The following is a 57,671-nucleotide window of genomic DNA, read 5'->3' as shown; positions in this document are numbered from 1 at the left end:
CCGAATAATTTTGTTTTAGATTTAAATCAAGGATGCTGTATTTTTAATAAAGGCGCTATAAAGCGCCTTCATCTACAAAGGAATAATAGGTTTCGGGAGTAATGATAAGATGATCCAGCAATGTGATATCCATAATCCTGCCTGCTTCCTTAACTTTATTGGTTATCTGTTTATCCGCTTCAGAAGGCTTTACCTGTCCTGAGGGATGGTTATGGATCATAATCAGCGATACCGCATTTGCTTTTATGGCTGCAGCAAAAATCAGCCTAAGGTCTACTGAGGTACCAGCTATTCCACCTGATGATACTTCATACATACCCAATACCTTATTGGACTGGTTCAGCAGCAGTATCTTGAACTCCTCGAAAAACTCAATTGTATCGGGGTTCCAGAACTGGAGCGCCAGCTGGTAAACCGTTTTGGAAGAGCTGATATAAGGTCTTTCTGAAGCTTTCACTTTTGTTTTGTAGACAAGCTGGATTTCTGCTGCCTGATTCCAGTTCTGAAGTGTTTTTGAAGTTTCCATGATTTCTTAAGTTTAAAGATTAATAATGGAACCTCAACCGGGAATGAGAAAGCGAGCGAAAAAAGCAACGCAATAAAGCAGGTTTTTCCGCCTGCATTTATGGGGGAATTTTTTTCTGCGAACCGCCTTTCCTTCCCGAACTTTGTTTCAGAATTAAGCCTGAACCCTGAAACAATATACCCTTCAAGTGTCTGCGCCGCGGAATTCCACAAAAAAGCCGAAAACTAATTTTCGGCTCTCTCCTCTTTTTTGTTTTTCATGCGCTTTTTAATCTGATAGAGGTTCTGATTGAGAAGCTTCAAAATCTGCTTATGATGCGGGGAAACCTTGTTTTTGTCTCCCCTGCACTGCAGGACTTCAAGCGAGGGAAGCGCCACCTCAATGGTCTCCACAGGCTTGTTCTCAAATTTGGCCGAAAGGATAAGGGAGTTTCTCTTTTTGTAGTATTCATTGGTAAATACGCAGTGGCGGAGCATATCGCCCTGTTCGAGAAAATCATTCACGCTTTCCATCACGCAGATGGAAAGATTTTCACGAGTGAACTCCAATCCGAAAAACTGTTTTTTCTGCTCTTCATAGCCAATCTGCGCCTGCTGTATTTGGGCTCTTAGTTCCTTTATATGCAGACGTCTTTGGATTATGCGTTTTTTCTCCACTAGCCTGTCGTGCACTTCTTCCAAATTCTCAGGGCATACCAAATCGGCATTATTCAAATCCTTTTTGAACCATCTGAGCAGGCTAATGTAATCTTCCCAAAGTGAAAAGTCTTTTACCTTGTAATTGTTCTTGGAGCAGGTTTTGACTGCCTGCCAGTTCTCCCTTATGTGCTGTGAGTGCGAGGTCAGATAATGAGAAAGAAAATCGGTCTGCCCTGTCTTGAGGAGTGTCTCTGCATGGGAATCTTTTAAAAGAGCCGTAAAAAGCACCTGAGGGGCGATGCCATAGAAACTGCCTTTGAATCCGTTTCTTTTCAGCACGGAAATCGCCTTTGAAGACGGATAGACCTTATAGGGATTGATGCGGTATTTGGGAGAACCCTCAAAACTTTTCGGGCGGATTTCAAGGGAAGTATAATATTTCCAAGAATCATAGGCGTGTGAAAAAACATTGGTGCCGAGAGAAAGGGTTCGTACCTCCCCTTTCACGTTTATCCAATGCTGCATCACTTCCTTATGAAAATAAGTCGGCATGCAGTTCTTTTTCATGTCCTTGTGCGAACAGATGATGCGTACGACCTGAAATCCTCCGCACACATCCAAAACAGCGAAATACTCAATTTCCTTGAAATGCACCTGATTGTATTGGTGCATTTTAAGCTTTCCATTGCACGCAGTGCAGTTTATGTACTTTTGGCAGGATGCTTTCTGCGCATCAGGCTTCCAAACGTGGGCGCAGTCAAGACAGTGGAATTTTCCCCTTGAAAGCACGCCCCATTTGATGAAAATGTTTTTTTCTGCCCAAACCTGCATCTTCTGCGATACAGGCGAAAGCGTCTCACTAAAGGACACAATCTGTTTTTCGATGATGGTCTTGGGTATCATAGGTCAAAGAGTGTCAAGGTTTTTGATTCGGCTTTGGGAGCAATCAATGCCGTTTTTGCAGTGGCGGTATTCTGCGGAACTTCTACAACTGAAGTAAACAAATCAGCCACTACAGGCTCTTTCACAACAACTTTGCAGTTAACGGGCTGTGGCTGTCCGATGCTGTCATCGCTGTAGTACTTGACCGCCATATCAAATATTTCCTGATTGTCAAAGGCGCACAGTCCTGTTTTTTTCACCTCTCCGAATATGTAATTGCAGCAGCCCTCCAAGTTTTTGGACTGCTTGGCGAAGTCCTTTGCAAAGACAGCATCGGCAAGGGCGGTCTGATTGAGATAGTTTTCAATAACGGTCTTAAAGTTTTCTGAAGCTTTCATAAGGGAAGATTTAAGATTTCACAATTATTCAAAAGAGTTTCTGTAGATGTCGTAACAGTACTCTTCAAAACAGAGCCAGCACATAAAGGTGTAGTGAGGCAGACTGTATCTGTCTTTTATAGCTTCTCCAAGGGAATCTTCCATTTCTTTTCTGATGCCTTCCAAATCGTCCAAATATTCGATATAGAACTTTTTACAGTCGGCATGATAGATAAACTGGGATATCATACCGCTGATACATCCGCTTCTCTGCATATCTTCAAGGAATGCTTTGAGCTGCTGTTTCTTTGTTCCTTCATAAGACTGCATTTCCGAAAGAATAATCTTTTGGAATGCTTCGTGCACGCCATACTCGGCATATATTGATTTTTTCAAGGCTTTCATAACTCATTTTTTTAGGCTTATACATTTGATTCGGATTAGAAAGGCAGGTCGTCAGGCTGTTCCTTTTTGTTCTTTTCTGCAGGAGCTGTCTGCGCCTGCAAGGCTTGCGCATCTGACACAAACACCAGTATTTTGATATTGCTTGTGTGAAAAGTGAGGCTTGCTACAGCCTTGCCCTCAGAATTGAGATAGGCGTTCACTCCTACACGTCCGAAAAGCTCAACCATTGCGCCTTTTTTGAGCCATTGCGCAACACCCGAGCTGAGCCAATACGAGCAGTCTATGTAGGTGACTATTTTTGTTGTTTCCGTACTTCCTTTGGCTTTGTAAGTATCGTTAACTGCTATGGAGAAGTTTACCACCTCCCTGTCTTTTGCCGTTTTGGCAACTACTGCATCCCTTGTCAAACGTCCTGTGATTTCCATGATTTCTAAATTTTAAGTGATTACTCTTTTAAAAATTCTTTTCCCCTGCCCTTCCCAAAAATTGTTTTCAAAAGAAAAAACGGAAAAAAAGAAAGCGGCAATAAAGCGGGCATCAAGGATACGGAGGGCTATAAGTCCCGAAGGGCGGCTGTGCCGTTATGCGCCTGCAGGATCCGGCGCACGCTAACTTGGCTGCCTTTTTATCCGTTTCGAATGAAAACCACTAAGACTATCCTATTTCCTTCAGCCAGGATTCAAAATGCACAGCGCAATTGGCTGGATATAATCTATATTTGTGATACATTTAAAATTTGTTTTCCATGTCAAAAAAAGGAGGAGATTTAGAAATCCTTGCACTGGAGTTCCTTGACAAGATTTTCAAGGAACTAAAATTTACGGTTGTCCGCAAAAGGATCCAAGTATCAGGCACGCAGAACGGCTACGACAATTTAGTTGAGATCGTGAATGAGAAATATATAAGCAGATTGATATACAGCGAATGCAAGGATTATACAACGGAGCTGAATTACACCGATGCAATGATCAAACTGCCGCAACTTGCATCGGCTCATGAAAAAATCGATCTGGCACTTTTCATCTCGCCGAGAAAAGACTTTACCAATATTTTTGAGGAAACCAAAAACAAACCTTTTTTGGAAAACCTTGCCGACAGGCATTTCCCTGTCGCATTTTTAACTCCGGAAACAGGTGTGGAGAAATATTTTTCCCTTTATCCGGAAATCTACAGAAAGGCATATGACGAAGAGCCGCCAGTTCTCTCGGAAGCCGAAAGAGAAGAAATCCTAAATGAATTTGACAAATACATCTTCTCAAGCAGAAATCTGCAGAAGATCGTATTAGATGAATCTGACAAGCATCAGTATATTCAGGGTATTGAGACAGCCCCTTTTCATATCGAAAGGACCTTAAGGAAAAACCAGCAGAGAGAGTACGACTATTATCGCGCTTCTTCCAACAGCAAAACGCTGCTTTCCGAGATCCAGGAAAATAATAAAGGAATTATTTTACTGGGCAATCCCGGTTACGGAAAAACGTCGGAACTCCGCCAGCTGGCCGCCCGTCTTTGGAGTACGCGGGAGAACACAGAGATAATTCCGGTATTTAAATCATTAAAGAATTTTACTCCGCTGTGCAGGATTGAAGATTTTCTGCCGCCAGATTTCAGGCGCATCCCAAAGCTGGCAGTCATTTTCGATGGCGTCGATGAAATCGAAAATATCATCGACTTCAGCAGCAAGCTTAGGGAATTTATTGTCCAGAACGATGAATCATCTGAAAATGGAAGCATCCAATTCATCATAAGCTGCAGGACCAATATCTACAGAAAATACATTAAGGACATCAAAGGCCTTGACATCTACTTTTTAAACGAAGTAGACGTTTCCAGCGCCCTTGTTTTCCTTAAAGCAAAATATGGGCTGGATCTTCGTGAGCACAATACATTCGACATCTACAAAAACAGGGAAATTCTCGAAAATCCTTTTTATCTGGATCTGATCGGCATTTATTACAAAACCCATAAAAAGATCCTTACCAGCAAAGCGATGCTGATAAGGGAATTTGTCAATTCACGACTGGATCAAGACAAGGCTGATAAATTCCAAAACGACATCAGCTTTGACCGTGAACGCATCATAAGCTGCACCCAGAAAATCGCTTTTGCGCTGGAAGCGATGCAGAAGCCATTCCTGACTGCTACAGAAATTAAACGGGTAGCACAGATTGATGAAACAGGGCTTGCCAAAAACTCCTTTTTAGAAGAAAACATGACAGGAAGCTGGAGTTTTGTACTTAAAAATATCCAGGAATATTTTGTTGCCAGCATTCTCTCGGAACTGGACTTTGAAGAAATCATACAAATAATAAAAATTGACACGGATACTGACAAGGTTCATCCTACCTGGCATAACGTGGTAACCTTCCTATTGAACCTTATAACGGATGAAAGCCTCTACAATGCGCTGATCGGATGGCTGCTTGATAATGATTTCGAACTTCTTTTCAATGCCGATTCGGACCGTATTACCGATAAAACAAAAAGCAGGGCGCTCCAAAACTATTTTATCAAGAACTGCGTTGAGGACAATCTCTGGATTTCGGATCTTCAAAGCACAGCATTATTCAGCCAATGCGATGGCAATATAGAATACTTGATGCGCCAGGCGGCAGACACAGCCATCCACAGAAGAGCCAGAATGTCTGCCTTAAAGCTTTTGTCATACATGAGCATTTCCTCTTCCTATCTTGAACCGATAAAAGCACTGGTCACAGCAATCATAAAAGAGAACGATTCCACAGAAGATGATTATGTCTATCTGGTGCAGGATGCGATAATGCTTACCAAAAGCCTAAATATAAATGAAGATCCCGTTTTTTTCAACCAGATCATAACAATGCTTAAAAACAGGGATGAAAAGGAAATCGTCTATTCGATAATCTCCAGCACTCCTTCAGCATCTGCTGTTGAGAACATCGACTATTTTCTGGAAATCCTTGACAAGGCCATCGGCACCAAGCCATGGAATTCAACAGCAAAATTTCGATCCCATGTTTCAACCAAGGACACTATCCTGAGCCTTTTCGCCAGAATGGACAACGGTCCGGTACTGGTTAAAATCTATGCCTTCTCAATTGAGAAACTCAACAGCCACCAGTTCAAGGACAGTCTGAAAAAAGAGTTTTGGGCATATGCCAATTCCTTTTTCAAATCCAATAAGCAGTACCATGCAGATCTGATCAAGATCATTTCAAACGCGGTAATACATAACCAGGCAAATCATTATGATGATGATCTTCTTCTTGAAACAACTAAATCGTGCGGCATCCAGCCCCCATTGTTTGATATAGTGCTCAACTCGGTTGATGGAAACTCCGGCGACAGGCATTTTCTGGCTGAAGTGATAAGCGAGGATGATTTTGAAAAAGTCCTTCAAAAATACCTTCGCGGATCCGTGAACGAGGAATTCCTGCATCAGTTCAGAAATGTGCTCAGCCATAGGGATTTTGATATGAGCAAGAAACTTGAAGATTATATAGAATCGCGTACCCAATACATCTTCAAAGACAAATGTACTCACGAACAGCTTAATGAAAATAGTGAATACTGGCGCACAAAGGACCAAAGAGATTTTAATATTCTTTTTGATAATGCAGAAATTAAAAGGCAGATTTTCATTCTCTATGACTATATGGCCAAATCAGCACTAAATTATAAGGACATTGACAAATTCTATCACCGGTACTATGAAGATTTTGAACTGCAGAAAAAAGTCAACGGCAATGCCAAACAGCTTTTGTATGAAATCCTGAGAGACAATTACTCAGGAACGGCAAAACTCAGCAAGGCAGGCGTATGCAGAGAAATACAGATGGCTAAACCAAACCTGATACAGGATATACTAAACAGCCTTCCAGAGGAGAAAAAAAAGAACAAAATCGAGATTTCGGAGGATCAGAAACTATATATACAAAATTGGTGTACAGAAAATACCCCTTCAACCAAAGAATATTACTCGCAGCATCTTATCAAGGGAACTGCAGATAGCAATTACAGGTACAGCCACGATTACGCTGTCTTTGAGGCCATTCATAAATTTCAAAAGTTTTTCCGTTTTCACCTGGATGAGGAACTGCTGCTGGATATGCTCTGGATCTATTCCCATGAAAAAGGCATCCAGACCGACTTTCTGGATGGAATTGTGCCGATCGAAAAAGTCCATGACCGCATTCTGCACAACCTTTCAAACGCAGTGCTTTCTGCAGCAAATTTCTGCCAGCACTTGAAATACTGCCAGCTTAACGATATTGAAATTGATGTATCCGGCCTGGATTTAAAATCAAAGATCTATAGTTTTCTTGACAACGACCACTACTATTATGCAAGGGAAATCCTTGAGGATTATTTCAGTGGCAATTTGGATACCCTGAAAGAATTTTTGGAATATAATGCAGAGTACAAAAGAGATACCAATCGTTCTCTGTACGACTGCATCATAGCAATCCTAAAAAAGATGGGGCATGATGATACTGCCCGCGATTTTCTTATCGATAACTATTCACGCCTTCTGGAACAGGATATCTATACGGAAAAAGAACTGGTAAGAAAGCTGATCGGACTGAATTACAAGCATGGCTTTACCAGATATTATGAACTGTTAAAAGACCAGACCGACCGGAATGCAAAAGGGGAATTTGCTTTTAATAAAGATGAATGGCAGAATTTCAGCAATCCCGAGGCGCTGGAAATGCTGGCTGCAGTTTTTGAACTCTGCCTTTCATCGCCCGCTACCGATGATCTTTTTGGCGACCATTATTCCCCTTTGAGAATATCTCTGGAGACTATTGTCAATATCTGCAAGGCCAATGATGAGAAAACCTGCATAAAGGCACTGGAACTCCTGGACGGCATAAATGTGCAGTCGCTGAAGGAACAAAACATTGATTTGTTTCATCTGAACAGGCTTAGGAATGAAATCAAGGATGTGCAGTACAGCCATAAGTCAAAACCCTACCAGATTGCACAGGTCTTAAAAATAATTGACCAGAACAGTATTTTATTCATCAATTAATGCCTAAAATCACGGAAAAGATTCCATAAAAAAGGTGAACTAAATAGTTCACCTTTACTTTATACCTGATGCACTGGATAGAAAGACCTGCATTAACAAATGGCTGTCTACAAAACTCAGCTCTAGATCAGACATATCCGTTGAAAAAACAATAAAATCTTATCTGAGCTTTATTATTTTTCTCTTACAGACAAGACTAGCTGTCAGGATTAAATCTGCTGATAAAATCAGAAACCGTTATACAGGTAACTTTATTATCAGAATGCTTATAAAGCAGCCTGCCATCACCAAGGTCAAAATAAATCTGCGCAGAAGCTGTGAGCCAGCTTTTTCTTTCACGTTTCCAAATGAAATTCAGCTTGTCCTTATCCTTGATATTATTATTTTTTTCTTCAATATAAGCATCTTCTAGTATCTGCAGGTTTGTATTGATGTAATAGTCGATTTCAGCTTTAAGATTCTGCAGCTCTTTATCGGATGCATCTTTCTCAATATTCAAAAAAGACAATACATTTTTAAGGTGAGTAATTTCTCCTTCCAGATTTAAGTATTTAGAGGCAACAGATTTCAATTCTTCGAATAATAGTGCCTTTAGACTTTCCCGCTGCGCCAACAAGTTTTTACGCTCAAGATAAAGCTACTCAATTTCGGAACTGGTTTTTCCAGGTAAATCCAAATGATATTTATTCCTTTTCAAATCACCTCTCAACCGTAAAAACGCATTCTTGCTGACAAGTGCGTCATCATTTGTAATCTTCATCAAGTTCGGGTCTATACATAGATGATCACTCTGCCAGATATTTATAATCTGTTCTGCAAACGTATGTGCATTTTTATTATAGATAGTAAAAGGATCAGTGACAGACTCTAACATATTTAAATTATCTATCAAAATCTGAATTTCTGCGGTCCTGAGATTAGGCTTTTTCTTTATACTCTCCAGCGAAATGGAATCGTATTTTTTCAGATGAATTCTTTTGACAGCGTATTTCTTCTCGATTTCTGCCAGATGTTTTTCCGATACATTTTCGGTAACGAGATTATTTTTAAAACTCTCCGCATTTACAACCCAGATCATTTTGCCATAAAACTTTTCCCGTTCGGCAATTGTTGAAGGAGAGATTGCGGAATTTTGAAATTCAATTACAAGACCTTCATCGGTGAAAATATCGGCAATGTGTTTTTCTCCGTTTTTTATTATAATTGTTTCCTGCCAATCAAATGGAAATCGGCTCTTCCAAGCCCGATGCCATTCAGTTTCCCCCTCCTTCCACGAATCACAATCTACTTTATTGATATGCTGCCAATGCCAGATGTTAATTTCACCGCATCTTCCACGCACTTTCTCTCCGCAGAAACCGCAGAAGGCTATTTGTCCCGAAGAAGCAGGACGAATTTTTTTTCCGTCTATGTCTATTGCATGCTGCATACTTAAATTACAAAACAAATTTACATACATCACTTATCCACAATGAATTACACTCAAAAATACCACTTTTTTCTTGATGAAAAACAGCAGTTCAAAAACAACAAAATTCCTTGCACTTAATTAAAAACCCGTCGTAAACTATAGAGCAACTTTACCAATACAATCATATTATATTTAGTGCTTTAATGAGCCATGGACCATAATTTGATTACAGCAGCCACATTGTTTTAGATTTAAGTTTTGTCCTTTAACTTTGCTACTTGTGCTGCTTTTTTAATATTAAATAGACAAGTGCGGGATCGTTCAGCAGCCTTTCCATTTCTGAGTCAGTTATATCCTGAATATCCTGCTTAATCTGAAGGTAATTACGATGGATCATCGCATTGTCTAGTTTTCTAACAGGAGGTATTTCCTTGTAATTTTCTATCTCTTTTCGGAGCGCTTCATGGTCGTTAACAATTTCATTGTGAAAAGTTTTGAGCTGAATCTTACAGTCAGGATCATCGGCAACCATACCTACAAATTCACCTGAACTCAGCGATGAGATTTTCGATGGCGGCACTGCGGATTCCAATTGTTTTGAGCGGCTTATCGACGTGTCTGAACTATTGATCGAAAGACTTTCCCTGTCCTGAAGAATTTTGCCGAAGCGCTCGGACAATTGCTTGGAAGTGTCTCCTGTAACCTGTCCACTGATAATATTTCCGACAATATTCATAATAACATCCGCCTGTTCCCGGCCATAGTCCTTACGGAGCTGGCTGAAGTCCTGAATCCCAAGACACGTTGCCACCTTATTGCTTCTTGCTGTAGCAATCAGGCCGTCCATATTATTAAGATATATGGTTGGGAATTCATCAAAAATTAGACTGGATTTCATTTTCCCTTTTTTGTTTACCAGCTTCACCAGCCTGTTTACATACAAAGATAAAACTGCTCCATAAATCTGTATTTTTTGAGGGTTGTTGCCCATGCAGATTATCTTGGGATTCTCAGGATCGTTGATGTCTAATGTAAAATCATTTCCTGACAAAACATAGTATAACTGCGGAGAAGAAAGTCTTGCCATGGCTATCTTCGCAGTAGCAATTTGTCCCTCAAGCTGGTCAGTCGCCTCGTTAAGGTATGCATTAATAAAAGGGTTTATCAAGACTTCGATTTCTTTCTCTGTCCGAAGCAGCGTAAAAAGATCATCGTAGTCCATCTGCATGAGCTCAATTACGTGAGGCAGTGTGCAGAATTCACCATCCTTGTACTTTCTTAGATACCAGATTACAGCCGATAAAAAATTGATCGGCGACTCTACAAAAAAGTCTCCCTGCCTTTTGATCCATTCCTTGTTGAGCCCCATCAGAATAGTCCGTGCCGATTCAGAAGCGTCCGTTATATCTTCCATGCTCTGAGGGTCCAATGGATTGCATCGGTGCATGATATTATCGAAATTTATGAAGTAGCATTTAGGCAATACTTTATAAGCTTTTTTGTTGTTTTCAAATGTATTGTATACAATTTTTGAAAGGTCATCATATTTGAAATCATACACAAACATGCTGAAGCCTTTTTTTATATGCTGGGTTATGACATGGCGGATAACGAAATACGATTTTCCAGATCCCGGCGTACCGAGAACCATCAGTGCCCTGAAGGGATTTATAATATTTATCCAGCTGCTGCGCTGCTTGTTTTTCAAGTAATATTTTGCCGGAAGATTGATGGAAAATTCATTTTCCAAAAATCGTTCTTCTTGAGGAAAAGTTTCATTTTCCCTGTTAAAAATATCTTTTTGATTCAGCCTCTTTGCGATGATTCGCGAGAACAGAGTTCCCCCTGACAATATCAGAAGCCACCCGGCTGATGTGAGGGTGAAGTACAGTAATGTCTTTTCATTATCATCAAAAAATAGATAAAGCGAGCCGATACTTAAAAAATACAACAGCAGGCCTGTGGCCATATAAATAAAGGCTGTCCTGTAATTGAGTTTTTCATCTTTTCTTCCTTTAGCGCCAATAAGCGAAATAGCCAAAAAAAACAATGAAAAAAGCTTTGATTTATGAAAGCTGCTCAGCAGTCTGGTCCGGAAAATACCATCCAATAATTTGTCGGTAAATCCGCTTACAAGCTTCCATTCTCGAAAAGCTTCATAAAAAAAATAATAAAAATGCAATCCTAAAATAATGATACTGATCAACCTTGTCATATCCAGTATTTTTCTCAGCGCCTGTTCATTCTCTCCTGTCTGCATAGCCATTGCCTTTAAATTTATAAATTATTAGAACGTTTTCTTGCTCTTTTCTTTTTTGATGCTTTTTTAAGCTGGTTTGGAACATAAAAAGTATCATTCTCAATTCTGGTCAGCACTTCTACTGTTTTTTCAACAGCAGATTTGAAATCAAGAGCATTCATTTGTTGCCACAGGTCATTAAAAAAAGCTTCTTTATCGGTTTCGGTTTGAAAACCTTCGTTAGATTTGGATGTTTCTGGCAAAGAAGTAATGATCTTTTCTTTTCCATTTTCAAAAGACAAGCTGCATCGTTTTTCTATCTGTTTGGCACTGTAGTGCTTTCCCAAATCACTTCCGTTTAAAACACATTTTGAAAGGTGGTCCACATAAGTAATCCCATAAAGCTGTCCTTGCTCGCTTTTTCTAAAAACCATTTCTATTCCTTCCTTTCCTAGCTGCATAGCTAAATCAGAAAGCGAAACGCTTCTGCCTAAAAGTATCAGGTCAACAGCATTAGCAATTCTTTTCTTTTGGTAAACAGTTTTATTGTTTTCCTGAAACTTATCCTGCAGAAATTTTAACGTCGGTTTATTATAAAACTCACTTGCTTTGAGCGGAACTCCTATCGGTCTTCCATCTTCGTCCAGTGTCTTGTACAAAAGACCATTTGTTTTAAATATCCTTGAACTTTCTTCTCCCCTGTCTGCCCTAACATTATAAAGTCCCAGAACTGCATTCAGTTCGTAAAGGCTCTTATATTTATAAACCGAAAGCACATGATCAAGAACCGACTGAACTGCTCTTTTTGATTCTGTCTTCCCATATTTAATCTTTGAAAGCACTATAGGTTTAATAAACTTATCGATGCTGTTTTTCTTTAACTGTGCCTGCACCAGACCAAAAGTTTTTTCTATCTCTCTGCGTGCAGCTTCTGACTGATTTCTTCCTATGTTCTGCATATCAATCCTGCTTCCGTCTTCTCTTACTTTTATGGACACCAGGTGCAGGTGCGGATGTCCCGCATCATAATGTCTGTATACCAGATAAGGCTGACTGCCAAAACCTATTTTCTGCATGTAATGCTCTGCTATTTTAAGCATCTTTTCATTTGATAATGTAGATTCGGAAGGATCAAAATTCAGTGAAATATGCACGCTGTTCCGCTTTACATTTTCATTAAGTTCATTCTGTTTCAAAAGTCTGTTAAGCTTCATCGTACCAGTTAATTTTGCAGCTTCCAGAGGATAATTCCCCTCTCCTATACACTCTGCAATTCCTTCTTTAACTTTATTTTCATTGTAGTTAAAGATATTAAGCACAGAAGATCCTGTTTTGATTACAGCAACCATTTTTCAGTGATTTTTTGGAAGTGAATTTTAATTTCCTCCACCTTCTCCAAAAGCATTTTTCGTTCGTATTCTGAATTTAAAATCCATACTTTAAACTCAGGAAGCTGCCTCAGAGTATGGAGTTTTTTTACAGACTGATTGAAGTTGTTTCCAAGAGAATGAAGCTCGCTTTTGAGCCTTATAACTTCAGCCATAAATTCATCAAGCGATTCGTTTCTATACTTTACAGTTACAGGCTTATCAAATAAATGCATCCGTATATAATCGCTCAGTTTTCTGCAGGTGCTTGCTTTCCATTTTCTTTCTATTTTCTGATATTCTTCAGGCGTAAAACGCAGTCCCACAATCCGTGTTCTGTTTGAAGTTTCCTTTTCCATCATCAATCATTTTCATTAGTTTTTCAATCTCTTTTAACCTTTCAGTTTCACTGCCTGCGAGTTCCGAGTATAAGGCAGCAAGATTCGGTTGTTTAACAAACGGACATCTTGCAGATTGCAGGAACGAGGCAATCTTTGAGATATTTGGAGAATCGAACCAAATCAGATTATCACTATCTCATTTAATCTGCTAAATTAATTAAGCACTTTGGATTAAGCCTATCATGGTCATATTATGTCCATGAGTATCAGCAATATGCTTATTACCTTTACTCAGTTGAATATTAATTTAAAACGCTGGAATTATGATTACAAAAAGTGATGTTGCCAAGCTACTGGATACCGTTTTGAGTATCCCAGGCATGAGTGAGACGGTGAAGATTGATTTAAAAATTTCACGCAAAAATGTACTCCTGTTGAGCTATTTTATAGAACAGGGACTACTATTGGAAAAAGATGATTCGACTTTAATGGGAATTGTTTCCGAAGAAAGTTTAACGGATTTGAAAAACATCTCTGACGAGTGTCTTCAGAAAGCCAGCTTGGTGGAACTGAATCAAAAACTTCGGACTTTAAGCCAGGCTTTAAAGTAATAAATCTGTTATTTAAAAATGCATTACAAGTGTCCATAAAGTATTAATATTTCTATGGACACTTTTTTCATTTCATCCGGAATTAAAATTGGCTTGATTTTCAGAACTTTTGCCTCGATTTTCATCATATCCAATAGAATTGTCCCACTTAAATTTGTATCAGATTACTATTTAAATAGTTTTCAGCTTTTTATCAAAATGTATTCGAAATAATTCAAAATATGTATTCAAATTCAACTATAAAAGGATTTTTAATTCAGAGTGCGAGCCTCTTATATGTACTACTGTTTGTTTATGCGGCGGTAAGTAAACTAATAGATTTTGAAAGATTCCAAGTACAGCTTGCTCAGTCTCCAATATTAAGTGCTTATGCTGATCTGATTTCCTATGTCGTGATTATTGTTGAATTTGCAATTTCAGGTCTGCTTATATTTAAGAGAACAAGCACCATTGGAATGTTATTGGCTCTGTGGCTGATGACAATGTTTACATCTTATATTTTTATAGTTTTGAACTACAGTTCTTTTGTGCCCTGTTCATGCGGCGGGATACTTGAAAAAATGACATGGAAAGTACATTTAATATTCAATTTAATTTTTACTCTACTGGCCCTGCTCGCTCTTTTTTTACAAATTAAAACAGATTATAAAAAAAGACAGATTAAAAACAAGGTAATGTATGTAGCCAGTATTATATTATCTATGTTCGGATGTGTATTATTTGTTGCAGGATTATTTTGGTCCTCAGAACAGATTATTCATCATAAAAATCCTTTTATAAGACGTTATCCCAAAGATGCTGTAAGCTTTTTAAATTCAAGTGATTTAATTTATAATTCATATTACTTTGCTGGTTCTGAAAATCAAAAAGTTTACTTATCCAATTACAGTGACCCCCTCCATCTTTTGGCTATAGACTTATTGGGTAAAAAAGAAAAAATAAAACTTTATCTAAAGAATAAGGACCTGCCATTCCGTTCCCCAAAAATTGTGGTCAGAGATAAACAATTATACTTGATGGATGGAACGGTTCCCTGTATTTTAATAGGCAGCACAGACGATTGGGAATTAAATAATTCTTTAACTGGAGTTCCACTATTTACAACCGCACAGCCGATAGACAGTTCAAAAATTGTTCTGCGAAATATCGATGCTAAAAATATGAGAAACAACCTGTGTCTTTATGATAGAGAAAAAAAGGACAGTTTGCGTAATTTTCCAGATCTTCTTCAAAAACAGATTGATGGAATATTTGATACAGACGGCATGTTACTTTTTAATGAAGAATTAAACCTAGCCATTTATACCTATTTCTACAGAAACCAGTTTTTTGCTTTTGATCAAGATGGAAATAAACGAATTTCTGGGACAACTATAGATACAACAGCAACTGCTAAAATAAAAGTGGCGCAGCTTAGGAATGGAAATGAGTGGCAGATGGCCGCGCCTCCTTTGAAAGTCAATTCAAAAACAGCTACCACAAATGATCTACTTTTTATCAAGTCTAAAATTCCAGGACGATTTGAGAATGAAAATATGTGGAAAAAATCATCAATTATAGATGTCTATAATCTGCAGACCAAAGCTTATGTTCTTAGCTTTTATATTCAGGAGAGACCAGACCAAAAAATGCATAATTTTTTTGTAACCAGCACTCATTTATATGTGCTTGCAGGTACTAAATTACAGATATACAGTCTAGGAAAACTTCTCAAAGATGAAATGAAAATTGCAACTGTACAACATTAATTCAGCTGCATAAAAATATACTGGCCGGTATCAGGAAAAAGATCGAAAACCTGTAGAAAAAAGTAGATCAAGTTTAATTTCTAAAACTATTAGTTATGAAAACGATTTTTTTTAAAACGATTGTCCCTTACGCTATTGTATTGACCGTTGGGACTGCTGGGGCTTTTATGACCACTTCGATGCAAAAAAGCACTGAAAAAGCTCCACCTAGATTAGGATGGGTGACGGATGAGAATAATATCCCGTGTAATAAACCTGTACAATGCCAAACGGAGGTTACTGAGTTCTGTCGTGTCAGTTATCCTCTAGGTGAACAGGCAATGGGAAAAGATGGCAACTGTCAAGAAATTCTTTATCGTCCGGATGATAATTAAGCATTTGGATAATAAAGGACAATGCAGTTCAAATCAATGAACTGCATTGTTTTTATTTATAATATGCCTTTTTCAATCCATTCAGCTGGATTTTCATCCTTAAGATAGTAGCCAAACCACTGGCAGACCCTCTTTGTGAAATCAATCTGATTTTCTGGAATATTCAACGCGTGTCCTTCATCTGGATAGAGAAGGAGGATATTTTTCTTGCCAAGTCTTCTCATTGCCATATATAGTTCCAAACTTTGGTTCCAGTTCACATGATAGTCCTTTTTTCCCGCAAAAGATAATAGCGGAGTTGTGATATTGCCCACATTTGTAATAGGTGAATTGCGACTGAAAACCTCAGGTATTTGTGAAGGGGGCAAATCCGCTCTAAACTGACCGCTTGTGAAATAATTCATTGTTGCCACACCGTTCTGCCAGTTAACAGTATGATAGTATGCGGCCGTATTGGTTACTGCCGCTCCAGAGACTGCCGCAGCAAATATATCTGTATTGGCTATTACAAAATCCGTTTCATATCCTCCAAAAGAATGGCCTATAATTCCAATTTTATTTGGGGTTATAAGCCCTTTTGCTTTAACTTCATTTACTGCAGCAACTGTTGTAATTAGGGCAGTGGGACCTTCATTTCCATTAATTCTAAATATATCCGGACAAAGTACAAAATACCCCAAACTTGTAAGTACGGCAAGGTTGAAACCCGCTGGATTTTGTAACGTAGGGTTCTGGTAGTTATAAATGTTTTTTGCTTTTTTCTCATAAACATTCACAATCATCGGATACTTTTTGGAAGGGTCATATTGGGCTGGATAGTATAGTACAGCACGCTGTTTCAGTCCATTAGGCATTGAAAAATCAATTAAAGAATTACTTCCCCATTGAAAGTTTACATACTGCGGATTGCTTTGATTGACAACATTTAGAGTTTTACTTCTTTTAAACATTAGCCGTGGAGGCAGATCGAATTTCTGTTCTACGAAAAAATAGCTATTTTCTCCTGCAGAGTAAAGTTTATCAATGTAGGAATCTTTATATTCAATAACATTTTCCCGCATATCCTTTTTCCATTTATAAAAACCTGTTTTGTAGTCAAGTCCTCGTGCCTGAAGCAGCAATCCTTTTTCTGGTTCTAGAATTCGGTCTATCCAACCATCATAAGTTCTCAGCAATCCAGACCTAAACGAAGATTCTGCGATGCGAAACTGAATCTCTTTTTCGCGTCCTTTTGTGAGCCTTTTAACTTTTTTTCCATCGACTGAGACCAGCCATAAATCAAACTCATCATATAAAATAACTTCTTTATCATTTGGTGTCCAGCCAGCAGGCGGGTAATATTTGTCATTAAGCATAGCTGCTCCTTTTTTGTCTGGATGCAGATAAATTTTTTCAGTGATATTCGTATGTGTTTTACTGCGGATGTCATAAATCCAGCAGCTACTATCCTTAGTATAGCTTATATATGATCCGCCTGGTGACATTACAGGGAAAGTTTGTTCTGAGTTGATTTTCAGTTTTTGTAAAAATATACAGGTATCACCAGTGATTACGTTCTTGACAATGAAATCGCGCGGACCGAAATAGTCAAACTGAGGTTCATATTGCTTTGGATCAGACAGGACCACAAACTGCTGATCAGCTGTTAACATTACAGAGGGTAGTTCTGGCGATGAAAGCTGTTTTACTATGCCTGTCAATGGGAACCAGACTGCAAGATTTGGACGTTTTTCAAACCTCCCCCTAAACTGCTCAAAAGGATAGATCCATTTATCATTTCCATTCCATATTTCTACGTTTGAATCAGATTGGGAATTTTGTTTTTCTACTTTATTTTCTCTTGGCTGGATGCCAAAAAAAACTCGGTTTTGATCGCTGTTGATTAATAGACTATAAGCTCCTGAAAAATCAATTTTTTTATCTTTCGGAAAGAATACTGTATTATCCTGATCCAGATAATACAGTTTTTTTTCAGAAATCATATAATAGCAGAGATGGTCTGTTTGTAAATTAGTATAAAAAAAGCAGACCGACCTGTCGTTTTTTTCCCAAGTAAGAGATTTAAAACTGCTTGGATTTTTTCTAATTATCCAATCAGTTTTTTTGTTTACGTCCAGTGCCATAATACCTAGTGAACTTAATTCATTTTGTATTTCAATAAAAAGAATTTGATTGCTTCCCGGGCTAAAAATATATTCTGTTACATTTGGTAGAGTTTGGATGATTTTTCCTGTCTTATCTATTATCAGCAGGTTTGATTGGCTGGGATCGCTGCCTTTCACTACTGCAGCAATTTTATTGGAATCATCGGACATTGAATATTTTTTCACGCCTTGAAATACATCATGATGGCCACTAATCAAATTAATCACGTGAAGTCCATTCGCATCTAAAAAAGAAAAACAGCTGCCTTTTGTAAATTTTCCCATTGAAGCTGAAGGAAAGGCATATCTAGTTTTGTTTTTTATATTTTGAACAAATAATGTATCACTTCCATTATTATAAGTCATCGAATAAGAACACCATTTTGCATCTGTGGTGGCATTATGAAAATTCATATTTCCCATCAGTTCGTAATCCTCTTCCTTTAGCTGTCTTTTTTGCACTGCCTGCCCAAAAACCGGACAGGCTACTAATTGCAAAATAAAAAACAAAACTAAAATTAGGGTAGTGTGAAAGATTTTTTTAATTACTGTATAGTTTATAATAATCATGTCTAAGAGTTTTAAAATAATTAATATCCCCTGTTCTGCGGCAATAGATTAGGATTTAAATCCAGTTCTGTCTGCGGAATAGGAAAATCTGCATCTTCACTATTCCAGCCCGGCTTTACAGCAGCTAAGACAGCATTGATTTTACCGGAACGTTTTAGGTCAAAAAAACGGTGCCCATATTCCGTAAACAGCTCCCAACTTCTTTCTTGGAGTATTTCTTCTAGCAATTGTTCTTTAGTAACAGCAATTGTATTGGACAGTCCAGCGCGGGAGCGGATTTTATTGAGATCCTTCTGTGCACCTGAAAAATCATCCAGGTGAGCAAGTGCCTCTGCACGAATCAGATATTGTTCAGCAAGACGAAAAACAACCGAATATTCTATGGAACCTGCCGTCAATGTATTTTTTTTGTATTTAAAAGGATAATACCATCTGGCTGTTCCGTTTGAAACCGTGCCGATCCAATTTGCTTTTCGAAGATCTGTATTTGAAAAGGAATTAATAAGTCCTTCTTGCAAAGAATAAGTCTGAGGAGGACCTGCCGTGAAAATAAATGACATTCCCTCATCGGTATTTTTACCTGGTGCTGCAGGGATCAAGTGCCAGATTGTTTCCTTAGAGTCTTTCAAAAAAACACCTTCTATGCCTTCCAGACTGTAAAAAGAGTCCTGGGCGATTATTTTAGAAGCATACTTAGATGCTTCATTCCATTGTCCCGCAAAAAGATGAACTCTGGACAGCAGCGCATAAACAGCATATTTACCCGGTCTTGTCCTGTTTGCATTCTGATTCATTGAATTCAGCATTTCATCGGCGTCAAGAAGGTCTTTTTGAATCTGTTTATAAACCTCAGAGACTACTTTTCTGGAAGTCGATTTATTGATTCTGTAATCTGTGGAATTGATATAAGGAATATCACCAAAAAGACCGGCAAGATAAAAATGCACCAATGCCCGAATAAAAAGAGCTTCCCCTATGAGCTTTTTTTTATCCGTTATGGAGAGCGAAGACGATGCCTCACATCCTTCAATAATGGCATTGGCAGCATATATCTGGTTATAAGATGCCCTCCAGAATTCACTTACTGAAGAATTCGAAGGCAGTAATGCGTTGCTGTAATAATAATCCGACGGACTAAGAGCGCCTCCATACCATATTAATTCGTCTGCATAACATCCAAGCTGATGGGTGATTCCCAGACCCGTTCCGTTAAGCAGTCCGTTATCCCTTATTTTAGAATAGATATCGCTCAGCGCGGCATCTGCTGTTTTGTAATCCTCAAAGACTGCTTTTTTAGTGAGCTGTAACTCTGGCAGGTCGACTTCCACAAAAGAATCACAGGATGCATTGAAAAAAAATACCGCGACAATACAGGTAAAGGGAGCACTTTTAAAAAAACTGCTTTTAATGCTAATAAACTTTTTCATTTTTCTATATTTTAAAATGTTAGCTGCACTCCGGCAGTGAGTACTTTTAAAGGAGGGAGAAAACCGGCATTTATGAACTCGGGATCACCGTCTTTATATCTCGTTATCGTCAGCAGATTCTGCCCTTGTATTATAATCCTGCACTGGCTTTTTAAGTTCAGCGGCAGATCATATGATAGGGAGATGTTTTTCAGCCTGATATAGGAAGCGTCTGCAATTCCACCTGTGCTTTCACCAAATCTGGAACCTGCAGTCACGGCAGCAGTATTATATCCCGCAGTAAAAATCTGGTATTGGGCAGAATCTTCCGCGTTCTGCCAGCTGTCAAGCACTTGATACAGCTGATTGTACATCTGTCCTGCTGCTCCGGGAGAATATCTTAAATTCTGCTGTTTTACAAACTGAAACAAGAAGTCCAGTTTTAATCCTTTATAGCTGAGCTGGTTTTGAATGCCTCCAAAATAATCAGGGTTGAAATCTGCTACAATCTGTCTGTCTCCTGCTGCTGTTATTCTTCCATCATTATTTAAATCAGTGTACAAATAAACTCCCGACGCTGGATCAATGCCTTTGTAATCATAAAGAAGCCTCATATTTAATGGTTCACCTATCCTGTATCTCTGACTATAGGTGGAACCTGTAAGACCAGGAAAACTTAGAAGTTTATTTCGGGAGAATGTTAGGTTTAAGCTTGTAATCCACTGGAAATTTTTACTGCTGAAGTTTACGGAACGAAATGTAAATTCCCATCCCGAGTTTTCCACTTCAGCATTAAGATTTGCCTGAAGTGACGAAAAACCAGTGGTCGAAGGCATTGGAATGCCTACAAGCTGATTAGAGGAACGGTTGCGGTACCATGCAGCAGTTAAAAAAAGTCTGTCCTGAAGAAATCCCATCTCAATTGCTGTTTCCAGTTTTTTATTTACTTCCCATGCAAATTCGGGATTAAACAGGCTGGTGGGCTGAAGACCAATTGTGCCATTGTACTGAACACCGGAAGAGCTGTAAGTGTCAAGAAATTTATAATCCCCTATCTGGTCACTACCTGTTGTTCCGTAACTGGCTCTTAATTTACCAAAAGACATCCAACTGCTGTCTTTTACAAAATTTTCCTTTGAAAAAAGCCAAGCTGTTCCAACTGCTCCGAAGAATGCAAACTGGCTGCCGGGACCAAAGCGGCTTGACCCGTCACGCCTGCCCGTAACATTTAAGATATAGCGGTCTTTCAAGCTATAATTAGCCCTGCCAAAGAATGCCTGATACTTGTAGCGTGTTTCAATATCGGTTAAGGCACGTACAGTAGCAGCAGATGAGAGATTGTAAATCAGACTGTTTGAACTGAATCCATAACCCGACTGCACAAGCTGGCTTGAGGATTGATTCTGAAATGTAGCACCTACAAGAAAGTTAAAAAGCCCATATTTAATATTCTTTTCCCAGTTTACCTGCGGTTCAAAAACCCATGAATTTCTGCTTGTATTGTTTACAAATAAAATCGAGTAAGAGCTATCATAATTCAACTTTGGATCAAAAATCGTAGAGGGCGCAGTACGTGTTTCAAAATGATTCAGTCCACTATAGCCAACACTGCTTTTAGCAAAGAGTCCAGGAAGCAGTTCATAAGATAAAACGGCATTAGCAATAAAATCTTTAGTGTTTGACTTGAATTCTGCTGCAAGATTTCGAAGCGGGTTCTGCCATGTGCTGCCAGCCCAGTTCAGGCTTCCATCCAGATTATACAATGCCGGCGCATTAGGAGCAAGGGTTCTTGAAATGCTGGTTAAATCCAATGAAGGCTGATCATTGTCCTGTATTGTGTAACTACTGCTGAACTGGATTTTAAATTTCTGATCTTCTGATATATGATTAAGACTAAATTGAGAACCTCCTTTTTTATATTTGAAATCACCGGGATATACTGTAGTTTCATTATGATAATTGCCGCTTAGCAGAAAGTTTGTATTTTGGGAACCTCCCGTAATCGTACCCTGAATATCCGTAAATAAGGCTGTCCGGCCCATAAGTTCCTTCTGCCAGTTAGTATAACGGGTATGGTCCCAAGTTCCGTTTATATCGTAAGCTGAAGCTGGATAAACAGAAATTTTATCATTGGCAAAAGCCTGTCTGCGCATTGACAGATACTCTTGAGTATTCATAAGTTTTGGAAACCTTGAGACTGTTCCTCCGCCTGTAGATGCGTTTAAACTAAATGATGTTTTACCGCTTTTCCCTCTTTTAGTTGTGATCAGCACAACACCGTTGGCACCCCGGGATCCGTAAATAGATGTTGCATCCGCATCCTTTAGGACTTCGATACTTTCTACCTGGTCAGGATTAATTCCATTAAGAGGACTTGTCGGAGAGGTAAATACAGTTGAAACCTGTGCGTTTCCTATTGGTTCTGATGAATAAGGCACTCCATCAATAACATAAAGCGGTGCATTGCCCTCGGGCCGCAGGCTATTCTGTCCGCGGATTTTAATATCAAAACCTCCACCTGAAACTCCCGTGCTTTGCGTAATGCTCACACCCGCCATTCTGCCCTGCATCGCAGCCAGCAGGTTGGTAACAGGCTGCGTTTCAATATCTTTAGAAGTAATCCTTGCAATGCTGCCTGTACGCTCGCTTTCCTTTACCGAATAATACCCTGCGTTCACTTTCACTTCCTGAAGCGTTGTACTGTCATACTTCAGAGTTATATTAACATTGTTTCTAGCCGCAATGGGAACCTCAAGAGTCCTAAATCCGATAAAGGATACAACAAGGGTATCTGAAGCAGAGACAGAAAGAGAATACTGGCCGTTATAATCTGAGATGACGCCGGTATTTTTCTTCCCCTTAATGATAATGGTTACGCCTGGAAGAGGAAGTGAACCGTCTGTGACTGTCCCCCGAACCATGTGTTGCTGAAAAAATAATTTGTAATTCCGGCTGGAATTTCGGGCAGATAAAGATGAAAATAGCAGCAGAATGCATAAAAAAATTATGCAATAAAGTGCCTTCCCATCCTTGTAAAATGAAGAATAATTCATAATATTGGGATTGGTTAGTTAAATATGGATTTGATTAGCTAAGGTCCTCTGCTCTAGTTTGGTCGCTGCAGCTGAGGGCCTTTTTTTGTGCATAAAATCTAGAAGAATTATAAAAATAAATTCACCGGCAATATTGTTTAAAAGTTAAACATTGTTAAAATGCGAACTTTTAATAAAAAGAAGTACTGCTATGAATTATAAGAGAGTTGAAAATAAAAAATGGCATGGAACTCATCTTACTGCCTTTGAGGTACTGGTATACCGGGGGAACAATAAGTGAGCCCACGCCAAAAGGACGTGAGCATCTTACTTATCATCTCGTCCCCGTTAAAAATTACCAGTTTTCAAAAGCGAGATTCAAAGCGAATGCTTCAAATATTTTCATATGAAGAGTCGCAAATTTACATCTTTAGATGTATTATTTGTGACAAATATAACAAAACTATTTATTCAATACAAATTTGTATCGAATAAATTAATCTTTTTTCCCAATTTTTACTATATGGGAAAATCTACTACAATAGAAATGAATTTAATTAATTTACAAATCGGCTGCATACTCCGGTTGGCTAGATTAAAACAAAATTTATCCCAATACAAACTCGGACTTAAAATAGATTATACATCAACAATGATAGGTCGTGTTGAACGAGCGGAAGGAGTAAGCGGTTGGGATAAGATTTATACCATTAGTCAATATCTAAATGTGAACTTCGATTCATTATTTACCTTAAAAAATAGGGATTCACTAATATTAATTGTTGATGAATCATTTAAACTGGAAGATAAATTAACACAAGAAAAAATTGACTACTACAACTACCTTAAAAAAACAATAAAAAATAAGTTTGAATTATTGGAAAAGGAAAAAAATCAATTAAAGATAAAATAGTCTATCAGATTTCTAAAACACTTATTTGATAAAAATTAAGAAACTTTTTTAAATTCTTAATTTGAAAGTTTTATTTATTAAGCTTTTAGACTTAGCGAAAGGATTGGAAAAATATCCAAAAGATTTTCTTGATTTCGATTAAATATGATAAAATGAAAAAAAAGATGCTTGCGCATCTTTTTTTACTTTTAGTCTTAACCTAAGACAGGAATTCTAAAGTATTGAATCATCAAAAAAATCAAATTTTCAATTAATTATGGAATTCAGTAAAGAATAAATAGAATGGTTTTGTAAGTTTGTCACTTGACATGGACTCAATAAAGAATTTAGCCTATTAGATCTAACTACAATTTATAAAAAACGTGAAGGTTTACATAATAATTTGAAAGCTCCTTAAAATCTAAAAGAGATCTAGTCATTAAGCCCCTAAATTATGAGAACATAAACAATTAATTGTACAAAATTGAAAAGCTGTTTTAGAAGTCAATACATCTATTGAAGAACGATATAGCGGGGAAACAAAAAATACTGCCAAGAGGGAAGCTGATGCATCTATATAGATATTAACCAACTTACTGTAAGTATTTCATAAAAAATTATGAAGACATACAAGAACCGAGGCACTAAAATAACCATTTAAAATTCAGAAAAACGATTAAAAAAAATATAACGATATGGATGGCAAGTCATTGGATATAACAGAAGAACTTATTAGAAAGTTAAAAGAGGTTGTTCCCGCAGCCTTTACCGAAGATAAGCTAGATGTAAACCAACTAAAACAATTATTGGGTGAAAATATAAATACTGATAGTGAACGTTACCAATTAAATTGGGCCGGTAAAAATGATGCCTACAAAGTCTTACAGCAGTCGACCAAATCTACATTACTGCCCTATCCAAAACAGTCTTGCAATTGGGATAATGCAGAGAACACATTAATCGAAGGTGAGAATCTAGAAGTGTTGAAGCTGCTTCAAAAACCTTATTACGGCAAGATCAAGGTTATCTGTATAGACCCTCCCTATAATACAGGTTCAGATAGTTTCATTTATCCAGACAAGTTTTCAGAAACAAAGGAAGAATATTTAAAACGCCTTGGAGATAAGGATGATGAAGGGCATTTAATGAAGGAAGGATATTTCCGTGCAAATAGAAAAGAAAATGGGCAATTTCATTCTAATTGGCTTTCTATGATGTTACCCCGTTTGTTTCTCGCTCGTAATCTTTTGAAAGATGATGGATTAATTTTTGTGAATATAGACCAAAACGAAATCTCGAATCTTAAGCTGTTAATGGATGAAGTATTTGGAGAAGAAAACTACGTGCAAGAGATAATCTGGCAGCGCCATGCAGGAGGAGGAAACGATTCTAAATACTTTGCTGTAGATCACGAATACATTCTCTGCTACGCAAAAAAACTGCCATCAATTTCTAAACTGAGGCTACCATTAACCGCATCCGATATTACTCAATATAGATTTAAAGATAAACATTTCGATAAATTAGGCCCATATAAAACGAAATCCTTTTACAGGATGCGTCCCGATGATCCTAGACCAGGTTTACAATATACAATAAAAATGCCTGATGATTCTGAATTATTTGGCGAGTGGAAATGGGAGGAGAACTCATTTTTAAGTGCACTAAAAGAGGACAAAGTAATTCTGCGTCAAGATGATAGAGGAAAATGGATCGTTGAATATAAATTGTATCTAAACGCGGAAGATGGCGAGGAAAAGAAAAAAGTTCCCCGTTCAATGTTCTTAAATGAAGCAAGAAACAGTCAAGGAAAACAAACACTTACAAAAATTTTGGGTGTAGCTAACATTTTCAACAATCCTAAACCTATAGAGTTATTAAAAACATTGATCAATATTGGAATTGGAGATTCTGATAACGAGTATATATTAGATTTTTTTGCTGGTTCCGGTTCCCTGGGGCAAGCTGTTTTGGAGTTAAATGACGAACAAAAGAAAAATCTCAAGTTTCTAATGGTTCAGCTTCCTGAAGCTGTTGATGAGAAGAGCATTGCAGCTAAAAATGGTTTCAAAACCATTTCAGAAATAACCAACACAAGAATTAATAAGGTTATAGATCAAATAACCCAAAATAGAAATAAACAATTACAATTTGAGAAAGCTGCAGCGATCGGTTATAGATTTTTTAGGCTTGGTGCTTCCAACTTCAAGATATGGCGTGGTGATGTAATAGATAATGAGGAGGAGTTGATAAAACAAGTTCAGTTATTTAAATCGGCAGAACATTCTGAAAGCAATGACTTTTGTATGCTATGGGAGCTTCTTCTTAAAAACGGAATTAAACTTAATGGTACGATTGAAACAATTACCATTAATAAAATAAATTTATTTTTTGCAAATAGCGGCAAACTTGCCTTCTGCTTTTCTAAACTAAATAACGAAATCTTGGAAATTATTTCGCAAAGAAAGCCAAGCCAGTTTATTTGCTTGGATAGCGTATTTAACGATGAGGACTGCATTAAGACAAATATTCAATTAAAGCTTGAAGAACGAGGCGTAAACTTTAAATCGGTATAAATGAACATAAATAAGGTATTAATAGAATGTCAGAATCCTCCAGATAAAAAAAATGTAAATAAAACTTTCTATGTAATTCGTTGCGAATTAGTAAAAGGTTCCAACGAATACAATGAGATCCTTGAAAGAGCCACTGAATTAGCAAATAAAGTTAATGCAGGCGCAGCTAATCATAGCGATATAGAACGAAATTTTCCGAGAAGATTAATCGACTCCTTTGGAGGGCTGTGCGCCGAATCCGGCTGGGAGAAGGCCATTAACATGGTTTTCGGGGACATTGCTTCTCCAACACCCTTCACAGATGCATCGGTTCAAATTGACATCCAGCTTACAAATGGTGAAAAATTAGAAGTGCGCTCCTCTTTTCCTTACAAAGGGGTGAAATTTGCCATATGCAATAACTATGCAAATTTCAAAAATATCGGGCCATATTCTAATAGCATAAAAGCTGGTGAAATTCAAAAGAATTTATATTTATGTGTTTTGTTTGATACCAAAAAAGAAGATTTATTAACCGCTGAAACAGTTGTATTTACCTTAGTTGGAGGTTCAACCTGGAATATGATGGTAGATCAAGGTGTAAATACTGCATTAACGCCATACGATGATGATTCATTTGCGGTGAGGAGTACTTACAAAGTGATAAAACTATCTGACGCATTTGACGCACGTGGTGTCATGGGTGAAATTGAAAATCTGGGGTATCAAAAAAAACAGCAATGAAACTAAAATTTGACTCAAAACAAACTTACCAGCTTGAAGCAATCCAATCGGTGATTGATCTGTTCGAAGGGCAACATCTGAACAATTCAGATTTCGAATTTTCTTTTACTTCTGAAAACAGCGGCAGCATACAGTTTACCGAAACAGGTGTTGGCAATAATTTTACCCTTACGGAAGAAGAAATTTTTGCCAATCTTAATAGAATTCAGACAGCCAATAATCTGAGAGAAGATGAAATCTCCACTGCATTAGAAAAACTTTGGTATAATGAAGTTGCAGACACAAAAGGCAATATCACCGATACTGCGATAGCTGCCTCATTCCCTAATTTTTCTGTCGAAATGGAAACAGGTACCGGTAAAACATATGTATATCTGCGTTCCATCTATGAATTAAATAAAGTCTATGGTTTTAAAAAATTTGTAATTGTAGTTCCGTCGATAGCTATTCGTGAAGGAGTTCTCAAAAGCCTTTCCATAACATTTGACCATTTTCAAGGTTTGTACGAAAATCAGCCTGCCGAATTCAAAGTATATGATTCCAGCCGACTGGCTGATTTAGGGAATTTTGCAAAGAGTAACGCTATTCAGATCTTGGTCATCAACATTGACAGTTTTGCCAAAGATGCCAACGTGATCAATCAAGTAAGAGAAACAGGTATCAAGCCGATCGAATACCTACAAAAGTCCAGCCCAATTGTGATTATTGATGAGCCGCAGAATATGGAGACGGATATTCGTAAAAGAGCCATTGCCAATCTTAATCCACTTTTTACCCTTAGATATTCCGCTACTCACAAAAACACCTACAACCTTATATATAAGCTGGATCCTGTTAAAGCGTACGATTTAGGCTTGGTAAAACAGATTGAAGTAGATTCTGTCGTAACCAAAAATGACAGCTCTGGAGCATTTATAAGTGTAGATAAGTTTATATCAAAAAAACAATCCATAACCGCTAAAATTACAATATTCGTAAGCGATAAAACCGGTGTGGCCAAAAAACAGGTCACAGCTAAAATTGGAGATGATCTATATAAACTATCCAAAGGTTGGGATATTTATAAAGAAGGCTATGTAATCAATGAATTGGATGCTGAGAATGGCTACATAGAATTTTCGAGCGGACAGCTCGTATATCAAGGTGAACCTGTCGGCGGATTAACTGATCAGATACTCAAAGAAATGGTTGATGCCACGGTCGAAAACCATTTCAAAAAAGAAAAGGAATTAAAAGTAAAAGGCATAAAAGTATTATCACTTTTCTTTATTGACCGCGTAGCCAATTATAGAAGCTATGATGATCAAGGCAGCCCTGTTGAAGGAAAATTTTCCTTATGGTTTGAGGAAAGCTTCAATAAATGGAAGAATATGCCGTCGTATAGAGGACTGTACCCTTTCGAAGCTGAAGAGGTACACAATGGCTATTTTAGTCAGGACAAGGGGAAATTCAAGGATTCCAAAGAAGGGAAATCCACCAAAGCAGATGATGAAACCTTTAAGCTTATCATGCAGGATAAGGAGCGATTACTGGATATAGATACGCCATTACGTTTTATATTCAGCCACTCTGCTTTAAGAGAAGGATGGGATAATCCAAATGTATTTCAAATATGCACCTTGAATGAGAGCAAATCTGAAATGAAAAAACGTCAGGAAATTGGTCGTGGTCTTCGCTTGTGTGTAGATCAAAAAGGTGAGCGTAATTTGGAGCGGTCCATCAATCGCCTTACGGTAATTGCCAATGAATCTTATGAGGCATTCTCTAAAGCATTGCAATCGGAAATTGAAGAAGATACAGGGGTTAAATTTGAAGGAAGAATAAAAAATGCAAGAGACCGTAAAAAAGTACAGTTAAAAGACAAGTGGCTTGAAGATTCGCTGTTTATGGAATTGTGGGAAAAAATAAGATATTGCACAGAATACAAAGTAAATTACAGCACAACAGCACTTATTAAAAATTGTGTAACTTCCTTGAAGAAAATGCCTTCTATAGAAAAGCCTGTTATATATCGTGAAAAAAATATTGCAAAGTTCATCAGGGATAAAGAGGGTAAATTAATCGAATTAGGAGGAGAACAAAAAGGTTCCAAAGAAAAAATAATAAAGGATACGAATTATGCCATTCCTGATTTTGTGGCTTACATTCAATCCAAAACGGAACTAACAAGGGATACCATTACCAAGATTATCCTACAATCCAAACGTTTAGGCGAAATCTTCAATAATCCTCAGCTATTCATGGATACAGTGGTAAAGATTATTAAAGATGAATTCGACAAAATCAAAATAAATGGTATCGAATATGAGAAGATAGCAGGGAAAACGTATGAAATGAAATTGTTTGAAGCTGCTGAAGTAGAACAATATATGGACAATCTTGTCTTGGTTAAAAAACAGGTAAAAACACTTTACAACTATATCGTAATTGATTCCTTAAGCGGTCCGGAAAAACAATTTGCCGAAGATTGCGAGACCAGGGATGATATTTTGTTTTACGTAAAACTTCCTTCCAAGTTTCAAATCAAAACACCTATTGGCCCATATAATCCAGACTGGGCGTTAATAAAAAAAGAGGAAGAAGAGGAAACCAAAATTTATTTCGTAGCTGAAACAAAGGATACAAAAGCGGCCAAAGACAGAACTTTATTAAGAGATAAAGAACGTATGAAAATTGAATGCGCAGAAAAGCACTTTGAGGTGATTGATAATGTAGAATATCGTGTTGTAGGTGCAGTAAGTGACTTAAAATTATAAAAATACTATCCTAATGAATCAGAAATACTTTGCAGCTCTTAAAGAAATAAAAGAAACCGACGTAAAGGTTCTGCTAAAAAAATCTTATCGCGGAATTTGGGAAACGGCAATCAAAAAGTATTCTGATTCTGCCCATTTTATTTATGAGTTGCTCCAAAATGCTGATGACACCAAAGCTTCCTGGGTTAAATTTGACCTAAAGGAAGAAGGCCTGTATTTCAAACACAACGGTTCGGTAAGATTCACTATTTCCAATCCTGAAAATGAAGAATCTGATTCTGAAAATGGAACATTAGGACATATCAACTCGATTACATCTATTGGAAATTCTACGAAGATAGACGATCAGAAGATCGGTAAATTCGGTATCGGATTCAAAGCTGTTTTTGCATACTGCGACACGCCCCATATATTTGATGATAATTTTACATTTAAGCTGGAAAATTATATAGTCCCGGTTGAAGTCAATTTTGATGGAGAGAACAGAGGCAATGGTGAAACTCTGTTTTTCTTTCCTTTTAACCACAAATCAAAAACTCCCGAAGATGCCTACAAGGAAATTGAAAGCAAATTGGACAATCTCTTCCAACCTATCCTATTTTTAAGCAACCTCCAAAAAATAGAATGGAAATCAGAAAGCGGCAAAGGCCTTTACTCCAAAAAAGAAAAGGAAGCCGATGAATTTGGAAACATCACTGCTCAACTTTTCGAGGTTGCAAGCAATGAAAATGGAAACGTCAAAAAGGAAGAAATCTGGATTTTCAGCAAACGAATTACACAAACTGGCACAAATGCCAAGTTCAAAATCAGCACCGGTTTCTTTGTTCTAGAAAAAAATTCCAAATTAGAAACCGGATTTAACTATGAAGCATTCTGCTTTTTTCCAACAAAGGAAGACACCAAACTTGGTTTCATTGTTCAAGCACCGTTTTTATTGACGGACAGTCGAGAAGGAATTAAGACAAATGATGAGTGGAACTCATCCCTTATACAATTGTTGGCAGAATTGTCGGGAGAATCCATCAGTATCCTAAAAGATATTGGGGTTAAAAATGGCAGCAATCTAATTGACGACTCTCTTCTGGATATTATACCTTACAATTCCTATGTTTATAATCAGACCGGCGTAAACAGCAGGATTTCGTTCCTTCCATTTTACACCGAAATAAGGAAAGCTTTGCTAAATCATCCTGTTTTACCTGGAAGATCAGGAAAATACTTTCCTAGGGCGAAAGCGTATTGGGCAGCTGATCCTGAATTATCGGAATTGTTCAGCAATGAGCAGCTGAGCGCCCTATTCAACAACCTCAACTCAGGCTGGGTGTTTGTTTCAAAGGGGCAAAAGCAGTTGAATCAAGCAAACAAGGCTTTAGAAAATTACATCAATGGCATTATTACAGAATCTGTCGATGCAAAAAAACTAATCAGAAGATTCACATCAGACTTTATAGAAAAACAGACAGATGAATGGTTGATAAAACTTTACGCTTATCTGGCAGATCATAAATATTTATGGAATGACAATGATAAGCTGGCCATAAGGCAGTTCCTTTCAATAAAGATTTAACCGCTCCGCAGATATTCCTGCCATTGGAAAGAACATCCTCGCATGACACCATTTATCAGCCTCTAGCCGACAACGCTGATGCAATGGCGTTTATTACTGCAATAGGGATAGGCAGACCAGATGTAAAGGCAGAGATTTTCAATGACATTATCCCGCAATATGAAAGCACGTTTGATTACAGTGATACGGCCTTAATCCTACAGCATTTTGAAACATTTTTAAACTATTATGAGGACTGTCCAGCATCATATCAAACAGAGCTCATCACAAAGCTTAAAGAGATTTCATTTGTTGCCTGCCATAATCCGCAAAAAAAAGAAACAAGATTTTTTGGCAATTCCGAAGGACTCTATTTCAATGAGGAAGATTTGGTCAAGTACCATTGCCATAGCAGTGAAATTTATTTTCTTGATGATGACTTTTACAGTGAATACTTAAGCGGCCACAAGGCAGATGTCACTAGGAAACTGTTTGCCGAGTTAGGGATTTGTTCCTATCCAAGGCTGATAAGTATAGAATTAGATCCAGATACGGCAAACAAGGAAATGTTTGGTTTGGACAACATCCTTATTTCATATAAATATAATGACTACCAAAAGATAACAGATAAGGAATTGGAGAGCCTTAGTGAGGCCGTTAATAATATAACCCCCGAAGTGTCGGTAATTCTCTGGAATTATTTATTGCATTTCGCTAAAGGGCAGACTGTTTCATTGCTAAAGGCAAAATTTTCAGGAAAGTTCTCCTACTATCCAAGAAACGGCTCATCTCAAAACATTACAAACTTCACCTCCACTGCAGCATCCATTCTTCAAAATGATAAATGGCTTCTTAATAAAGATGAAGAATTTGTCTGTGCAAGCCAACTTTCAATTGATGACCTGAATGAGAATTATAATCAAGACGATCCATATATAAATGTACTTCTCGAGTTCATCGGTATAATAAATCCGGATGCGGATTTGGATCTGACAGATGAACAGAAGAAAGCCTACGAACTAGGGAAAAAACTTTTAGCGGAAAATATAACTGCTGAGGACCTAAACGTTTTTATTGAAGAAATGGCCAGAAAGAAAAGCTCCAACGAGCCCGTTGAGAACCATTTTCCGCTAAATGAAGTACCTTTAAACGATAAAGACCTTAATAAGACATTATCCAATATCAACAAAGGGATCAAGAAAAACCGCAAGCAAAGACTGGAATCAAACCAGGATGACCCCGAAACATCCAAAAATCATATTCCGTCCCAACCCAACATTGGTATAGAAGAAGAAGAAGAACAGGAAGAGCCTGCCGGCGATCAGGATTATTACACTACTCCTTCTGTAAATCTACAAAAGAAAATAGAAAAGCTGAAATTGCAGGCAGAAGCCCAGGTGGAAGAATTGACTAGAATTGAAAAATTAACAGAATTAGCAAATACTTCCGAGCGATATTCATTCAGCTGGTTCAAGGCACTGCTGGAACTAGAATACCTAAACAGTTCCGAATCCAATTCCTCAGGCAAGCAGATATCCATACAATTTTCAAAAGTTGAGCATGAAAAAGGTACGGAAAGAACTTTAGTCCTTAAACATCCCAACAGATATATCCCACAATCAATAGAAGACATCGGAGATATACAAATACGCCTGTATCAAGGTGATCAGGCGACTTCCATAACTATTGAGGTAGTAAGTGTAAAGGAGTACACCCTTAGGGCAAAACTCAAAAAATCCACAGATATTTCCGATATCGATTTAACAAAAATCAGCCGCGCGGTAATTGATATTAAAAATCCTGTTTTCATATTGGAAGAGCTCAGAAAAGCCTTTTACCAACTGAGGCTGGAAGATGATTTTAACCTGCAGCAGAATATTACCGACCAGATAAGATTCATTTTTGGTCCTCCCGGTACGGGGAAAACCACCTATCTTGCCACCAATGAAATTATACCACTAATGCAAAAGGATGAAAATCTGAAAATATTGGTACTTGCTCCTACTAACAAAGCGGCAGATGTACTGACAAAACGCATTATTGAAAAAATGGACGGAGAGGAATCGTATTATAACTGGTTATTGAGATTCGGTACGACCGGCGATACTGAATTAGAAAACAGTGGTCTTGTCATAGATAAAAGTTTTGATATCAGGACCAGGCCGAAAAACACTACCATTACAACTATCGCAAGATTTGCGTACGATTATTTTCATCCACATGCGCTAGAGGAAAGGCTGCATTTAAAATTCCTGGATTGGGATTACATCATTATTGATGAGGCCTCGATGATTACAATTGCCAGTATTGCATATGTGCTTTACCAGAAATCCCATTCAAAATTTATTATTGCCGGCGATCCTTTCCAGATACAGCCAATTACCCAGATCGACCAGTGGAAAGATCTGAACATTTATGAAATGGTACAACTCACAAAATTTATAAACCCAGTAACCGTACCGCATAAATTCGAAATAATAAACCTTAGTACCCAATACCGCAGCCTACCGACAATCGGCGAAGTATTCAGCCGCTTTACGTATGGCGGCAGCCTGAGCCATTACAGGAAACCATCCAGTCAAAAAACCTTAAATATTTCCGAACTAAACTTTAAGGATATAAACATCATCAAATTCCCCGTACAGAAATATGAAAGCATATACAAACCAAATACACTGAACAAATCCAACTATCAGGTCTATTCAGCATTATTCACTGTAGAATTTGCAATGCAGCTGGTCCATGAAATTCGTACCAATCACAAAGATAAATTTAGAATAGGTATTATATGCCCTTATAAGGCCCAGGCCGCGATTATCGAAAAAACCCTTGCCAGGCTGCATAACGACGACGAAAAAGCAGAGATTCTGATAGGGACAATCCATGGTTTTCAGGGAGATGAGTGTGATATCATTATTTCCGTATTCAATCCTCCTTACAGTATCGGAAGGTCACAAAACATGTTTCTAAACAAACAAAATGTTCTCAATGTCGCCATCAGTAGAGCAAGAGATTATCTATTTATTCTTATGCCTGATGACAGCACACAAGACGTGGAGAACCTTTACCGCATCAAAAAAATAGAAAGGCTGGCCAATCAGTATTCTCAAGGGAGGATAGCTATCTATCAAACAGAAACTGTAGAAAAAAAGCTATTGGGTTCCGACACATATGTATATGATAATTCTTTTGCCACTACGCATCAGTCAGTAAATGTATATGCTAAACCTGAAAAAAAGTATGAAGTAAGATGCGAAGAAATAGCTATAGATGTACAGATGAAACTAATTAATAATGAATAGAGAAGATCAAACTCCAAGAATTATAGACCTGTGACAATTTGAAGTTAATGCAAAAATGATTTGAATATCAGGAAGAAATAGACATTTAGATTCCTTTTTTAGAAAATAATTTTGCTTTAGCCACCGAGAAAGAAAATGATGAAAAATTTATTACTTCGTATTGCGATGAATAAGGAAATATTACATAATATAACCCCAATAAATATAGATATAACATATATCTAAACAGGGGTAAAACAGTTTTTTCACAGGCAAAAAGTATAAGCTTTATCAAGCAAGATAGGTACAATTCATTTTGTATTTTCTACTAAAAAAGTGTCAACCTAGTATATACTTTGTTGATGTCTAAATAAAGCTGAATCTTTACAGCCCCGATTGAAGCGGAAATCCTTTTCTGCCGGGGTTCGGCATAAAAGATTGCAGCGAAAAGCGGGAGTAGCTGCCTGATAAAAATAACAGATTTTATACTTTAAAAATTAATTGTCTTTGGGTTAAATAATATGAGAGAACAAACCCATCAGTGAGAATAAAAGCAAACTAAAAATAAGCATAAAAAAACAACGGGGCCAAAAAGCCCCATTATTCCACCTTTTACTCTCAGCAAGACGCCAAAAGCGATACTTATTTCTTAGACTCCTCAATAGAAACTTTTCTAAACTCTTTTAAAAGCTTTTCAATTTCTAAAGAAGATTTACGGGCTCTTGCCCCTGCAGCCTTCACTCCTTTTTCAGCAAGCGAATCAGATTCCGTTTTAAAAGTATCGATCTCAGCATAAATTTTCACCAATAAATCTTTCATGTTTTCTGTTTTTTAAAATTACACGGCAAAAATAGTAACTTCATCAGCAAATCCTAATTAAAGCTGTTTACTAATTTTTCTTTTTCATCTGATCAACGAAATAGACTGCAGGCATTCCCATTTTTGCTAAAAATGCATTGGCAAAACGCTGGGTGGAGCTGAACCCGGCTTCCTGGGCTAACGCATCATTGGAATAACTCCTATATTTCTTTTCGTTTTGCAGAAGTGCTATTATATAGTCAATCCTAAGGCCGTTTATATAATCCGTAAAACTTTTTCCTCTATACTGCTTTATGATGCCCGCCAGATAATTTGAGTTGGAGTTAAAATACGCTGCAAGGCTTCCCTGCTTCCAGTCCCTGTCTAAAAATTTATTTTCTTTTTCAAACTTTTCCAGCTGCTTTACTATCAAAGCAGCAGTACCGCTGTTAATATCTGAAGCCGGCAGCCTCTCCATATTATTCTTTGGCTTATTTTTATTCTGCTCTAACTTTGTGATATACTCTTCAAAACGCTTTTTGTAAAGCCTTCTGTTCCTGTAATAACGATACGTAAGCACTGTAATGATAATCAGCATAAATAAAAATACTATGACAGAAATAATATCGTAGTTTTTTTCCAATGACAATTGCTCTTTTAGATCCTCACTCTGCCGTTGAAGATTTTCTTTTTCCTGCACCAGCTCTCTGGTATCGTACTGTTTGTGAATTTTACCGACTATATATCTATTGGTTTCCACCAGCAGAGTGTCTGCCTTTAAAAGCTGTTCAACATAATACAATTGCGAAGCTAAATCTTTCTTCTGCCTGTAATAGTTTATTAATAATTCAAAAGACTGCCGCAGATCAGGGCGGAGATAGTTTTTCTCCTTGAAAATTTTATCCACTATCTGAAAATACGCTGCAGCTTTCGCTTTCCTGTCAAGCGCCCAATAGCTCTTACCGATGTAAAAATTCCCAATTGCCTCGTTTGCAAAATCACGATTCTCTTTAACTGCTTCCAGAGATGATTCGATATCTTTTATCGACTTTGAGTAATTTTTCAAAAAGAACTCATTAATTCCCTGTGAATGCATAAAATAGGGAATCATTTCCAGATTATCCAGCCTGCGGCTTTCATTAATTCCCAGTGTATTAGTCGCGCTGCAGAGTCCAAAATTGCCGTTTTTATTGTAACAGAGCCCAAGAGTATGAAGCGAGTTTAAATACGGCCTTGTGCTGCGGTTCTTATAATAAGCTGCACATTCTCGAAGCAGTGAAATTGCCTCTTCATAAAAACCAATGTAAAGCTTGGTCAAAGCGATCTGATATTTTACTTTATGTTTTTGGTAGGAATCATCTGTTTTAGCAATATAACTGTTAGCAATAAGGTAATTATCCATCGCTTTTTCCTGATCCTTTCGTCCATAAAATACTATTCCTTTGGAAAGATAGGCCGATCCAATCAGGGCATCATCATTAGACTTCCTGGCAGCATATATCATGCTGTCGGCATAAACAGGCCTCAATTTATCGGGAGACTCATGCAACAGGTTCTGGTATCCGTTAACCAGTTCTTTCCAGTTTTTCTCATTTTTCGCTTTATTGATATAGGTGAACAGATAAACGGCTGCTTTGGAACTGTCTCTCCTCAATTCATAAATCCTGTCATCTATGTACCCGTAACTTTTGTGTTTCAATGAGTCAGGGATACTAAAACGGGACTGCTGCGTAAATGCATGATTGGAGAAAATTAAGAGTAATACAAGTAAATTCTGTTTATTCATGATACATATATTTAGGGATAATGCGCCTGGAATAATCCCGAAGCACTTCCTCACAGCTGTCGGAATAATTTTACTTTAACTTAACCCAAAAATAACACAAACAATTGTATTACAAACACTTATTAACAGAAAATGATGTATGGATTTTCGGAAAATCCATACCATAAATACCGAAAATCCACAGATATAGGGTTGTTTTCAATATTTGAGCCTAATAGCTTTGTCGTGAATTCAAAAGCAAAAAAAGTCCAGCAGGGCGCTGGATAAAAGTTCTGCTTATCCGGATGAAAAGAACTGAGAAGCAATTCTCATTCACTTTCAAACAAACCAAATCATGAAAACTATTTTATTATGCATCACAGTTTCACTATTTGTTATTTCATGCTCTTCCGATTCTGATTTCAGTGCGGCTGAAAATGAGCTGCCGGCAGAGAAAAAGTATCAGCCGGCTGAAAACATTCAGAACCCTTATGATAAAAAAGGAAAAGAAATTTACGAGAAGCTCAATGCTTTTTACGAAAAAAACAAAATTCCAAATTCATTTTCAGAGCTGGCGGATCAGATAAATTTTATTTCTGGCAGACATAATTCGGAAAGCCTCAAAAACAGCCGATTGATAGAATTTACAGATGAAATCGTAGAGTCTATTATGGAAGATCCCGATAATAATATGATTCTCATTATCCAGGGAAGCACACTGGGGACTTATGCCAAAGCCAGCCTGATTGATTTTCTTCAAAATCTCATTATTCAAAGGCAGGAAGAGTTCAATATCACTTACAATTATATTACGGATTATGAATCTAATATTCTTACAGACAGCATTCTGGATCTGGATGAAACCGAAACTATCCTGACGGTCGCCTCTATTTCAAGATATTCTCTTTATTCGGCTGAAGAAAGAAAAGACAGGGACTGGGAAACATCTGTGGGCAGCAGGCCGGCCAAAATTCTTTTTACCGTAAAAGAATCTGCCCTGACCTCAATAATTGCGCTTCTCGGCAGCTGCATCAACTAATATCAAATTAAGATTAAAATGATCATGCCTAAAATAAAACCGCTCACCATCTTTTATATAATTCTGGTCATATTTAATCTTGCCAGCCTGTATTTCATCATAGTCCTATTCAGCTATGATGAAATAACCGGCTTTTTACTAAGCGGAGAAAAAAAATCCATGCGGACAAGAGGTCTGGCGTATCTGTTTTACATTGCCACGCTGCTGAACCTCTATAATTTATTCTATACAGCAATAAAAAAGAAATTTAGCGATAAGCCCTAAATAAAAAACTGATTTATCTCCTTAAGTTAAAAATACCATGATAAAAGATATAATAAATATTGAACTTAAAGACCAGTTAGTCGAGGGATTAGACATTCATATTATAAAAAAATATATTGTTAAAACAGACAGAAATGAGTCATTTCTCTCCAGCAACCTATCGATACTGCTTATTAAGTCGGGCAGGTTTAAAATAAAGCTCAAAGAAATTGTACAGGATTTAACGGCGCATGATTTACTGATTATTCCCAAAAACTCCTTCTGCACATTAATGGAAATAGAAGATAAGCTGCAGCTTTATATTATTACATTTTCCTCCGATTTTGCATTTAAAAACACCCTTCGAAAAGAACTGGTGGATTCCTTTTACTTTTTAGTCCGAAAAGAACCTTTAAGAATAAATCTTGAAGACAAAGATTATCTTGTTCTGTCCATGATCTACAAGCTGATTTACTTTGTAAATAAAGACAGTAAAAACAATGGATATATTAATGACCTGCAGCGGATCAGCTTTAATCTGTTTCTCTATGAACTCAAAATTATATATTCAAAATATACTTCAGGAACCATGCTGAATTTTTCCAGAAAAGAGAATCTTACGATACAGTTTTTAACCATTTTATCCATTCACTGCAGAAAACAGCATCAGGTAAAATTTTATGCGGGGGCACTATTTATCACTCCTGCTTATTTGAGTAAAATCATAAAGGATACCACAGGCAAAACAGCTAAAGATTTTATTAATGAAGCAGTCATAATCGAAGCAAAAGTTCTGCTGGAAGACCTGCAGCTGACAATTTTTGAGATATCTGAAGAATTAGAATTCGCTAGTGTCCATAATTTCAGTGATTTCTTCAAATATCACACCTCCATCTCCCCATCTCAATACCGTTTAAACTCAATTGAAAATTTTAAAAATCTTTAATTTTCGTTTAAATGCCTGCTATTAAAATAAAGTATTATGAGTAATGTATATCCTTTAGAATGGTTAGATTCCTTGATAGTGCAGACTTTAAATCCGAAAAAAAACAATGTTTCAGCATTATCAGAAAAAGACCTGGCTTTGATTTCAGAAAATGCAAAGAAAGAATCGCTGCGAATACAAGTGCTTATCAAAAATGAAATTTTCGCAATGTTCAGGAAAAGACAGATCCGACTTTTAGTGCGCAAGTATCACTCTAATTTAATATTTCTTCTGGATACTGTAATCGAAAATCAAAATTTTAAAGAATTAAAAACAAACAGGCTTTCACAGTTAATTGAGCAGCTAATTGAAGTGCTGGATGAAATGCTTTGTTTTATAGAAAACAGGTTTACTTATTATTTAAGCATGGATGAAAGAGTACCCATAACCTACTTGATTGTTTCGAGAAAAGAATTAAAAGTCAAACTGGCTAAGCTCAAAGCCCTCTCAGCGAAAAATGAAAAGGACAAAGAGATAATCCAGATCGTAATTGATGCTTTTACAGAATCTATTGAATCCAAAACCCAGAATAAAGTTACTTTCCGGCAGATATGCTATGAGCGCGACTTATTAAAAGCCCTTATTAATCAGGATTATAATCCTAAAGGCGAAACCATTTTTGGAACAGCTGACCAGATATTGATTGCTATGAATTTCAACTGCAGAAAATACATCAGCTTAATTAAAGAACAAATTTTAAAAAACATTGATAAAGAAAAAGAATCTGCTTTCAGGTTTGAATCGCTTCTTCTATATTATAAAGATTTTAATCATCTCACTTCCAATGAGAAAATAACATTTGATCCCAGTATGGAGAATATCAAACCTGTTTTAGATAACTGGTTTAAGAATGAAATTGCCTACTGGGAGAAAAAAAAGGAATTAGGGACTTCTGTCCGGCGGGCAAAATCAAAATCAATAGAAGAAAAAGTAGAATGCGATCTCTCAGCAGATCAGCTGGGATTAATTTTAAGAGCTGCAGATGAGTCCAGACTAATTAAGGCACGTTCTATGAATCTGGTCTTTCAGTCGATTATCCCCTACCTTTCTACAGCTTTTAAAAAAGATCTATCCTATCAATCCGTGAGAAGCAAATCATATAATGCGGAAGAAAAGGACAAAGAAACTGCTATAGCAGGTCTGGAAAAAATGATTAAAAAAATCCGGTCTTACTGAAAATCGAAAATATAAAATCAATTTCAGTAACAATCCAGCCTATTAACGACAAATAATTAAAACTCATAGAATATGACATTAATCGCAATATTTTTTCCGTCTATTTCCTTTCTTTTAAGAGGAAAGATCTTTAATGCCCTGATCTGTCTCATTCTTCAGATTACTTTGATCGGCTGGCTCCCTGCTGCAATATGGGCAGTTATTTCCCTGCAGAATTCAAGAGCAGATAAACGAAATGCCAAATTGATAAAAGCTATGAGAAAATAGACAGCTTTAAGACTTATACCGTAAGGCCAGAGAATGAAATACCCCTTTCTCCGGCTTTTTTTATTCCTATTTTTTAGTGAATGCCTAATTCTGCTGATGCCGCTCGGGGTACAAAAGGGTACAACAAAAAAGTTGTACTTGCAGAGACTGTATTTGTATTGTTCCTTTGGACTGTAGAATAAATCATATCCAATCTGATAATGATTTACATAGATGAGATGATGTTGAACGATAAATGATGACAACTATGTTTACAAATGTTTCATGGAGCAGCTACCTGGCTGCAATGGGTACAGCAGTAATAATCTGGTATTTAATTATAGTGCTAAAATTTTACAGCGGAGATTTACAAAAAATCTTCTCAGGGGAAAAGAAACTAAAACTCCCCTCTTTCAAAAAAAATATTCAAAATACAAGGGAAGTAAAATCCATTTCGGATTACTTCTCAGAATCATTCGATACACTGGATGATGCAGAACAGCTTGCAGTCCGTATACAGCAGGCTGCTGCAGAAAGTGCAGAAAAAGGCTTATCAAAAGAACAGTTTCAAAACTACTTAAGAATGCTTCTTGAAGAATATCCTTATGTGAAGATTTCTTCACTTAGAGAAAGCATCAATAAACTGATTGTTTCCGAATCTGAAAAATACCCTGCTCTGCTTTTGACTTTAAGCGAGGCAGACAGTCTCTGGGAAGAATCAGTATTCTAAAATCCAGCAGAGGAATCACCCCCGTTCTCTCTGGTGCGGTATGGCTTTATGTGACAAGGAAATAGAGCTGTAACGGCGGTATTCCTCTGCTTTTAAATAACGAAATAACTTTAAAAATGATGTATGATGGAAAATTGTAGCTGGAAATTAAAGTGTTTTTGGAAAAAGAATAAAGTGCAGGCCACTTCAATTCTTTTATTGCTGCTGATTAATGGCACGGGATACGCGCAAGACGGTGTAGCGGGCATTAATGAAGCCAACCAGAAAGTGAGAAGTTATTTTGATGCAGGCACTGAACTCATGTACGCAGTAGGTGCCATACTCGGCCTTATAGGCGCTGTCAAGGTATATCAGAAGTGGAATGCGGGCGATCCCGATACCGGAAAGGTTGCCGCTGCCTGGTTTGGAAGCTGTGTATTTCTAGTTGTGGTGGCTACGGTAATTAAATCCTTTTTCGGCGTTTAGCTGATATTCAGTCATGAGCAGCGTTTACCAGATCAACAAAGGAATCAACAAAAGCATAGAATTCAAAGGTCTTAAGGCGCAGTACATCTGGTATCTGGGCGGAGGCGTTGTCGCACTCATGATTGTCTTTGCCGTGCTTTATATAATCGGCCTTCCTTCGCTGCTATGTGTTGGTCTTATAGGCGCAGCAGGCGGTTTTCTTGTCTTCAAGATTTACAGGATGAGCAATAAGTATGGTGAGCACGGCATGATGAAAGCGCTGGCTGCAAAACAGATTCCGAAGTGCATTAAGGCATACAGCAGGGCTGTATTTACAAAGTTACAGCTATGGAACGTTAAACTAGAATAATGATGTATGAAAGTCTTAAACTTATATGCAGGAATTGGCGGCAACAGGAAAAACTGGACAGATGTATCAGTGACGGCTGTTGAGCTGGATCCGCTGCTGGCTTCCATATATGCACAGCGATTTCCAGATGATAATGTAATAACCGCCGATGCGCACCAGTATCTTTTAGATCATTTTCGCGAATTTGATTTTATCTGGTCTTCTCCGCCCTGCCAGTCGCACTCCTCTTTCAGGCAGAATATCTGCGTGAGATTCAGAGGCACTGCCCCAGTCTACCCTGATATGAGGCTTTATCAGGAAATACTGTTTCTAAAACATAATGCCTCATGCTGCTGGGCAGTTGAGAATGTCAAACCGTACTATAAACCTCTGATTGAACCCGATGCGGTACTGCACCGCCATTTGTTCTGGTCAAATTTTACAATACCTGCAATTGAGAGTCTTTCAGAGATAAAGATCAGGCATGCCCAGATGCCCGACCTTGAAAAAGCTTTAGGATTCAGCCTGAAGGAATTTAAACTCAAGAATAAAAGGCAGATTCTTAGGAACTGTGTCAATCCAAAGCTTGGACTGCATATTCTGGAAACGGCAAAAAGCCGCATATGCCCGCAGGAATATTGCCAAGGGGTTAAACAATAAGTAAAATACGTTAAAGATGAAAAAGGAGATGGAGGAAATACTGCCGATAATGGCAGTGGAACATGATTGTATTTTATCAAAACAGGGAGATGCAACAATAGTTTTTAAAGCGGAACTTCCTGAGATTTTTACCTTATCCGATCAGGAGTACGAAGCTTTTCACCAATCATGGATTAAGGCCATTAAAGTTCTTCCAAAGTTCTGTGTATTTCATAAACAGGACTGGTTTTTAGAAAGTGCCTATAAAGCTGATTTTTCAGGAGATGACAGCAGTTTTTTAACCAGAAGCAGCGAGCGTTTTTTCAACGAGAGACCCTTTCTGGAGCATTACTGCTATATAATGCTGACCAAGAAACCGCAGGGAAGAAAGAGCTCAAACTCCCTTTTTTCCAATCTGCTCAGAAGCTCCATTGTTCCCGAAGATGTTCTAAGCCCGCAGCTTCTTGAGGATTTTGAAGATGCCTGCGGGCAGTTCAAGAGAATTATGGAAGACAGCGGGTTTGTCAAGCTGGCCAGACTGAAAAACCAAGCGCTTAAAAGCGAGAGCAGAAAAATTGGGCTAATCGAAAAATACTGTTTCTTATCTGAAAGGGAGGATTCATTTGTTTTTAATGATATCAAATTTGATGAAGGTTTATCAGTCGGCGACAAACACTGCCAGCTTTTCACTCTGGGAGATGCCGCTGATCTGCCGGGGTTATGCGGATCCAGAATCAACTTTGACCGTTATTCGACGGATAAAACCAAGTTCAGTGTCGGCTTTGCCTCCACTCTCGGCCAGCTCTTATCCTGCAATCATATTTATAATCAGTACCTGTTTATTGAGGATGCCCAGAAAACAATCCAAAAGCTTGAAAGCAAAAGGTTAAGGCTTCAGTCTTTATCAGCCTACAGCAGGGAAAATATGATTGCAAGGGATGCCACAAATGACTTTTTAAATGAAGCTGTCTCCCAGCAGAGACTTCCCGTTAAGGCCCATTTTAATGTGCTATGCTGGAGCACCGATAAGGAAGAGCTTAAGGATATTAAAAACAAAGTCTCCTCTGCCCTTGCGCAGATGGATGCGGCGGCTAAGCAGGAAACTGTCGGTGCGCCGCAGATTTACTGGGCGGGAATGCCGGGAAACGCGGCGGACTTCCCCATGAATGACACCTTTGACACCTTCACCGAGCAGGCGGTCTGTTTTCTGAATATGGAGACAGGCTACAGATCATCCCTGAGTCCCTGCGGAATAAGACTCGGCGATCGCCTGACGGGAAAACCGGTTCATGTGGATATCAGCGATGAGCCCGTAAAAATGGGAATATGCACCAACAGAAACAAATTCATTCTGGGGCCTTCGGGAAGCGGCAAGTCCTTTTTTACCAATCATATGGTGAGAAGCTACTACGAGCAGGGAACCCATATTGTACTGGTGGATGTCGGACACAGCTACAAGGGGCTCTGCGATATGGTCAGCGGCTACTATTTCACCTATGATGAAAAAAGTCCTATCCGTTTTAATCCTTTTTATATTTCAGAGGGCGACAATCTGGATACCGAGAAAAAAGAAAGCATTAAAACCCTGCTGCTGGCACTCTGGAAAAAAGACGATGAAACATTTAACCGAAGCGAGTATGTGGCGCTTTCCAATGCACTTCAGCTCTATTATGAAAAGATGGAATCTAATGCTGCCATCTTTCCATGTTTTAACAGCTTTTATGAATTTTTAAAAGATGATTTTGTTGCCATTCTGGAAAGCGACAAGGTTAAAGAAAAAGACTTTGACGTAAATAATTTTCTCTATGTGCTTCGTCCTTATTACAAAGGAGGCGAGTTTGACTATCTGTTGAATGCAACAGAAAATCTAAACCTATTGAAGGAAAGATTTATAGTATTTGAACTTGACAATATCAAGGACCATCCGATCCTTTTTCCAGTGGTAACCATAATCATCATGGAAGTCTTCATCAACAAGATGAGAAAGCTGAAAGGCATCCGTAAAATGATTTTAATTGAAGAAGCCTGGAAAGCTATTGCCAAGGAAGGGATGGCAGAATATTTACGGTATTTATTTAAGACAGTTCGTAAATTCTTTGGGGAAGCCATAGTAGTCACCCAGGAGGTGGATGATATTATTTCTTCACCTGTGGTGAAACAGGCCATTATCAACAACAGTGACTGCAAGATCCTGCTGGACCAGAGCAAGTACCAGAATAAATTTGACCAGATACAGGAACTTTTAGGCCTTACCGACAAAGAAAAAGCACTGGTTCTTTCGGTAAATAAAGCCAATGATCCCGCAAAAAAATACAAGGAAGTCTTTATCTCTCTGGGAGGAATGCTTTCAAAGGTTTACAGGACAGAGGTGTCGCTGGAGGAATATCTTGCCTACACAACCGAGGAAAGCGAGAAAGTGAAAATGAACGCGTACGCCCAAAAGTTCGGCGGCGACATCAGAAAGGGAATTGCCGCTATGGCTCAGGAAATGCGAAATGGATATTAATGAAATGGAAATATGAAAACAAAAATCACGGCCTGTCTGATCTGCCTGCTGCTAATCAGCACTCCGGCCAGACCTGCTGAAAAAACGGCGGCACTGCCCATTCTTGAAATAGTAAAAGCAGTAACCAAAAAAGTAATTAAAGCAATCGATCTGCGGATCCAGAAACTGCAGAATAAAACGATATGGCTTCAGAACGCGCAGAAGCAGGTCGAAAATGTCCTCTCTAAATTAAAGCTCGACGAAATCTCGGACTGGACGCAGAAACAGAAAGATCTTTATAAAGGCTATTATGAAGAGCTGGCAAAAGTAAAATCTATTATTACCTATTACCAAAGGATAAAAGATATTACAAAGAAGCAGACCAAACTTGTCGAAGAATACGAAAGAGCCTGGAACCTTTTTAAAAGAGACACTCATTTTAAAGACAGTGAGATTGAGTACATGGAGCGTGTCTACACTGGAATACTGGAGGAAAGCGTAAAGAATATTGACCAGATCTTTTTGATACTGGACTCATTCACCACCCAGATGAGCGATCTGAAAAGACTTGAAATAATCAATAAAGCTGCGGATCAGATTGATGCCAATTACGATGACCTTACCCTGTTTAACCAGCAGAACATGCTGCTGAGCCTGCAGCGGGCTAAAACAGAAGCAGATGTAAACCTTGTGAAAGAATTTTACGGAATTCCATAATTTAAAAACAATCATCATGAAAAAACTGTTTATTATATTCTCAATGCTTATCATTTTCCCTCTGGGAATGAATGCTCAGGCAAATCAGCGAAAGCAGCTGCTGCTTCAGATTGCCGCGCTTCAGGTGTATATCGATTATGCTAAAAAAGGATATTCTGCTGTATCAAAAGGACTCAATTTTATCGGTGATGCCAAAAAAGGCGAAGTAAATCTGCATGGCGATTATTTCGCATCGCTTTTAAAAATTAATCCCAAAGTCAGAAACTATTATAAGACCGCTGAAATTATTTCATTGCAGTTCAAAATAATGAAAATCTGTAAAAGGACTTCTGCAGATCTAAAAACAGCAGATTTATTTCACGGCGATGAACTGGATTATATCCAGCGTTCGTTTGAAAGGCTGCTGCAGAACTGCGGCGATACACTGGAACACCTTCTGGCAGTCACTACCGATGCCAGCCTAGAGCTTAAAGACGACCAGAGAATTGAACGTATTGACGCGCTGCATGAAACAATGCTGGAAGATTACAATTTCTGCATCTCTTTCAGCAGTGATGCCAGAATGGCGTCTGTATCCAAGGCAGCAGAAAAAAAGGACTCTAAAAATACAAACGTTGTTTACGGATTATAAATTAAAAATCATGAAAAAAATACTGGTTTTAGGGCTGATTATCTGCTTTTCGATTATCCCCGAGAAAGCACATGCGCAGTCAGCAGAGATACAGCAGCTGATCCTCAACATTGAAAAACTATCGCAGTTCAAAAAGATTCTCAGCGACATGAAAAAGGGATATGAGCTGCTTTCAGGAGGATACCACACCGTTAAGGATATGTCGCAGGGAAACTTCAGTCTTCACAAAACTTTTTTAGACGCCCTGATGCAGGTGAGCCCGATGGTAAAAAATTACAAAAAAGTCGGAGAGATTATCAATTATCAGATCCTGCTGGTAAAAGAAAGCAGGAATGGACTGAGCAGATTCTCTAAAAGCGGGAACTTCAATGAAAAGGAGCTGAAGTACTTTGAATCCGTTTACGGCAATATTTTGAACCTGAGCCTTCGCAATCTTGATGAGCTTACTATGGTGGTTACAGCAGACAAGCTGAGAATGTCAGATGATGAACGGCTTGAAGCGGTTGATACTATTTTTCTTGAGATGCAGGATAAACTGGTGTTTCTGCGGGATTTTAATGCTACTTCTAACATACTGCTGCTGCAGAGGGCAAAAGAAAAAAATGATGTGCTTGCTTCTAAAAGCCTTCAGCAATTAAAAAATTAAGGATATGAAACTTTCATTAAAAAACAAAAGCAGCATTCCCTTTATAGTTCTGTTCCTGCTGCCTTTTTTGACAAGGGCTCAGGGATTAGGCGATGATATGCAGAGCCTTCATTCCGTATTGGACCAGCTTTACGATGAAATGATGCCTTTGTGCGGCAATCTTCTGGCAGTGGGACAGGGCATCGCAGGATTCGGAACCATCTGGTATATCGCCTCCAGAGTGTGGAGGCACATAGCAAGCGCCGAACCGATTGATTTCTATCCGCTGTTCCGTCCCTTTGTAATCGGATTCTGCATCATGATTTTCCCATCTGTTCTTGCTCTTATCAACGGGGTTATGAAACCCACAGTTACGGCAACTGCCGCTATGGTCACAGGCTCCAATAATGCAGTTGCAGTATTATTAAAAGAAAAAGAAAAGGCAGTTAAAGAAACAGATCCATGGAAAATGTATGTGGGTGCAGCGGGCGCCGGGGACCGGGACAGATGGTATAAATACACCCATGACGGAGCCGACCCCTCAGATGAGAGCATGCTGGCAGGAATTGGCAATGACATCAAATTTGCAATGGAAAAGGCTTCCTACAGTTTTAGAAACTCAGTCAAAGAATGGATGAGCGAGATCCTGAGAGTTTTGTTCGAGGCCGCGGCCTTATGCATTGATACTCTCCGGACATTTCAGCTGGTTGTCCTCTCCATTCTCGGACCTCTTGTTTTCGGAATAGCGGTCTTTGACGGATTCCAGCATACCCTTACCGTCTGGCTGGCAAGATATATCAATATTTATCTGTGGCTGCCGGTTGCCAATATATTTGGCAGCATTATAGGCAAGATTCAGGAACTGATGCTCAAACTGGATCTATCCCAGGTGCAGGCTACCGGTGATACCTTTTTCAGCAGGACCGATATGTCTTATTTAATTTTTATGATTATCGGCATTATAGGGTACTTCACCGTTCCTTCGGTTGCCAATTACATAGTCCATGCGGGAGGCGGCGGAGCCTTGGCACAGAAAACCACAACCCTATTCAGCACTTCAGCCAGTTCAGCGGTTTCCAAGACATCGCAGGGAACCGCGATGGTTCTGGATTCAATGGGAAATGCCGCGGGAAGGATGTCGCAGAGCATGTCTGCCTCCTCCTCCTCTGCTCCTTATTTTGAGGAGAAAGGAAACTATATGAGCGACAGGCTCAAAGGAAATTCAAAACAAACTTAAATGACCGGCTTATGTTCACCAAAATGAAAAATATAGACACTGCATTTAAATATGTGAGAGGATTTACCTTACTGGTTATTATATGCTGCGCTGTAATATGCTGTTACACTGTAAGCAGAAGTTTTCAGACTGTAAGCCGTATGCAGGATAAAATATATATCCTGGCGGCTGGAAAAGCTTTGGAAGCATATGCTTCGGACAGAAAGGATAATGTGCCTGTTGAAGCAAGAGATCATATTAAAACTTTCCACCAGTTTTTCTTTACCCTGGATCCGGATGACAAGGTAATTAAAACCCATGTCACTAAAGCGCTTTATCTGGCGGACGAAAGTGCTAAAAGAATTTATGATGACCTGAAAGAAAACGGCTTTTATTCCGGGATTATTTCAGGCAATATGAGCCAGACCATCCAGATTGACAGTGTAACTGTCGATACACGGGACTATCCCTACCGCTTTAAATGTTTCTCAAGGCAGAACATCATCAGAACCACCAGCATTTTAAAAAGAAGCCTGATTACCGAAGGAAGCCTGCGCAATGTATCAAGAAGCGACAACAATCCGCACGGTTTTTTAATCGAACGTTTCAACACGATTGAAAACCGGGATTTAACTGTTGAAAACCGTAAATGACGGGTTATGAAATCACTGTTTAAAAAACGAGAAATCCCTTTTACATACCATAGGCACTATCTCTCTGCACAAAAAAAATGGTCTGAAAAAATGAGCGGTCTGGCGGAAGGGTGCTCAAAGAGAAAGCTCATTTTTCTTCTCAGCTTATTTGTTATCCTGTCAGCAGGCTATCTTATTTATAACCTTTATAATGCCTTTTCAGGAAAGGAAGCCCAGCGGGTTAAAATTTCAAAGCAGACTGTAAAAATTAAAATAATCGATTAAAAGATAAAAAAATGGAAACCAAGACGATATCAATTAAAGAAGCAAAAAAACGAAAAATGCTTCTGGCTCTGCCGATGATAACACTTCCTTTTATCACCATTCTTTTTTACACCCTTGGAGGAGGAAGAACGGAAGCCGCAGCGGCTGAAAATGAAATAAAGAAAGGATTTAATTTTAAACTGCCGCTTCCAAATTTCAAAGAAGATTCTTCTTTGGATAAAATGAGCTACTATGACCAGGCAGCAGTAGATTCCATCAAACTGCAGGAGCAGATTAAAAAAGATCCGAACTATTCCAATCAAAAAGTTCTTCAAGAATCCTTGAAGGAGTTCCCGGAACTGGATTTTGCATCCCAGAGTTTTTCAAAAAAAGGAAGCGGCTTGAATGCAGTGGCCCCGCAGGACAGAAACGAGCAGAAAATCTACGAAAAGCTGCAGCTGCTCCAGAAAACCATCAGCCAGCCTGCACCGGTTAAAAATTACGGGCAGGATATGAGGGAGTTTGAAAACTACGGCTCATCAAATGAAGTATCTGCCCAGATTAAGAACTTGGAACAGATGATGTCCGCAATGGGCGAAACTCAGCCGGACCCGGAACTGCAGCAGCTCGGAGGCATGCTGGAAAATATCCTGGATATCCAGCATCCTTCAAGAGTGCAGGAACGTTTAAAACAGAATTCCGAACAAAAAAAAGGAAAAGTTTATTCCGCAGTCCCTAAAAAAACGGCGGACTATATTACTTCTCTCCAAGAAAATGCAATACCTGGAGAGTCCTTTAAATTGAATGCTTTTTTCACGGCAGATGAGGATTTAAATCCAGATCATCAGCAGAATGCACTTGAAGCTGCCGTGCACGAAACGCAGACCATTGTAAACGGATCTGTGGTTAAACTAAGGCTCACTGCCGATATTACGCTTCAGGGAAGAACAATACCGAAAAACACCTTCCTATACGGCATGGCGGCATTGAAAGGTGAAAGGCTTGAAATAAAGATAGAAAACCTCCAGCATCATGGTTCCATTTTCCCAGTGCAGCTCTCGGTCTTTGATATGGACGGTATTGAGGGCATATATATTCCGGGTGCCATTAACAGGGATGTGGCCAAAGCATCTGCCGACCGCTCGATTCAGACACTCGGACTTACCGGCATTACTGATTCATGGGGAGCACAGGCTGCGGGCATAGGCATTGAGGCAGCCAAAAGTCTTATGAGCAAAAAGGTAAAACTTATAAAAGTTGTGGTAAAAGCAGGATACAAGGTGCTGTTATATGATGAAAAACAAAAGAATTTAAAACCATAAAATAGAATAAGATGAAAAGAATTAATTATTTGTTTTTAATGAGTCTGCTGCTGGTTCCTGTTTGGGCTCATCCCCAGCTAAAGAGCAGGGAAACTGTTTTTTATGAAGACCGCTATAAAAATCTTCAGATCGGCTATTCAAAGACTACCAGCATCGTTTTTCCCTACCAGATTAAAAGCATCGATAAAGGCAGTGCCGATGTTCTGGTGCAGAAAGCCAAAGGAGTCGAGAATATTCTGCTTGTAAAAGCGGCGAGACAATATTTTTTCCAGACTAACCTGACAGTGGTTACATCTGATGCAAAATTATATGTATTTGTGCTAAATTACGACGACAACTGCCCTGATCTGAATATAAAAGCAGAAAATGCTGCGGCGGCGAGTAAGGATGTATTATTCACTTTAGAGAACGAAAATCAGAAAAAAATAGAACAGTCTGCTTCACTGGCATTATCAAAAAAAATAAAGACCAGCGGCTTAAAAAAAGCTAAGTTTCAGATAAAACTGGAGGTCAGCGGCATTTTTATACATGAGGATGTGCTGTATCTGCGCGTAGTATTTGAGAATAAGTCAAAAATTAATTACGATATCGACCAGCTGCGTTTTTTCATAAGAGACCAGCGAAAATCAAAACGAACTGCCTCGCAGGAAATTGAGATCCAGCCGCTGTACTGCACTTCATCAATTGCGGTGATTCCTGATAAGTCTGAAGCAGTAAAAGTTTTTGCACTGGAGAAATTTACCATTCCAGACAATAAGCTTTTAACGCTCCAGCTGCTGGAAAAGAATGGCGGACGCCACTTAGAGGTTAATATTAAAAAAAATCTGGCCGATAAAGTAATCCCGCTGCCATAATCCCGGCACCATCCTAAAAAACTTAAAAAGCAGCTTATGAATATAAATATCAATGAAACCGAAACGCTGTTAAGCTTTGCAGAGGAAATGGCTTCACTAGGCTATCGCTATGCCGCTCACCCTGTTAATATATCAGCTGACAGCGATAACATTGCTTTTTTCAGGACATCAATGGGCGCAGAGGACCATTGTCTGGTGGGGGTTAATGATATCGACTATTTTAAGAGCGTGCCCATCGATTCGCTTATAAATGACTTAAAGACAGTCATGCAGAGCGGAATTGATCTGTACAGCAATCAGAAACTTGATCTTACGGAGTTTGTCCGTCTGTCAAGAGAAAACAAAGAATTACCAGAAAACAACTTAAATACAAATATTATGAATGAGAATAATTTAAATTACCTGAAAGACCAGCTGAAATATACTGGATTTGGAGAAACTTTCGATGCTGAATTGAGAGAAAACATGCTGAAAGGAGATAAGGATTTTAAAATCATGCACACCGGCATTATGAACAATGGCGTTCCAAACAGAGACACCGTAACGGTTGAGCTGAACTTCAAGAAGTCAGACCAGACTGATATGTACTTTTTTAATTCCTATCGTGTGAATCTTCAGAAAAAAGAAAACAAGCAGGGACTGCAGCAGACCTTTTACATCAATAATGATGCAACCAGCATTACACTCAAAGAAGCCTATAATTTAATGGAAGGCCGTTCGGTGAATAAAGATCTTAAAACTAAAGAAGGAGAAAGCTACAATTCTTGGTTAAAATTCGATTTTAAACAGACAGACAATTCCGGAAATTTTAAGATTAACCATTACCATCAGAATTACGGCTATGATCTGGAAGCAAGCCTTGAGAAGCATTCCATAAAAGAACTCAGTACGCCGCAATATAAGGAAGACCTTATGAACTCCCTTAAAAAAGGAAATCTTCAGTCTGTGACTTTTGTTGTCAGCGGCGTTGAAAGCAAAATGTTCGTGGAAGCAAATCCGCAGTTTAAGACTCTTAATGTATATGATGGAAACCTCCAGCGCATCAATCATCGAGAAAGCAAGGAAGAGAAAAAATCAGAAGGAGAAAAAACATCTGAAAAACAATCAGAGAAAAAACAGTCTGAGAGCACTGACGAAAACAGTGAAACCCCTTCGGCGAACAAACCAAAAAAAAGAAGACAGCAGTCTAATTCGCTTTAGAGATTTAAAAATAATTAAAGCTTAAATGATGAACCCGCAGTTTCCCGTAAATAGAGTAGAAATAGAATTCAGCCAATGGAAAGCAAGAGAGGAGCGTTTGAGTACGCTCTTTTCAATTACTCCGGCAGAAAACAGATCTTTATTGGCCGAGAAACTGCGCCAGTTCGATAGAATCAGAACGAAATACAGATCTTCAAAAAATATTGAGGAGCAGCATACGCTTCGAATCCTTAAAATGGAAATCCAAAGGATGGCAAAACAATTGTATCCAAGTCTCATTTCACGTATCCTGAGGAAATTAATCACCAGCACTCAAAATCAGCTTTCACTTCGCAGTGAGGCAAAAAAAGACGAAAGAAACTTCAATTCCCTTAACGAGGAAGTGCAGCGTATCGGCTTTCCTGATTTATCCGAAAAATTAAAAAATCTTATTGACAAGGAACAGGAAAATTTCAGCATTCCTCTATCCTACTACCTTAATGAAAAAGAAAAGATCACTCATACCCTTTCGTTTTCAAAAAATGCTGAAGGTCATTTTGAACTCGACGGATTTAAAAGCAGCCTGCAGAATAATTCCGCACCAGAAGATAGCAGGGAATATTACTTTAAAAATGGGCTGGAAAACAATTTTAAACTGAATGAAGCTTATAATTTATTGTCAGGCCGTTCTGTAGAGCATAACCAATCATGGTTTCAGCTCGACTTTAATGATAGAGATGCTTCGGGCAGTTATCACTTAAAAGAATTTCGAAATGAATATGCTTATGATTTAGAAAAGACTTTAAAGGCCATTCCTTTAAAAGATATATCTAATACATATGAAATGGAGAAACTGAAAAATGCTATAAGGCAGGGTGACAGCGTATCTGCTGTGCTGATTAAAAATGGACGAGAAAATCAGATTTATATAGAGGCCAATCCGCAGTTTAGATCATTGAATATCTATGACCAGCAATTTCGTAAAATACAGAAAGCTTCATCAAAAAACCAGGCAGCAGCATTCCCGAAACAATCTGTCCAAAAAGGAATAAAATCTAAAATACAGCAGTGATGGAACAATTAAACCCTTTAACTGAATTCTTTAGATCGATAGAAAAAGACCAGCGCATCAGCATTACCCATATTGGAATTTTTGCGGCACTGCTCCAATTCAGAACAAATCAAGGCAACATCAATCCTATCAAAGCCTACAGGCATGAAATTATGAAAATAGCAAAGATAACCGGCCCTGCCACGTATCACAGGTGCATAAAGGATTTAAATGAATACGGTTATATAAACTACGTCCCCAAAAAAAACAGAAACCAGAAAAGCGTCATTTATTTTCTTGTTTAAAAGCGGAGCTGCTATTTTTTGGGCTGCAAAAATAACTTTTACTATTGTCTGCTGTTCCATTGAAGTCAGAAATTGGCTTATTTCAAATTGTCTGTTTAACTTTTTAGCCCCGATTGCTTCGCCAGTTTGCTTCGCTCGTGTGAAGTGGAAATCCTTCTGCGCCGTGGTTCGGCGCAGAAGATTGAAGCGCATAGCGGGAAAAGCTCCTAAAAAATAATGTCAAACCTAAGAACCCAGTGATCAGCATTGTCATTCTATATAATACTGCAGCCCCCCTGATTACCTGACCGCTGTTCTATAAATCCAGCCCCTTATGCTGTAAAAAAAAACTCCTCTGTCACGTATCACATGTGCATAAAAGATTTAAATGAATACGGTTATATAAACTATATCCCAAAAAGAAACAGAAACCAGAAAAGCGTCATTTATTTTCCTGTTTAAAAGCGGAGCTGCTATTTTTTGGCTGCAAAAATAACTTTTACTATTGTCTGCTGTTCCATTGAAGTCAGAAATTGGCTTATTTCAAATTGTCTGTTTAACTTTTTAGCCCCGATAGCAGCGGAAATCCTTCTGCGCCGGTGTTCGGCGCAGAAGATTAGAGCGGATAGCGGGATAAAGCTCCTAAAAAGAATATTAAACCTAAAATAACATTCCTCCCGGATTACAGGCATGAAATTATGAAAATAGCCAAAATAACCGGCCCTGCCACGTATCACAGGTGCATAAAGGATTTAAATGAATACGGTTATATAAACTACGTCCCCAAAAAAAATAGAAACCAGAAAAGCGTCATTTATTTTCTTGTTTAAAAGTGGAACTGCTATTTTTTGGGCTGCAAAAATAACTTTTACTATTGTCTGTTGTTGCATCGAGGTCAGAAATTGGCTTATTCCAAATTGTCTGTTTAACTTTTTAGCCCCGATAGCAGCGTAAATCCTTTTGTGCCGGGGTTCGGTACAAAAGATTGAAACGAATAGCGGGAAAAAGCTCCAGAAAAATAATATTAAATACAATTGACAATGCTAATCATCCCGATCAGATTGCGTTAAAAATTCCTCCTGCCGATTAATAACAGCCAAAAAAACCGGCCCTGTCACGTTATCACAGGTGCATAAAGGATTTAAATGAATACGGTTATATAAACTATATCCCCAAAAGAAATAGAAACCAGAAAAGTGTTATTTATTTTCTTGTTTAAAGGCAGGTTCCGCTTTTTCAATAAGCGTTTGATATCTTATTTCAAATTATCGTTAAAGAAACTTTCTAACTTATCAAACGGAATCACATCTATTTTATCATAGAGATCCACATGAACTGCATTTGGGATAATGATCAGTTCTTTCGGCTGGCCTGCCACTTTAAAAATATCTTCGCTAAAATATCTTGAATGTGCCTTTTCTCCGGCAATCAATAGCATTGGTATTGGAGAAATTTCTTTTACGTAAGTCAGTATTGGCATATTCATAAACGAGATTGGATTGGCTGCAAGCCAGGCTCCGTTTGAATTTACGGAATTAACATGAAAACCGCGCGGTGTCCTGTAATAGTCAAAATATTCTTTTACGAATTGCGGTTCATCACCTTTTAATTTTTCGGGCAGATTTCTTGGCCCATCGGCTTGTTTTCCAGCCTCGGCGTCTTTGTAGCGCTGCTCACCCAAAACTTCCAGTGTTTTGGTTCTTTGATCCGGAGTTACTGAATCATTGTATCCTTTGGACATTACGCGGGTCATATCATACAAGCTTGTCGTGGCAACCGCTTTAACCCTTTTATCAATAGCTGCAGCATTTAAGGCAAAACCGCCAAAACCACAAATCCCGATGATCCCAATTTTGTTCCTGTCAACGTTTTTCAACAGTCCTAAAAAATCAACCGCGGCGCTGAAGTCTTCCGTATTGATTTCAGGAGATGCCAGATTTCTTGGCTCGCCACTACTCTCGCCTGTATAAGACGGGTCAAAAGCCAAAGCAATAAAACCGCGTTCCGCCATTTGGTTGGCATACAATCCTGATGATTGCTGTTTTACTGCCCCAAATAGCCCGCTGATCGCTAATGCTGCTAATTTTTCAGTTACAGCATTTTTCGGAAGGTATAAGTCTCCGCTTAATGCAATGCCGTAACGGTTTTTAAAGCTCACTTTTTGACGGGTTACCTTATCGCTTAACTGGAATGTATAATGTTCTTTTGAAGTGTTCATTTTTTGTGTATTTAATTTTGTTTTTTGTGCAGATAACTGCCCTGTTATCAGAAACAATATTGTGACTGCCAATGCTTTTTTCATTTTATGCTTAATTATTTTTAATACTTTAAATATTACTCCTTAGTTATCTATTTTTACCGATTCACCATCCCTTTCCTAAATTTTGCACAGAGGTTTACTCAAGCTCCTGTGCTGCTGGTCGAAAGATAACTTGGCAGATGCTTCTCCCATCCCGCTGCTGGCTCCTGTAATGATTACTACTTTGTCTTTTATATTACTTTCCACAATTAATTATATTTAGTTTCAATTCTTTTTGAAAACTATTGAGCACTTTGATACACCTTATCGGTTACCGCTTCGTTCCAGTTTACAATCCCCTTTTCGGTGTTTGGAACGATGTATAATAGCTGCAAACCTACATCAGCACTTGCACCGTGCCAATGCCTAACATTTGGCGGACATTTTATGACATCACCTTTTTTGATAATTTCAATAGGCCTGCCCTCAATCTAATGATAGCCAACCCATTGCTAATAACATTATGAATAAAAATGCTGTTTTAAAATTACTTTTCATAAGACTCCATTTTATTTGTTTTCAAATTTCACAATCACATTTCCATTACCCAATGCAGCAGCCAGTCCCGCAGGGTTGTCAATATATCCCAGTTTTGTATAACTATAGGAAGTGTTGAAACTTTTATAAAAAAGCACCAGTACATTGCCGCCATAAAGCGTTAAATCGCCCGGCTTTATATCACCTCCAATTGAAGCATTTGCTGGAAGCGGACTGGGGAAATTGTAATACTTTTCATTGCCATTCAGTTCTGTCATGTCTATGGTAAGTGGAAGCACTGCTTTAAGTGCAGCTGCACTGGGATTGTTATACAATGTTGCCGTGAAAACTGCTGTGCCAAT

General features: G+C 38.2%; 47 protein-coding genes (1 of these 47 cut by a window edge). 30 read left to right on the top strand and 17 right to left on the bottom strand.

All coding sequences use genetic code 11. From position 1 onward, the window contains the following. Positions 1-55: 55 nt before the first annotated feature. From NLJ00_RS15265 to NLJ00_RS15245, 5 genes are all read right to left on the bottom strand, one after another. Positions 56-526, bottom strand: coding sequence for a JAB domain-containing protein (locus NLJ00_RS15265; protein WP_256634427.1), 471 nt, complete (start codon positions 524-526; stop codon positions 56-58). Between the two features lie 224 nt (positions 527-750). After that, positions 751-2,067: a PcfJ domain-containing protein gene (locus NLJ00_RS15260; protein ID WP_256634426.1), complete on the bottom strand. Its 1,317-nt coding sequence runs from the start codon at positions 2,065-2,067 to the stop codon at positions 751-753. Next, positions 2,064-2,444: a PcfK-like family protein gene (locus NLJ00_RS15255; RefSeq protein WP_256634425.1), complete on the bottom strand. Its 381-nt coding sequence runs from the start codon at positions 2,442-2,444 to the stop codon at positions 2,064-2,066. Before NLJ00_RS15255 ends, NLJ00_RS15260 begins: the two co-directional genes overlap by 4 nt. Before the next feature lie 24 nt (positions 2,445-2,468). Beyond that, on the bottom strand, positions 2,469-2,828 hold the full coding sequence (locus NLJ00_RS15250; RefSeq protein ID WP_256634424.1) for a DUF7222 domain-containing protein: 360 nt from the start codon (positions 2,826-2,828) through the stop codon (positions 2,469-2,471). A gap of 35 nt (positions 2,829-2,863) precedes the next feature. Continuing rightward, a complete protein-coding gene (locus NLJ00_RS15245; protein WP_256634423.1) occupies positions 2,864-3,253 on the bottom strand; it encodes a single-stranded DNA-binding protein in 390 nt (129 codons plus the stop codon). 320 nt (positions 3,254-3,573) lie between these two features. Here NLJ00_RS15245 and NLJ00_RS15240 point away from each other — a divergent pair, with 320 nt between their 5' ends. Continuing rightward, positions 3,574-7,842, top strand: a complete 4,269-nt coding sequence (locus tag NLJ00_RS15240) for an NACHT domain-containing protein (protein ID WP_256634422.1) — start codon at positions 3,574-3,576, stop codon at positions 7,840-7,842. A gap of 196 nt (positions 7,843-8,038) precedes the next feature. On the opposite strand, the gene NLJ00_RS15235 is transcribed toward NLJ00_RS15240, so the two are convergent. From NLJ00_RS15235 to NLJ00_RS15215, 5 genes are all read right to left on the bottom strand, one after another. Further along, positions 8,039-8,413: a hypothetical protein gene (locus NLJ00_RS15235; RefSeq protein WP_256634421.1), complete on the bottom strand. Its 375-nt coding sequence runs from the start codon at positions 8,411-8,413 to the stop codon at positions 8,039-8,041. A gap of 66 nt (positions 8,414-8,479) precedes the next feature. Then, positions 8,480-9,271 carry a competence protein CoiA gene (locus tag NLJ00_RS15230; RefSeq protein ID WP_256634420.1) on the bottom strand — a complete coding sequence of 264 codons (792 nt, stop codon included), beginning with the start codon at positions 9,269-9,271 and terminating at the stop codon, positions 8,480-8,482. A gap of 256 nt (positions 9,272-9,527) precedes the next feature. Further along, entirely contained in the window at positions 9,528-11,513 is a 1,986-nt protein-coding gene (mobC, locus tag NLJ00_RS15225) for a conjugal transfer protein MobC (protein ID WP_256634419.1), read from the bottom strand. Between the two features lie 17 nt (positions 11,514-11,530). After that, positions 11,531-12,841: a relaxase/mobilization nuclease domain-containing protein gene (locus NLJ00_RS15220; RefSeq protein WP_256634418.1), complete on the bottom strand. Its 1,311-nt coding sequence runs from the start codon at positions 12,839-12,841 to the stop codon at positions 11,531-11,533. Further along, complete coding sequence (locus NLJ00_RS15215) at positions 12,829-13,218, bottom strand: plasmid mobilization protein (RefSeq protein ID WP_319800424.1); 390 nt, start codon at positions 13,216-13,218, stop codon at positions 12,829-12,831. The genes NLJ00_RS15220 and NLJ00_RS15215 overlap by 13 nt, the downstream gene beginning before the upstream one ends. A 305-nt stretch (positions 13,219-13,523) precedes the next feature. Between NLJ00_RS15215 and NLJ00_RS15210 the strand changes: the two genes are divergently transcribed. The 3 genes from NLJ00_RS15210 to NLJ00_RS15200 all read left to right on the top strand — a co-directional run bounded on the left by NLJ00_RS15210 (position 13,524) and on the right by NLJ00_RS15200 (position 15,933). After that, positions 13,524-13,811, top strand: coding sequence for a hypothetical protein (locus NLJ00_RS15210; protein WP_256634416.1), 288 nt, complete (start codon positions 13,524-13,526; stop codon positions 13,809-13,811). 221 nt (positions 13,812-14,032) lie between these two features. Continuing rightward, entirely contained in the window at positions 14,033-15,559 is a 1,527-nt protein-coding gene (locus tag NLJ00_RS15205) for a MauE/DoxX family redox-associated membrane protein (protein ID WP_256634415.1), read from the top strand. A gap of 95 nt (positions 15,560-15,654) precedes the next feature. Further along, positions 15,655-15,933: a hypothetical protein gene (locus NLJ00_RS15200; protein WP_256634414.1), complete on the top strand. Its 279-nt coding sequence runs from the start codon at positions 15,655-15,657 to the stop codon at positions 15,931-15,933. Positions 15,934-15,989: 56 nt separating this feature from the next. Here NLJ00_RS15200 and NLJ00_RS15195 read toward each other — a convergent pair whose 3' ends face one another. From NLJ00_RS15195 to NLJ00_RS15185, 3 genes are all read right to left on the bottom strand, one after another. Next, complete coding sequence (locus tag NLJ00_RS15195; RefSeq protein WP_256634413.1) at positions 15,990-18,647, bottom strand: S9 family peptidase; 2,658 nt, start codon at positions 18,645-18,647, stop codon at positions 15,990-15,992. A gap of 20 nt (positions 18,648-18,667) precedes the next feature. Beyond that, a complete protein-coding gene (locus NLJ00_RS15190; RefSeq protein WP_256634412.1) occupies positions 18,668-19,975 on the bottom strand; it encodes a RagB/SusD family nutrient uptake outer membrane protein in 1,308 nt (435 codons plus the stop codon). Between the two features lie 110 nt (positions 19,976-20,085). Continuing rightward, positions 20,086-22,974 carry a SusC/RagA family TonB-linked outer membrane protein gene (locus tag NLJ00_RS15185; protein ID WP_319800425.1) on the bottom strand — a complete coding sequence of 963 codons (2,889 nt, stop codon included), beginning with the start codon at positions 22,972-22,974 and terminating at the stop codon, positions 20,086-20,088. 634 nt (positions 22,975-23,608) lie between these two features. Here NLJ00_RS15185 and NLJ00_RS15180 point away from each other — a divergent pair. From NLJ00_RS15180 to NLJ00_RS15155, 6 genes are all read left to right on the top strand, one after another. Continuing rightward, the gene (locus tag NLJ00_RS15180; protein WP_256634410.1) at positions 23,609-23,998 is read left to right on the top strand and encodes a helix-turn-helix domain-containing protein; all 390 of its coding nucleotides are present in this window, start codon (positions 23,609-23,611) and stop codon (positions 23,996-23,998) included. Positions 23,999-24,672: 674 nt separating this feature from the next. Then, the gene (locus NLJ00_RS15175) at positions 24,673-26,553 is read left to right on the top strand and encodes a site-specific DNA-methyltransferase (protein ID WP_256634409.1); all 1,881 of its coding nucleotides are present in this window, start codon (positions 24,673-24,675) and stop codon (positions 26,551-26,553) included. Then, positions 26,554-27,276, top strand: coding sequence for a hypothetical protein (locus NLJ00_RS15170; RefSeq protein WP_256634408.1), 723 nt, complete (start codon positions 26,554-26,556; stop codon positions 27,274-27,276). Further along, positions 27,273-30,032, top strand: a complete 2,760-nt coding sequence (locus tag NLJ00_RS15165; RefSeq protein WP_256634407.1) for a restriction endonuclease — start codon at positions 27,273-27,275, stop codon at positions 30,030-30,032. Before NLJ00_RS15170 ends, NLJ00_RS15165 begins: the two co-directional genes overlap by 4 nt. Positions 30,033-30,045: 13 nt before the next feature. After that, complete coding sequence (locus NLJ00_RS15160; protein WP_256634406.1) at positions 30,046-31,599, top strand: sacsin N-terminal ATP-binding-like domain-containing protein; 1,554 nt, start codon at positions 30,046-30,048, stop codon at positions 31,597-31,599. A gap of 23 nt (positions 31,600-31,622) precedes the next feature. Continuing rightward, positions 31,623-34,880: a DEAD/DEAH box helicase gene (locus tag NLJ00_RS15155; protein WP_256634405.1), complete on the top strand. Its 3,258-nt coding sequence runs from the start codon at positions 31,623-31,625 to the stop codon at positions 34,878-34,880. 621 nt (positions 34,881-35,501) lie between these two features. On the opposite strand, the gene NLJ00_RS15150 is transcribed toward NLJ00_RS15155, so the two are convergent. Further along, positions 35,502-35,678, bottom strand: a complete 177-nt coding sequence (locus NLJ00_RS15150) for a histone H1 (RefSeq protein WP_256634404.1) — start codon at positions 35,676-35,678, stop codon at positions 35,502-35,504. Positions 35,679-35,748: 70 nt separating this feature from the next. Next, entirely contained in the window at positions 35,749-37,443 is a 1,695-nt protein-coding gene (locus NLJ00_RS15145) for a helix-turn-helix domain-containing protein (RefSeq protein WP_256634403.1), read from the bottom strand. A 334-nt stretch (positions 37,444-37,777) separates the two neighbouring features. Between NLJ00_RS15145 and NLJ00_RS15140 the strand changes: the two genes are divergently transcribed. From NLJ00_RS15140 to NLJ00_RS15050, 20 genes are all read left to right on the top strand, one after another. Then, on the top strand, positions 37,778-38,461 hold the full coding sequence (locus NLJ00_RS15140; protein ID WP_256634402.1) for a hypothetical protein: 684 nt from the start codon (positions 37,778-37,780) through the stop codon (positions 38,459-38,461). A 301-nt stretch (positions 38,462-38,762) separates the two neighbouring features. After that, complete coding sequence (locus NLJ00_RS15135) at positions 38,763-39,650, top strand: helix-turn-helix transcriptional regulator (protein ID WP_256634401.1); 888 nt, start codon at positions 38,763-38,765, stop codon at positions 39,648-39,650. A 138-nt stretch (positions 39,651-39,788) separates the two neighbouring features. Beyond that, positions 39,789-40,865 carry a hypothetical protein gene (locus NLJ00_RS15130; RefSeq protein WP_256634400.1) on the top strand — a complete coding sequence of 359 codons (1,077 nt, stop codon included), beginning with the start codon at positions 39,789-39,791 and terminating at the stop codon, positions 40,863-40,865. A 72-nt stretch (positions 40,866-40,937) separates the two neighbouring features. After that, positions 40,938-41,132, top strand: a complete 195-nt coding sequence (locus tag NLJ00_RS25085) for a YqaE/Pmp3 family membrane protein (RefSeq protein WP_332020255.1) — start codon at positions 40,938-40,940, stop codon at positions 41,130-41,132. A gap of 247 nt (positions 41,133-41,379) precedes the next feature. Next, positions 41,380-41,841, top strand: a complete 462-nt coding sequence (locus NLJ00_RS15125) for a hypothetical protein (RefSeq protein WP_256634399.1) — start codon at positions 41,380-41,382, stop codon at positions 41,839-41,841. Between the two features lie 126 nt (positions 41,842-41,967). After that, positions 41,968-42,306, top strand: a complete 339-nt coding sequence (locus tag NLJ00_RS15120) for a DUF4134 domain-containing protein (protein ID WP_408611651.1) — start codon at positions 41,968-41,970, stop codon at positions 42,304-42,306. 13 nt (positions 42,307-42,319) lie between these two features. Further along, on the top strand, positions 42,320-42,655 hold the full coding sequence (locus NLJ00_RS15115) for a DUF4133 domain-containing protein (protein ID WP_256634397.1): 336 nt from the start codon (positions 42,320-42,322) through the stop codon (positions 42,653-42,655). Between the two features lie 6 nt (positions 42,656-42,661). After that, positions 42,662-43,294: a DNA cytosine methyltransferase gene (locus NLJ00_RS15110; RefSeq protein ID WP_256634396.1), complete on the top strand. Its 633-nt coding sequence runs from the start codon at positions 42,662-42,664 to the stop codon at positions 43,292-43,294. A 16-nt stretch (positions 43,295-43,310) separates the two neighbouring features. Then, on the top strand, positions 43,311-45,779 hold the full coding sequence (locus tag NLJ00_RS15105) for a TraG family conjugative transposon ATPase (RefSeq protein WP_256634395.1): 2,469 nt from the start codon (positions 43,311-43,313) through the stop codon (positions 45,777-45,779). 12 nt (positions 45,780-45,791) lie between these two features. Beyond that, on the top strand, positions 45,792-46,475 hold the full coding sequence (locus NLJ00_RS15100; RefSeq protein ID WP_256634394.1) for a conjugal transfer protein TraI: 684 nt from the start codon (positions 45,792-45,794) through the stop codon (positions 46,473-46,475). Positions 46,476-46,491: 16 nt separating this feature from the next. Further along, positions 46,492-47,106: a hypothetical protein gene (locus NLJ00_RS15095; protein ID WP_256634393.1), complete on the top strand. Its 615-nt coding sequence runs from the start codon at positions 46,492-46,494 to the stop codon at positions 47,104-47,106. 10 nt (positions 47,107-47,116) lie between these two features. After that, positions 47,117-47,752 (top strand): TerB family tellurite resistance protein, encoded by a 636-nt coding sequence (locus NLJ00_RS15090; RefSeq protein WP_256634392.1) that lies wholly within the window; start codon positions 47,117-47,119, stop codon positions 47,750-47,752. 4 nt (positions 47,753-47,756) lie between these two features. Further along, positions 47,757-48,968, top strand: coding sequence for a conjugative transposon protein TraJ (gene traJ / locus NLJ00_RS15085; protein WP_256634391.1), 1,212 nt, complete (start codon positions 47,757-47,759; stop codon positions 48,966-48,968). Between the two features lie 11 nt (positions 48,969-48,979). Further along, positions 48,980-49,600: a conjugative transposon protein TraK gene (traK, locus tag NLJ00_RS15080; RefSeq protein WP_332020254.1), complete on the top strand. Its 621-nt coding sequence runs from the start codon at positions 48,980-48,982 to the stop codon at positions 49,598-49,600. Between the two features lie 6 nt (positions 49,601-49,606). Next, complete coding sequence (locus tag NLJ00_RS15075) at positions 49,607-49,864, top strand: hypothetical protein (protein ID WP_256634389.1); 258 nt, start codon at positions 49,607-49,609, stop codon at positions 49,862-49,864. A gap of 11 nt (positions 49,865-49,875) precedes the next feature. Beyond that, the gene (gene traM, locus NLJ00_RS15070; protein WP_256634388.1) at positions 49,876-51,165 is read left to right on the top strand and encodes a conjugative transposon protein TraM; all 1,290 of its coding nucleotides are present in this window, start codon (positions 49,876-49,878) and stop codon (positions 51,163-51,165) included. An 11-nt stretch (positions 51,166-51,176) separates the two neighbouring features. Continuing rightward, positions 51,177-52,019: a conjugative transposon protein TraN gene (gene traN / locus NLJ00_RS15065; protein ID WP_256634387.1), complete on the top strand. Its 843-nt coding sequence runs from the start codon at positions 51,177-51,179 to the stop codon at positions 52,017-52,019. Positions 52,020-52,055: 36 nt separating this feature from the next. After that, on the top strand, positions 52,056-53,219 hold the full coding sequence (locus tag NLJ00_RS15060) for a hypothetical protein (protein ID WP_256634386.1): 1,164 nt from the start codon (positions 52,056-52,058) through the stop codon (positions 53,217-53,219). 25 nt (positions 53,220-53,244) lie between these two features. Further along, on the top strand, positions 53,245-54,270 hold the full coding sequence (locus tag NLJ00_RS15055; protein WP_256634385.1) for a hypothetical protein: 1,026 nt from the start codon (positions 53,245-53,247) through the stop codon (positions 54,268-54,270). After that, positions 54,270-54,554, top strand: coding sequence for a hypothetical protein (locus tag NLJ00_RS15050; protein WP_256634384.1), 285 nt, complete (start codon positions 54,270-54,272; stop codon positions 54,552-54,554). The genes NLJ00_RS15055 and NLJ00_RS15050 overlap by 1 nt, the downstream gene beginning before the upstream one ends. A 1,234-nt stretch (positions 54,555-55,788) precedes the next feature. Here the strand turns inward: NLJ00_RS15050 and NLJ00_RS15045 are convergent. Both NLJ00_RS15045 and NLJ00_RS15040 read right to left on the bottom strand, forming a co-directional pair. Then, positions 55,789-56,835, bottom strand: a complete 1,047-nt coding sequence (locus NLJ00_RS15045; RefSeq protein WP_256634383.1) for an alpha/beta hydrolase — start codon at positions 56,833-56,835, stop codon at positions 55,789-55,791. 506 nt (positions 56,836-57,341) lie between these two features. Beyond that, positions 57,342-57,671 carry the 3' portion of a cyclophilin-like fold protein gene (locus NLJ00_RS15040; RefSeq protein WP_256634382.1) on the bottom strand. Its footprint extends 156 nt past the window's final position, so only the last 330 of its 486 coding nucleotides appear in the window; its start codon lies beyond the right edge, outside the window; it ends in the stop codon at positions 57,342-57,344.

It is taken from the genome of Flavobacterium panici, assembly GCF_024499525.1.
GTDB classification, from domain to species: Bacteria; Bacteroidota; Bacteroidia; order Flavobacteriales; family Flavobacteriaceae; genus Flavobacterium; species Flavobacterium panici.
Note: the sequence above shows the minus strand (reverse complement) of the source record. Positions and strands in the feature narration are given on the sequence as shown.

Coding starts and splice junctions, on each gene's coding strand:
- NLJ00_RS15265 (WP_256634427.1), bottom strand. CDS start 526: ATGGAAACTTCAAAAACACTTCAGAACTGGAATCAGGCAGCAGAAATC.
- NLJ00_RS15260 (WP_256634426.1), bottom strand. CDS start 2,067: ATGATACCCAAGACCATCATCGAAAAACAGATTGTGTCCTTTAGTGAG.
- NLJ00_RS15255 (WP_256634425.1), bottom strand. CDS start 2,444: ATGAAAGCTTCAGAAAACTTTAAGACCGTTATTGAAAACTATCTCAAT.
- NLJ00_RS15250 (WP_256634424.1), bottom strand. CDS start 2,828: ATGAAAGCCTTGAAAAAATCAATATATGCCGAGTATGGCGTGCACGAA.
- NLJ00_RS15245 (WP_256634423.1), bottom strand. CDS start 3,253: ATGGAAATCACAGGACGTTTGACAAGGGATGCAGTAGTTGCCAAAACG.
- NLJ00_RS15240 (WP_256634422.1), top strand. CDS start 3,574: ATGTCAAAAAAAGGAGGAGATTTAGAAATCCTTGCACTGGAGTTCCTT.
- NLJ00_RS15230 (WP_256634420.1), bottom strand. CDS start 9,271: ATGCAGCATGCAATAGACATAGACGGAAAAAAAATTCGTCCTGCTTCT.
- mobC (WP_256634419.1), bottom strand. CDS start 11,513: ATGCAGACAGGAGAGAATGAACAGGCGCTGAGAAAAATACTGGATATG.
- NLJ00_RS15220 (WP_256634418.1), bottom strand. CDS start 12,841: ATGGTTGCTGTAATCAAAACAGGATCTTCTGTGCTTAATATCTTTAAC.
- NLJ00_RS15215 (WP_319800424.1), bottom strand. CDS start 13,218: ATGGAAAAGGAAACTTCAAACAGAACACGGATTGTGGGACTGCGTTTT.
- NLJ00_RS15210 (WP_256634416.1), top strand. CDS start 13,524: ATGATTACAAAAAGTGATGTTGCCAAGCTACTGGATACCGTTTTGAGT.
- NLJ00_RS15205 (WP_256634415.1), top strand. CDS start 14,033: ATGTATTCAAATTCAACTATAAAAGGATTTTTAATTCAGAGTGCGAGC.
- NLJ00_RS15200 (WP_256634414.1), top strand. CDS start 15,655: ATGAAAACGATTTTTTTTAAAACGATTGTCCCTTACGCTATTGTATTG.
- NLJ00_RS15195 (WP_256634413.1), bottom strand. CDS start 18,647: ATGATTATTATAAACTATACAGTAATTAAAAAAATCTTTCACACTACC.
- NLJ00_RS15185 (WP_319800425.1), bottom strand. CDS start 22,974: ATGGTTCGGGGGACAGTCACAGACGGTTCACTTCCTCTTCCAGGCGTA.
- NLJ00_RS15180 (WP_256634410.1), top strand. CDS start 23,609: ATGGGAAAATCTACTACAATAGAAATGAATTTAATTAATTTACAAATC.
- NLJ00_RS15175 (WP_256634409.1), top strand. CDS start 24,673: ATGGATGGCAAGTCATTGGATATAACAGAAGAACTTATTAGAAAGTTA.
- NLJ00_RS15170 (WP_256634408.1), top strand. CDS start 26,554: ATGAACATAAATAAGGTATTAATAGAATGTCAGAATCCTCCAGATAAA.
- NLJ00_RS15165 (WP_256634407.1), top strand. CDS start 27,273: ATGAAACTAAAATTTGACTCAAAACAAACTTACCAGCTTGAAGCAATC.
- NLJ00_RS15160 (WP_256634406.1), top strand. CDS start 30,046: ATGAATCAGAAATACTTTGCAGCTCTTAAAGAAATAAAAGAAACCGAC.
- NLJ00_RS15150 (WP_256634404.1), bottom strand. CDS start 35,678: ATGAAAGATTTATTGGTGAAAATTTATGCTGAGATCGATACTTTTAAA.
- NLJ00_RS15145 (WP_256634403.1), bottom strand. CDS start 37,443: ATGAATAAACAGAATTTACTTGTATTACTCTTAATTTTCTCCAATCAT.
- NLJ00_RS15140 (WP_256634402.1), top strand. CDS start 37,778: ATGAAAACTATTTTATTATGCATCACAGTTTCACTATTTGTTATTTCA.
- NLJ00_RS15135 (WP_256634401.1), top strand. CDS start 38,763: ATGATAAAAGATATAATAAATATTGAACTTAAAGACCAGTTAGTCGAG.
- NLJ00_RS25085 (WP_332020255.1), top strand. CDS start 40,938: ATGACATTAATCGCAATATTTTTTCCGTCTATTTCCTTTCTTTTAAGA.
- NLJ00_RS15125 (WP_256634399.1), top strand. CDS start 41,380: ATGTTTACAAATGTTTCATGGAGCAGCTACCTGGCTGCAATGGGTACA.
- NLJ00_RS15120 (WP_408611651.1), top strand. CDS start 41,968: ATGGAAAATTGTAGCTGGAAATTAAAGTGTTTTTGGAAAAAGAATAAA.
- NLJ00_RS15115 (WP_256634397.1), top strand. CDS start 42,320: ATGAGCAGCGTTTACCAGATCAACAAAGGAATCAACAAAAGCATAGAA.
- NLJ00_RS15110 (WP_256634396.1), top strand. CDS start 42,662: ATGAAAGTCTTAAACTTATATGCAGGAATTGGCGGCAACAGGAAAAAC.
- NLJ00_RS15105 (WP_256634395.1), top strand. CDS start 43,311: ATGAAAAAGGAGATGGAGGAAATACTGCCGATAATGGCAGTGGAACAT.
- NLJ00_RS15100 (WP_256634394.1), top strand. CDS start 45,792: ATGAAAACAAAAATCACGGCCTGTCTGATCTGCCTGCTGCTAATCAGC.
- NLJ00_RS15095 (WP_256634393.1), top strand. CDS start 46,492: ATGAAAAAACTGTTTATTATATTCTCAATGCTTATCATTTTCCCTCTG.
- NLJ00_RS15090 (WP_256634392.1), top strand. CDS start 47,117: ATGAAAAAAATACTGGTTTTAGGGCTGATTATCTGCTTTTCGATTATC.
- traJ (WP_256634391.1), top strand. CDS start 47,757: ATGAAACTTTCATTAAAAAACAAAAGCAGCATTCCCTTTATAGTTCTG.
- traK (WP_332020254.1), top strand. CDS start 48,980: ATGTTCACCAAAATGAAAAATATAGACACTGCATTTAAATATGTGAGA.
- NLJ00_RS15075 (WP_256634389.1), top strand. CDS start 49,607: ATGAAATCACTGTTTAAAAAACGAGAAATCCCTTTTACATACCATAGG.
- traM (WP_256634388.1), top strand. CDS start 49,876: ATGGAAACCAAGACGATATCAATTAAAGAAGCAAAAAAACGAAAAATG.
- traN (WP_256634387.1), top strand. CDS start 51,177: ATGAAAAGAATTAATTATTTGTTTTTAATGAGTCTGCTGCTGGTTCCT.
- NLJ00_RS15060 (WP_256634386.1), top strand. CDS start 52,056: ATGAATATAAATATCAATGAAACCGAAACGCTGTTAAGCTTTGCAGAG.
- NLJ00_RS15055 (WP_256634385.1), top strand. CDS start 53,245: ATGATGAACCCGCAGTTTCCCGTAAATAGAGTAGAAATAGAATTCAGC.
- NLJ00_RS15050 (WP_256634384.1), top strand. CDS start 54,270: ATGGAACAATTAAACCCTTTAACTGAATTCTTTAGATCGATAGAAAAA.
- NLJ00_RS15045 (WP_256634383.1), bottom strand. CDS start 56,835: ATGAAAAAAGCATTGGCAGTCACAATATTGTTTCTGATAACAGGGCAG.